This is a genomic window from Streptoalloteichus hindustanus (assembly GCF_900129375.1).
In the GTDB taxonomy this organism is placed as follows: domain Bacteria; phylum Actinomycetota; class Actinomycetes; order Mycobacteriales; family Pseudonocardiaceae; genus Streptoalloteichus; species Streptoalloteichus hindustanus.
Genome location: NZ_FQVN01000002.1, coordinates 1 through 57,671, shown reverse-complemented (window position 1 = coordinate 57,671; position 57,671 = coordinate 1). Strand labels below are relative to the sequence as shown.

The following is a 57,671-nucleotide window of genomic DNA, read 5'->3' as shown; positions in this document are numbered from 1 at the left end:
CCTCGTAGATCGTCAGGGCGTCTCGCAGGTGCTGCCGCGCGGCATCGCGGTCGCCGGCGGCGAGCGCCGCCTGGCCGAGGACGTCCAACGCCTCGGCCTGGTGGAACGGCCGGCCCAGCTCAGTCATGATCTCCAGCCCGCGCCGCGCCTGGTCTGCGGCTTCGGGGAACCAGCCCGCCCGCAGCAGTGCCTGCGCGGTGCTGATCGCCACCCGGCCCAGGTTGTAGGTGTCCGGTCGCACCGCGCCCTCGGCGGCGGGATCGGGCAGGGAGGACAGCCCCTTCTCCGCCAGGGCCAGGTGCTCCATCGCCTCGTCGCGCCTGTCCACCATGGACAGTGCCCGACCGAGGTGGTGGTGCGCCAGCGCCGTGCGGCGCGGTTCGTCGATCTCCATGGCCTGGCTCAGGTTCTCCGTCAGCACGGAGACGGCCTTGGGGTCCTTCTTGGCCAGCAGAACCAGTCCCAGGGACTCGACCGAGGTGGCCTGACCCTCCCGGTCTCCGGCCTCGCGGCACAGGCCGAGCGCCCGGGCGAACAGCTCCTCGGCCTGGTCGTACCGCTCGCTGAGGTGGTAGGCGAAGCCGAGCTGGTAGGTCAGTCGCCCCTCCGCCCGCCGGTCGCCGCACCACCGCGCGGACTCGATGCCAGCCTCGTGCGTCGTGATCCAGTCCTCGAAGAACTTGCCGTGGAAGAACACGGTCCACAGCGCCTCACAGAGTTGCCACGCGAGAACGTGCCGCCCGCTCTGGTGCGCCAACCGCACGGCCGCACGCAGGTTCGCGCGCTCGGTCTCCAACCACGCCCACGCCGCCGTCTCGTCGAACTCGGCCCACGGAAGCTGACGGTAGAGCGAGTTCAGGCGAGGCCGGGACGGCATCATCACGCGGTCAGCCTGGATGGTCTTCTCCAGGTAGTACACGAGGAGTCGATCCAACGCGACGGAATCGTCGTCGGACTCCTGGTGCTTGTCCGCGACCCACCTCGCGTGCAGCCGGACGAGCGAGTGCATGCCGAAGCGCCCCGGCACCGGCTCGTCCACCAGCCGCGCGCCCCGCAGTTCCTCCAGCGCCTCAACGAGGTCGTCGTCCTCGGAGTCGACGCCGAGCAGGGCCGCCAGTGCCTCCTGACCGATCTCCCCGTCGCCCGGGTGCCGTCCGAAGGCGCGGAACACCCGCGCCGCGTGCTCCGCGAGCTGGCGGTAGGACGTCTCGAACACCGCCTGCACGGACAGATCACCTGGCACCGCCAGCCGTTCCAACCGTCGCGACTCGTCGGCGAGCCGCCGGACCATCCGCGACAGCGACCAGTGATCGCGTTCAGCGAGCAGCACACCGACGACGCAGAGTGCGATCGGCAGGCCACCGCACAGCGCGACGACTTCCTGTGCCTCCGCCGGCTCCGCCGACACCCGGCCCTCACCGATCAGCCGTCCCAGCAGCTCGTGAGCCGCCGAATCCTCCAGCGGCTCCAGGTCGATCAGGACAGCGCCGTTGGTCCTGAGCCCCTCCATGGCTGACCGCGCGGTCACCACGACGACCGAGTCGTCCCCGCCGGGCAGCAAGGGTCGCACCTGCCCCGGAAGCGACGCGTTGTCGATCAACAGGGCGAGCCGTCGGCCCCTGGTCAGGGATCGGTAGAGCGCCGCCCGTTGCTCCAGCGTCGCCGGCAGGGCTTTCGGGTCGTGGCCGAGCAGGCGCAGCAGGTGGGCGAGCACGTCGTTGGGCGAGTCGCCGTGCGGGTCGTCCGCGAGGTCGACCTGGAGGTCGCCGTCGAACTCCGCCCGCCGCCGGTGCAACCAGGTCAACGCCACGGCGGTCTTGCCAACCCCGGCCACGCCCCGCACGACGGCCACCGCCGGACCCGGCCGGTCCGCGTGGGCCGCGACCGCGTCGTTGAGGCGGCGCAGCACCGGTTTCTGGTTGGTGAACGCGGGCGGTGGCGGAGCCAGTTGCCGCAACGGGGGCCGCTCGTTCCCCGACAGGTGCACGTGGATGCCGCCGTGGTTGACGCCGGTCTGGAAGGCGACGCCGGCGACGTCGCCGAGCTGGTTGATGATCTCCGGAGCCTCGTCGTCACGGTCACCGTGATCAGGTTCGTCGCGCACCTGCCCACCCCTCACAGCGGCACGAGCGGCAAGATCGGGTGCCGAGTCTACTCAGGCTCCGCAGCTCACGGTCACGGAACGAGCGCCGAAGGTGAGAGCGGATGGGCTAGCGTGTCGGGCGCGTGGCACGGTGTTCGACCCGGTCACCGCTCCGCGCGCACCCGTCCGCGCGGCCTGCCGCGCCAGCGCGGACCGGCGGACCGGACCGGGGAACGAAAGATCATCATGCCGCGTCCGACCTCACGGCCGGGGAACCGGTGGCCGGTGTGGCGGCGCGCGGGAGGACCGGGCGCGTCCCGGTGGGCGAACTGGCCGCCATCGTCGCGTGGGGTCAGGAACGGGGAACGGAGGGCGGCGGCATGAGCGCGCCGAGCCAGTCGGCACAGGTGTTCGTCACCGCGATGACCCATCGCGGTGCGGTACGCGCCAACAACGAGGACGCCTTCGTGGCCGGGCCGGCCACGGTCTCGGGCACGAGCATGGACGACCCGGTCGTGATCCGGCTGTCGCCGCACGCGCCGGTCGTGGTCGCGGTCGCCGACGGGCTCGGCGGTCACGCGGCCGGTGAGGTCGCCTCCGCGCTGGCGGTGCGCAGACTGGCGGAGGAGGGCCCGACGCTGACCAGCCGGGCGAAGGTGGCCACGACGCTGTCCCGCATCAACGACGAGCTGTACGAGATCCCCGGCCGGCAGCCCGAGTACTACGGCACCGGGACCACGGCGGCCGGCCTGGTGCTCAGCGGGAGCGGCGCGTTGTGGTTCAACGTCGGCGACTCCCGCGTCTACCGGGAGAGCGGAAACTACCTCGAACAACTCTCGATCGACGACACGGCGACAGCGCCCGGCGGGGACGCGACGGGCCGGCGGAGCTCGGTCCTCGCCCAGGCGCTGGGCGGCGCGGCCCTGCGCACCCCGGTCGAACCGCACGTGGCGGCGGACCCGGTGGACGGTCCGGCCCGCTGGCTGCTGTGCAGCGACGGACTCACCGACATGGTCGAGGTCGAGCGGATCGAGCGGATCCTCACCGAGGAGTCGACGAGCGACCCGCGCACCGTGAAGGCGTTGTGGGCGGCGGCCATGGACGCCGGCGGACACGACAACATCACCATCCTGCTCGTGCGCTGGTCCGGACCGCGCCGCGAGGACGACTGAGGACTGACGGGGAGATCCGGCGTCGCACCGGGGAACGAGCCCGTCGCCGGCGGGGCCGCCGGGCTCGTTCCCACCCCCGCCCGTTGTGTCCACAGTGGACGAAAAGCCTGTCCCAGAACTGATCGTCTGAGCCAGCGCCAGCAGATGGCAGGACGTCTCGTCGGTCCACTGTGCGCGGAGCTGCCGGTCACAGGCTGACGGAAGAGCTGCTCTTGTGCGCCGCCTTCGCGCGGCCCAGTCGCTTGTGGAGCGTGCTCCCCTGCCCCGGATACGTCATTCACGCCGGCGAGGGGCACCCGAGCGCGTGGCGGCGGCGAGATACCCGGCCTACTCGAACAGGTAGGACCGGGCCGCGCGCCACCGCTGGCCCCTCTTCCACCGCAGACCACCGCCGTACGGCCGCCGGAGATGCGAGTCCGGCGTGGTCGACCCCCTGCCAGTCCGCAGCCCACGGAGGCCCCGGTGACCGCTGACATGACCCAGGCCGGCGTCACGCCGCTCCACCCCGCCCAGACCGCCCTGTCCGCCGAGGACCGGCGCCGCTGGCGCGCCCTGCCCGCGCTCCAGCAGCCGGACTGGGGCGAGCGGTGGCTGGTCGACGAGGTCACCTCGGACCTGGCGGCCCTGCCCCCGCTCGTGGAGCCCGGCGAGGTGCGGACCCTGCGCCGCCTGCTGGCCGAGGTCGCCGCCGGCCGGCTCCAGGTCGTGCAGGCCGGCGACTGCGCGGAGGACCCCGCCGAGTGCGTGCCCGAGGTGCTCACCCGCAAGGTCGGCCTGCTCGACCTGATCGCCGGGGTGGTGCGGCTCAACGCCGACCGGCCCGTGGTGCGGGTGGGGCGCATCGCCGGGCAGTTCGCCAAGCCCCGGTCCCGACCGACCGAGTGGCACGACGGCCGGGAGCTGCCCGCCTTCCGGGGGCACCTGGTGAACGGCCCGGAACCCGATCCGGCCACCCGCCGCCCGGACCCGCTGCGGCTGCTCACCTGCTACCACGCCGCCCGGACCGCGATGGCGTTCCTCCGGACGAGCCAGACGGGCTGGGCTCCCTCCGCCGAGGCTCCGCTGTGGACCAGTCACGAGGCGTTGCTGCTGGACTACGAACTGCCGCAGGTGCGACGGGTGGCCGGCCGCACCCTGCTCACCTCGACGCACTGGCCGTGGATCGGGGACCGGACCCGCCAGGTCGACGGGGCGCACGTACGTTTGCTGGCCGTGGTCGACAACCCCGTGGCCTGCAAGGTGGGGCCGAGCATGACGGCGGCCGAGCTGGTCGCCCTGTGCGCCCGCCTCGACCCGGGGCGCGTGCCGGGCCGCCTCACCTTGATCGCCCGCATGGGCGCGGACGCCGTCGGCACGGCGTTGCCGCCGCTGGTGGAGGCGGTGCGGGCGGCCGGTCACCCCGTCGTCTGGCTGTGCGATCCCATGCACGGCAACACCGTGACCACCCGGGACGGCTGGAAGACCCGGTTCCTCGACGCCGTCGTGCGCGAGGTGCGTGAGTTCCAGGACGCGGTCACCAGGGCTGGCGGGGTCGACGGTGGTCTGCATCTGGAGACCACACCCCACCCGGTGCGGGAGTGCGTGTGGGACGAGCGCGAGAGCGCCGCGCTGGGCGCGGACTACACCACGTGCTGCGACCCGCGACTGAATCCGGAACAGGCCGTCGCGGTCGCCTCGGCCTGGCGCGCGACCTGATGGGTGGACCGGGAGGACACGGGGTGGACAGGCGATTCGTGGACCGGGTGGCGGTCGTGACCGGAGTGGCGACCACCACCGGGCGGAGGGTGACGCGCGCGCTGGCCGAAGCCGGCGCGCGCGTCGCCGCGCTCGACTCCGACGCGGGCCACCTGGCCACCGTGATTCCCGTGCTGCGCCAACACGACCTGCATGTGACGGGTTTCCCCGTCGACGTCACCTCATCGTCCTCTGTGGACGAGGTGGTGGCGGATGTGGAGCGCTGGATCGGCCCGGTGGAGTTCCTGGTGAACGCCGTCGAGCCGCTTCGCTCCGGCTCCGTTCTCACACCTGACGACAAAGACCTGAGGCCAGACCCGCCCGGAGTCGGGACAGTCTCCCGTTCGATCGCACGACGGATGGCGGCACGCGGCCACGGCGCGATCGTCACCTTGACCTCGACCAGCGCCATCGGATCTCACCCCCACCGCGTCGACCTCGATCTGAGCCAGAACGGCATCCGGTGCCACGTGCTCCCGGTCGACCAGGATGAGCACGGAACCAGTAGTCCACTATGGACAAGCCAGACGCCAGGAGGGGCGGAACTACCCCGCGACGTCACCGACGCCGTGCTACTCCTCCTGGGAGAGCGGAGCGCGCACGACGACGAAGACGCCCCATCTGACCCATAACCACGACCCCACCCCGAGACCGGTCCGGCGCGGCACCCCTTCACACCACACCGACACGCGACGCTCAACCAGCACCGTCGGATCTCGCCACCACGACCTCAACCCCCAATCTGACCCAGCACGACACCCAATCTCACGTGCTTTCCGCCGGCCAGGAGGCGCACAAAGGAAAAGCCCACTGTGGACAAGCCAGACGTCGGAAAGAGCAGACCAGCCCGCGATCGCAGCGACACCGTGCCGCTCCTCCTCGGAGAGTGAGCGCACACGTAGGCGAAGGCACCCCCACCTCCACCCATGACCACGACCCCACCCCCGGGACCGGAGCGGCGCGCGACCTCCTTCGCGCCGCACCAGCGCGATCGGATGTCGCCACCACGACCTCAACCGCCGATCTGGCCCAGCACGGCATCCGACACCACGTTCTCCCAATCGATCAGGACGAGGCGAGAAGGACAATCCACTGTGGACACGACAGGGAGGAAAGCGACCTAGAACCGCGACATCAGCGAGCCGTGCTGCTCCCACTGATCGAGCAGAGCACGCGCGCCGGCGAAGACACCTCGCCTAACCCATGACCACGACTCCACCCCACGCGGCGCTCGGTCAGCGCCATCGGGTCTCGCCCCGCGACCTCAGCCTCGATCTGGCCCAGAACAGCATCCAATCTCACGTGCCCTCGGTCCGTCAGGACGAGCACGAAGGGGACAGTTCACTGTGGATAGATCAGCTAGGAAGAGCGGAACAGCCGCGTACCGTCAGCGACGCCGTTCTGCTCCTCCTGGGAGAGAAGAGCACACGCGCCGACGAAGACACCCCACCTGACCCATGACCCATGACCGCGTCTCCACCCCGAAGCCCGTGCGGAACGGTGTCCCCTCCCGCGTCGCACCGGCGTGCGGCGCTCAGTGCTCTGGAGCTCTGGAGCTCAGCGCCTCAGTGCTCGTGCGCGAACCGGGCCAGCTCCACGCGGGACCGCACCTCGAGTTTTCTGAAGATCTGCCGCAGGTGGTAGTTCACGGTGTGGGGTGAGAGGAACACCCGGGCGGCGACCTGCCGGTTCGTCAGCCCCTGGCCGACCAGGGAGGCGATCCGCCGTTCGGTGTCGTTCAGGCCGTCCCACCCCGTCGTGGCCGTCCCCCGCGCTCCGGAGGGCGGCGGACCCGCGCCGAGCCGGCTGGCGCCGCGCAGCAGGGCGCGGGCCTGCCGGGCGCCGGCCGCCACCGTGGCGAACCCCGGGTTGTCCTCGGCGAGGCGGTCGGCGGTGGCCGCGGCCGACTCGCCCAGCACCGGGTCGCCCACCGACATCGCCAGGCGCACCAGCCACGCCGCCGCGCCGGGCTCCTCCACGAACAACGCCCGGCGGGTGGGCAGGTCGGTGAACCGGGTGGTCAGCAGCTCCCGCGCGCGTCGCGGCCCCTCCCGCTGCGCGGTCACCAGCAACTCCACCCAGTCGTACTGCGGCGACGGCAGGACGGCGCCGCCGGCGGCCAGCGCCGTCCGGTACCGCTCCACGTGCGCGGCCGCCTCGTCGACCTCGCCGATCCGCAACGTGGTCGAGGCCAGCACGGCGTGCGCCAGCGGCACCAGCAGCCCCGCCCCGTGCTCGGTCGCGACCCGGGCGCCGGCCTCGGCGACCCGGTACGCCTCGTCCAGCCGGTTGGTCTGCGCGAGCAGCCGGGCGCGCACGATGGCCGGGCCCGCGGTGTGCCCGGTGACGCCCATCGGGTCGGTGGTGTTCTCCGCGACCCGCACCAGCGCCTCGGCCTGCTCGAACTCGTGCAGGTCGGAGAGCTCGGCGGACAGGGCCAGCATGGGGAAGCCCCGCCAGCCGGGTGTCGTCACCCGGGAGGCCGCGCGCACCGCCCGCGTGCCCCAGCGCAGCCCCTCGGCCAGCTCGCCCCGTTGCCAGGACAGGACCGAGACCACCGCCGCCGCCGTCACCGTGTCGACGGCGCCGGCGGCCCACCCCGACCCCGGCCCCCTGGCCGGCTCCCGCCCCGGCTCGACCACGTCCGACCCGGCCACCATCGACTCGGCCAGCTCCCTGGCCCTGGGCTCGTCGCACAGGAACAACCCGAAGATCCGGTTCGCCGCGGCGAGCCGGTACAGCGGGGCCGGCACGCCGCGCCAGGCCAGCACCCTGCCGGCGACGGCGACGGCCTCCCCGGCCCGACCCGCGGCCAGCAGCAGCCCGGCGATGGTGCACCGCAACTCGGCGGCCAGCGCCTCGGGCACCGGTTGCCGCAGCACGTCCTCGCCGAGCCGGATCGCCGCGTCGAGCTGGCCCCCCTCGGCCAGCGCGCGCACGGCCTCGGCCACGCGCACGACGCGTTGGTGGTCGTCCGGGTCCGCCACGGCGTCGCGCGCGTCCCGCTCCGGCCGCGTGACCTGGACCCACCCGTGCTCGTCGACCATGTCCTCTCCCCAGCGCGCTCCGGGCCGCCAAACACGTCCCTGACAACAGGAACGCCGGGCCCGGCTCCGAGATGCCACCCGATCCGGTGGAGCTGGCGGACCGGGGAGGCGGCGCGGACACCGCCTCCCCGATCACCCCCAGTCACGCGGTCACGCTCCCGGCAGGGACGGAACCGTGACCCACGACGGGACGAGCGCGCGGCGCTCCCCCGTCGAGACGAGCCGTCGCGCTGCGTCACCACGGTGGGCGGGCGGGACGGCGTGCGGAAACCCGAGGCCGGAGGGCCGGCGGCCGGTCAACGCCCGGGAGGCCGACACCGGGGGCGGCCACGGGAGGATGGCGGCGACCACGATCGGACCACCCGACCAGGGAAGAACAGCGCCCGCCGGCGAACGACGGCCCGGCGGGCGCGCTGTCGTGGTCGCGGTGAGCGCGACGGCCAGCAACAGGCGAACCCCACTCCGGTCGACGAGGGGAACCAGGACGAGCACCAGCGCCCGTCCGGGCGCGCACTGCCCGCGGCACCTCCTCGGCGCGGGGTCGAGCAGTCGCGGAGCCACCGCCCAGGCCACCCCGGCGGCCACGGCGGGGAGCAGGAAGGCCCACTGCCAGGAGGCGACGGGCACGACGGCGCCGGGCAGGGGGTTCGCGGACGAGTTGCCCGGCTGGGACATCCGCCCCCACGCTGTGGTCACCCGGGCCTGACGCACCGGGTCGGTGCGCACCGCCTGGACCAGCGCGGACACGGCGAGCACGGCCCCGACGCCCTGTGCCGACCTGGCAGCCGCGAACAGGTCGGCGTCCGAGGTCAGGCCGGCCACGACCGAACCGGCCCCGAAGACCACCACGCCGGCGCGGAGCTCCCCGCACAGGGCTCGGGCGCAGCGGGTGGAGCCCCGCGCGGATGTCCTCTTCACGCCCGCCACCCCTTCCGAACATTGGGTGCACCGACCATGGCGACGGTGAGGAGTGACAGAAAGCCGTCGCAGATACCGGCCGTCACCCGGACGCCGTACCCGCGGTCAGGTGGACACGGGCCAGGCGCGGTACGGGGGCCGGGAGAGCGTCAGGCCGCCGCGGCGGCGGACGGCTGCGCGTCGTGCTCGGCCTCGTCGGCCGAGGGGCCGCGCAGGCTGGCTCGGCGCAGCCCCGGGAACAGCGCGGACACCAGGACCACGCCCGCCACGCAGACCAGCCCGCCCAGGACGACCGCCGTGGGCGGGGCGACGAACCGGGCGAGCAGACCGGCCTCGACGTTGCCCAGCGACGGCCCCACGGTGGTCTGGGCCAGCCACACGCTGCTGACCCGGCCCTGGAGCCGGCCGGGGGTGTGGTGCTGGAGCAGCGCCCTGCGCAGGATCTCGGACACGATGTTGGCGAACCCGGCCACGGCGAGCAGCGCGAGCGCGACCGGCAGCGTCGGGCTCAGCCCGAACCCGGTGATGGCCAGGCCCCAGCCCAGGACGGCGACCACGAGCGCCCGGCCCGAGCCGGCGATCCGCCCGGTCCACCCGCTGGTGACCGCGCCCAGCACCGCGCCGACCGCCGGCGCCGCGTAGAGCAGGCCCACCGCGGCGGGGCCGGCGTGGAAGTGCTCGGTCGCCAGCGCGGGGAACAGCGCGTACGGCATGGCGAACACGACGGCGCACACGTCGACGAGCAACAGGCCGCCGATCACCGGGTTGCGCCGGACGAACCGCCAGCCCTCGGCGACCGAGCCGCTCCCCCGCCGGCCGGACGAGCTGGTGGGCGGCAACGGCCGGAGGAAGAGGATCAGGACGGTGGTCAGGAGCGTGCCCACGGCCGTGACGCCGTAGTTCGCCGCCACGCCCGGCCCGGCGATCACCAGGCCGCCGACCGCCGGCCCCACCACCGCGCCGAGCTGCGTGGTGGCGGCGACCAGCGCCGCCGACGCGGCGAGCTGGTCCCTGCCGACCAGGGCGGGAGTGGCCGCCATCAACGCGGTGCCGCTGACCCCGTTCGCCAGGCCGTTCACCACCGCGCACACGGCGACGAACCAGAGCTGCGGGCTGGGCAGCAGCGCGTTGGCGGTCAGCGCGGCGAAGCCGACCGCGGCGACGCCCCGGCCGAGCAGGATCAGCGACCGGCGGTCGAACCGGTCGGAGAGCACGCCGCCGACCAGGGTGCCGACCAGCATCGCCGCGCCGAGCACGAGGTTGACCAGGGCGACCTGGAGGGACGACCCGGTCAGGTCGTAGACCTGGACGGGCAGCGCGACGGTGGTGAAGCCGATGCCCAGCAGGGACACCACGCGCGCGGCGAAGACGAACCGGAAGTCCCGGCTGGTCCTCAGTGGACTGACGTCGATGACCATCTGGCCGAGGCGCATCGCTTTTCCCGTCCGATCTCGCTGGCCCCGGCGCGGACGCCGCGGTGACTGGGGAGGGCCGGCGGTCGGGCGCCGACGACGGAGGCGCCCGACCGTCCCGCCTCAGTGCGGCTGGTTCTCGTACCGGTCCTCGTCGGCCCGGTCGTGGTCGTGCCTGTGGCTGTACTCGGTCTCGGAGATGCCGCGCTTCCAGTAGCCGATGGCCAGCTTGCGCCGCCGGTCCAGGCCGCGCTCGTGCTGCCAGTGCCGACGCAGGTCGAGCACGGCGGCCGACTCCGCGCCCGCCCAGGCGAACACCGACTCGTCGGTGGGCATCTCGACCGAGCGCGCCGCGTCGGCCAGCAGGGTCCCGGTGCCGGCTGGCGCGCCGTCGCGGTGCAGCCAGACCAGTTCCACACCGGCCGGGCGGACCAGCTCCTGCTCCTCGCGCGCGTCCGGGATCTCGACGAACGCGTAGCCCCGCGCCGTGGCCGGCAGCTTCTCCAGGATCACGCTGATCGCCGGCAACGCGGTCTGGTCGCCGGTGAGGAGGTACCAGTCGGCTTCGCGCACGGTCAGCCCGCCCGGCGCGCCGACGCCGAGGATGTCGCCCGGCTTCGCGTTGGCCGCCCAGGACGAGGCCACGCCCGCGTCGCCGTGCAGCACGAAGTCGATGTCCATTTCGGACGCTTCGCGGTCGTAGCGGCGGGTGGTGTAGGTGCGCACCGTGGCCCGGACGTCCTCCGGCGGCCACACCAGCCGGCCGTCCTCGCGGTGCGGCATGACCGGCTCGGCCTGGCCGGGCCGAGGGATGAACACCTTCATGTTGGGGCCGAGGTGCTCGTGGTCGGCGCCGGGAAGCGTGTCCTCGCCCACCGGGGTCACGGTGATCCGGCGCATCAACGGCGTCACCTCGGTCGTGCGCACCACGCGCATCGGCTTGCCGAGGCGACGGGCACCGCGCTCACGGACGGTGTTGGGGGCGGTCATCGGACCATTCCCTTCTCAGAGCTGCTTGAGAATGTCTTCGATCTTGTTGAGCATCGCCTCGGCCTGCCCGTAGTGCAGGGTGTTGAAGTACGGCAGCGGGAAGACCCTGTTGTTCTTCACCGCCCGCAGTCCCTGCCACACGGGCTGCTCCAACACCGGCTTCACCTGCGCGGCGATGCTGCCGTCGCTGTTGCCGCGCACCAGGATCACGTCGGAGTCGGCGAGCGCGTCCATCTGCTCCACGGAGAAGTTCTTGGTCGTGCCCTGCTGTCCGGCCGAGGACGCGCCGAACTGCACACCGGCGTCCACCAGCACGACGCCGCCCCAGGAGCCGGGCAGCACCAGCGCCCACTCGCCGGAGCGTCCACCCTGGACCATGCTCCACTTCGTCCTGGCCAGGGCGTCGGCGTACTTCTTCTTGATGCCGGCGGCGCGTTCCTCGTAGCGCTGCCTGACCTTCTCGCCCTCGGCGCGCCGGCCGACCGCGTCGGCGGCCTGGAGCGCGCGGTCCTTCCAGTCGCCGGCGGTCTTGGCGGCGAACAACGCGGTCGGCGCGAACGCCTTGTAGCTCTCGGCGTTGGGGTCGGGCGCGTGCGCGAGGTGCGTGCCGAGGACGAGGTCCGGCCGCAGCTCGGCCACCTTCTCCGGCTTGGCCTCGTTGGACTTGCCGACCTTGGGCAGCCCCTGGAGGCGGGGCACGTAGTCGGCGAGCAGGGCGTTGGTGTCGAAGTCGGCGACGCCGACCGGCGTCACGCCCACGTCGAGCAGCGCGCCGGGCGTGTAGTGGTCGACGCAGACCACGCGCTGCGGGTTGGCCGGGATCTCCACCGGGCCGAGCGCCGTGGTGATCGTCCGCTTCCCGCCGCCGACGGCGGTGGGGCTGGCCGAGGCGCCACCGGAACCGCCGGAGCCGCAGGCGGTCAGGCCCACCAGGGCGAGGGCCCCGGCCGCCCCGGCGAGGAAACGGCGGCGGGAGACGCCGGCGGCGTCCCCTGCCCGGTCAGGTCTGGTGGTCATCGGTCGTTCTCCGCAAACTCGGCGCCGTGCTGGTGGCGGGTCCCCAACATCAACCTTAGGTGAGCCTATCCTTAACCTTGCCCGGTCAACACCGCCGCGGTGGTGACGACCGTCGCTTCGGTCGGACCGTAGGTGTTGATCAGGGCGACCTCGGGGTCCACCAGGCGCCGCCAGCGGGCCACGCGGTCGTGAAGTGCCGCCTCACCACCGATGATCACGGCGCGCACCGTCCCGGGGAGAACGCCCTCGCCGGCGTCCATTCCGTGCACGACCTCGTGCCAGAACGCGGTGGGCAGGTCGAGGAGTGTGACCCTTTTCACGGCACACGAGTCCAGGAAGCGCGGCACCGACTCCAGCATCTCCTCGGTGCGCAGCACCAACGTCGCGCCCGTCGTCAGCGCTCCGAACAGTTCCTCGATGCTCGCGTCGAAGTGCGGCGCGGCGAACTGGAGCACGCGATCGGCCTTCGTGATCGCGTAGCGCCGGGTGGCGGCGGCCGCGAAACTGGCCAGCGCGCCGCGACTCACCAGGACTCCCTTGGGCGTCCCGGTGGAGCCCGAGGTGTAGATGACGTAGGCGAGCGCCTGGGCGGGCACCGTCGGGAGTGGAGCGTCGTCCAAATTGTCCAAATTGGACGGTTCCACAGTGGACTTGTCGGCGGACTGGTCGTCAGTCCACTCGGCGGAGTCCACCACGAGGACGTTCCGGCCCCGCACCAGGTCCACGTGCTCCGAATCCGTGACCACCAGCGGGTTTCCGGCGTCGTCGAGCACCCCGTTCAGCCGGGCCGCCGGCCACCCGGGGTCCAGGGGGAGATAGCCGGAGCCCGCCAGGAGAACGGCGAGGATCGAGACGACGATCTCCGGGCCGCGCGGCAGCAGCACCGCGACCGGGGAGTCCACCCGCGCGCCGTGCGCGACCAACCGCCGGGCCGACCGCTCCGCCTCCGCGAGCAGCTCGGCGTAGCTGAGGCGGCGGTCGCCGTGCTCGACGGCGACGGCGTTCGGACTCTGCCGCGCCTGCTCCCGCACCAACGCGAGCACGTCCGGCTGCTCGTCCGCGGCCGGTCGGCCCATCGGCGACGGCGCGGCCAGCCGGGCGTGGCGCAGTTCGGCGAGCGTCACGGTCCGGACCATGCGCGCGTGGCCCAGCGGCTCCTCCGGCGCGTCGAGCGCGGCCCGCAGGAAGGTCACGAAGCTGGTCAGGTGGGTGGTCAGGACGTCGGGCCGGTAGAGCTGGGCGTTGGCGTCCAGCTCGACCTGGAGGCCGCCGTCGGCCATCAGCCGGATGCCCAGCGACAGGTCGTCCACCGGACCGGCCGAGATGTTGCGCATCGTCGCTTCGTGCGCGCCGAACCGCAGGCGGTAGTCGAAGGGCATGATGTTGACGACCGGGCCGAACAGCCGGCGGTCCGTGCCGACCATCCGCAGGTCGCGGCGGAGCTGCTCGTGCCGGTAGCGGTGGTGCGGGCGGGTGCGCCGCACCTGGGCCGCGACCTGGTCGGTCAGGTCGAGCAGCGACCGCCCGGTGTCGACCGGGACCCGCAGCGGCACGATGTTCATCACCATGCACGGCACGCGCAGCGCCGCCGACCCCAGCCGCCCCATCACCGGCAGGCCCAGCACCACCTCCCCGGCCCGGGTGACCCGCGCGACGTAGGCGGCGGTGATCGCCAGGGCCAGGTCCGACCACGCGGCGCGCGCGCCGGCGGCGACCCGCTGCAACCGCGTGGCCTCCTCCGGGGGCAGGCGCAGCGTCCGGCGCAGCACGTCGCCGGAGATCGACGGCACGCCCTCGGCCAGGCTCACCGGCTCCGGCTGGTCGGCCAGGTGCTCGGCCCAGAAGTCACGGCTGCGGGCGTGGCGGTCCGAGGCCAGGTGAGCGGCCTCCTCTTCGACCACAGTGGACAGTCGGCCGAAGCCGGCCTCCGGCGGTTCCTCGCCGCCGGCCAGGGCGGTGTAGACCTCGGCCACCCGCCGCAGGATCATCGCGGCGCCGAAGCCGTCCACCGCGACGTGGTGGATCCGTTGGTACCAGCGGAACTCCTCGGGTCCGGTCCGCAGCACCGCCTCGGTGAACAACGGGTCGCGCGCGAGGTCGGTGGGCCGGGCCATGTCGGCCGCGATCCACGCGTCCGCCGCGGCCACCGGGTCCGGCTCCTCCCTGAGGTCCACGACGTGGAAGGGCCAGTCCGCCGGGGTCAGGTCCTGCCACAGCACGCCGTCGTCGTCCCGGACGAACCGGGCGTGCAGGGCCTCGGCGTCGGCGAGGGTGCGCCGCACCGCGACCTCCAGCAGGTCGACGTCCACCGCGCCGTGGATGACCACGCACTCCGCCGTGTTGTACATCGGGCTGGTCGGGTCCATCTCCTGGCCGAACCAGATCCCGTGCTGGGCGGCGGTCGCCGGCAACCGGGCGGGGACGGCCGGGGCGTTCGTGGTCGGGTCAGCGCTGTTCATCGCACAGTTTCCGATCTCGGGAGCAGGGTGGCGCTCAGCGGGCGAGGAGGTCGGTGACCGGCGTGCCGAGGTCCCGCGCCATCCGGTCGAGGAGATCCCGGTAGGCGCTGGCGATCCGCTCGACCTCGTCCCTGGTGAACAGGTCCGGCCGGTAGTCGAGGGTGACGTGCAGGCCCTCGCCCGGGATCACCACCATCGTCAGCGGATAGTGGGCGGCGCCCCGGAACTCGGTGCCGACCACCTCGACGCCGGGCAGCGGACGACGCAGTCGCTCCGCGTCCATCGGGTAGTTCTCGAACACCAGCAACGTGTCGAACAGCTCGGGCGTCCCGGTGAGGCGTTGCAGGCGGGTCAACGAGGTGTGCTGGTAGGGCAGCAGACCGGCCTGTTGGTCCTGGAGCCGGGCCAACGCCACGTGGACCGGCTCGTCCGGCCGCCACCGCACCCGCACCGGAACGCTGTTGCTGAGCAGACCGATCACCGTCTCGACGCCCGAGATCTCCGGCGGTCGGCCGGAAACCATCGCGCCGAACACGACGTCGTCCCTGCCGAGCCGGTCGCCCACCAGGAGTCCCCACGCGCCCTGCACGAGGGTGTTGAGCGTGAGCGCGTGCTGACGCGCGCGCTCGCCCAGGGCCGAGACCAGGTCGGTGGGCAGGTGCAGGGCCACCTGCTCGGGGCGCACGGCCACGCGGGGCGCGGGGGCGACCAGCGTGGGTTCGTCCAGTCCGGCCAACGCCTCCCGCCACGCCGCGTCCGCCGAGGGCGTGTCCTGTCTGTCCTGCCAGGACAGGTAGTCGCGGAACGGCACGACCCTGGGCAGCGCGTCGGGGTCGCCGCCGGCCGCGTAGAGGGCGAACAGGTCCCGCATGATCAGCGGAGCGGACCAGCCGTCGGACAGGATGTGGTGGCTGGTGAAGACAAGCCGACTGCGGTCACCGCCCAGGCGCAGGAAGGTGAGCCGCACCAGCGGCGGGCGGGCGAGGTCGAACCGCAGGGCGAAGTCGAGTTCGGCGATCTCGGCGGCCGTCCGCTCCACCTCCGTCGCACTGTCCACTTCGGACAGATCGAACTCCCGCCAGGGCAGCGTGACCGAGCCCGGCACGACTTGGACCACCTCGCCGTCGCCCGTTGCCGCGAAGGCGGCGCGCAGGTTCGCGTGCCGGTCGAGCAAGGCCTGCCCGGCGGCGCGCAACCGCTCCCCGTCCAGCGGGCCCCGGAACGTGAAGACCGCCTGCGAGGTGTAGACGTCGGTGCTGTCCTCGGCGAGCAGCCGGGTGTGCCGGGCCATGACCTCCTGGAGCGGGCTGAGCGGCAGCACGTCCGCCAGATCGGGCCAGTCGGCCTCCAGTCGCTCGACGTCCCGCTGCGACAACGACACCAACGGAAGGTCCGACGGAGTCCGCCCGCCCGAGCCGGGGCGCTCCGCGTGCGCGACGAGGCCGTCCAGAGCGGTGAACCACGCCTCGGCGAGTCGCCGCACCTCGGCCTCGTCGAACAACTCAGCGGGCCACGACCACGTCACGGCCAGTTCGGGCCCCTCGGGCCGGTCGTGGGTCAGCGCGTTGACGCTCAGGCTGTGCGGCATGGGTGAGGCGGGGTCCGCGCCGCTCCGGAGCGCGCGGTCGCCCACAGGCTCCCAGTCCGTGTCGTGGCCGGGGCCGCCAGCGGGCATCGCGAACCGGCCCAGGTAGTTGAAGCCGATCTGCGGCGTGAGCTCCGAGCGCAGGCAGTTCCCGGTCTCCTCGTTGAGGTAGCGGAGCATGCCGTAGCCGATGCCGTGGTCGGGCGCCGAACGGACCTGTTCCTTGACCCGTTTCACCGCCGCGCCGACGGACTCCGCGCCGGTGCGCATCTCCTCGTCGGTCAGCACACCGGGACCGATGCGCACGGGGTGAATGCTGGTGAACCAGCCCAACGTGCGCGACAGGTCGACCCCGTTGACGATCTCTTCGCGGCCGTGCCCCTCCAGATCGACCAGGACGCCGTCGCCACGCCGACCGCGCCACGACTCGACCGCCATCGCCAGCGCGGTCAGGAGAACGTCCTGCACGCCGGCGTGGAACGCGGCCGGAACGGTCGTGAGCAGCGGCGTGGTCCGCTCCGGCGGCAACGCCAACGTGAGGTGCCGCGCGGTTCCGACGGTGTCGCGGGCCGGATCGAACGGCCGATCGCCGAGCAGCCGGTCCGGGCCGTCGAGAATGCCGCGCCACAGCGCCAGTTCCTCGGTCCTGCGCGGCGTGTGCGCCTGCTCGGCGAGCAGGGCGGCCCACCGGCGGAACGAGGTGCCCACCGGCTCCAGCTCCGGCGTCCGGCCGGCGGCGACCGCCTCGTACGCGGCCCGCAGGTCGGGCAGCAGGATGCGCCAGGACACCCCGTCCACGGCGAAGTGGTGCAGTACCACGAGAAGCCGTCCGGGCCGCTCGCCCGCGTCGAACCACACGAACCGCGCCAGCTCCCCGGTCTCGGGGTCCAGTGTTCTCCTGACCGCGTCGACCTGCTCGTCCACCGCGGCCGACATCGCATCGTCGTCTACTGTGGACGCGTCAACTCGGTGGACCCGGTCCTCCGCGCGCACCGCGCCTTCCGGAGCCACACTCAGACCCCGAGTCCCATCGTCCCCCGCGATCAGCCGCATGCGCAGCACGTCGTGGTGGTCCAGCACCGCCTGCACCGCAGAGACCAGGGCGTTCCACCGCAGTCCCGCCGGAACGCGCACGAGCATCGACTGGAAGAACCCGCGCGCGGGCGCGCCCGTCTCGAAGAACCGGCGGAACACCGGCGTCGGCTCCACCTCGCCGACACCCGCGCCGCGCTCCTCCGCGAGCGCGCCGTCCCCGACCTGGCCGACAACCCCAGCCAGCGCGGCCACGGTCCGGCGCTCGAACAGATCACGGGCCGACACGACGAACCCGGCCCGGCGCGCCCGCGCGATCAACTGGATGGCGATGATGCTGTCCCCGCCCAGGTCGAAGAAGCTGTCGTCCACGCCGACCGAGGGCAGCCCGAGGACCTCCGCGAACACCGCGCACAGCGCCTTCTCCACCGGCGTCCGCGCGGCACGACCGGAGGAGAGCGCGCCGAAGTCGGGCGCGGGCAGTCCCTTCTGGTCCACTTTTCCGTTGGGCAGAACCGGAAGCTCGTCGAGCACGACCACCGCGGCGGGCACCATGTAGTCGGGCAGCCCCTCGGCGGCCCGCGCCCGCACCTCGGCGCCGTCCACCCGGCGGTCCGGCTCGGGCACGACGTAGCCGACGAGCTTGCGGACGCCGGGCTGGTCCTCCCGAACGACCACCACCACGTGCCGGACGTCGGGGTGGGTGGCCAACGCCGCCTCGACCTCGCCCAGCTCGATCCGGAAACCCCGCACCTTCACCTGGTGGTCGGCTCGCCCGACGTACTCCAGCTCGCCGGTCGGCAACCAGCGGACCAGGTCGCCGGTCCGGTACATCCGCGAGCCCGCCGGCCCGAAGGGGTCGGCGACGAACCGCTCGGCTGTGAGGTCGGGACGCCCCAGGTAGCCCCGCGCCACACCGGGGCCGGCGACGTACAGCTCACCCACCGAGCCGACCGGGCTCGGCCGCAGGAACCGGTCCAGCACATAGGTTCTGGTGTCGGGGTCGGGCCGGCCGATGGGCACGACCGAGTCCACATCGGAGTCGGCCGTCCCGTCGTGCTCCCACAACGTCGTGTTGACCGTCGCCTCGGTCGGGCCGTAGGCGTTGAAGAACCGGCGGCCCCGCGCCCACCGGCGCACCACCTCGGGCGGGACCTTCTCCGCGCCCGCCACCAACGTCACGTCCTCCGGCAGCTCGCAGCCCGGCGGGAACATCGCGAGCAGCGAGGGCGGCAACCCGAGGAAGTTCACCTGGTGCCGACGCAGGAACGCCACGAGCGGCTCACCGGGCGCGCGCAGCTCCGCCGGGCAGATCACGAGCGTTCCCCCGGACAGCAGGGGGATGAGCGTCTGCCAGAAGGCCGCGTCGAAGCTGGGCGAGGCGAAGTGCAGGGCGCGGGTGTTCGCGTCCACCCCGAACCGGGCTGTCTGGGTGGCGAGCAGCTTGCTGATTCCCGTGTGGGCGACCACGACGCCCTTGGGTCGTCCGGTGGAGCCCGAGGTGTAGATGACGTACGAGGCATTGTGGACAGTCAGCGGTGAACGGCGCTGCGCGTCGGTCAGGTCCGCTTCCGCGTGCTCCACCAGCTCGGCGAGGGTGTCGAGATCGTCGAGCACGACGCGCGGCACGTCCGGCGCGATCCGCCCGGCCGCGCCCTCCTGCAGGGCACCGGTGGTGAGCAGGCACACCGGGTCCGTCTCGGACAGCATGTGCTCCAGCCGGTCGGCCGGGTAGTCCGGGTCCAGCGGCAGGTAGACGCCGCCGGCCTTCTGCACGGCCAACAGGGTCAGGACCATCTCCACCGAGCGCGGGACCATCACGCCCACGAACCGCTCCGGGCCGACGCCCCGGGCGACGAGGTGGCGCGCGAGCTGGTTCGCGGCCGCGTTCAGCTCCGCGTAGGTCAGCTCGACCACCGGGCTCCGGTCGTCCTGACCGTCCTCAGTGGACTTCCCGTCGACTCGAACGTCCTCGAACACCACGGCGACGGCGTCCGGTGTGCGGGCGACCCGCTGCTCCCACAGCTCGGGCAGCGTCGCCACGGCGAGGCCGCTGTCGGTGTCGTTCCACTCAACCAACACCCGCTGGCGCTCCGACTCCGACAACGGGTCCAGCCGCGCGACCGGGGTCTGCGGCGCGTGGGCGATCGTGTGGAGGATGCGTTCCAGCGCTTCGGTGATCCGCTCCACCTCCTCGCGCCGGAACAGGTCCGGGCGGTAGCCCAGGGCGAGCCGCAGTCCCTCTCCGGGCATCACCACGAGCGTCAGCGGGTAGTGCGTGGCGTCGGTGACGTCGACGGAGCCGACCGTCACGCCGGGGGCCAGCTCACGCCCGCGCCCCGCGCTGAGCGGGTAGTTCTCGAACACCAGCAGCGTGTCGAACAGCTCCGTCTGCCCGAGCATCCGGTGCAGGCTCGTCAACGCCGTGTGCTGGTAGGACATCAGCCGCGTCTGCTGCTCCTGGAGCCGGGCGAGGACCGAGACGACCGGCTCGTCCGGGCGGATGCGCACCGGGATCGGCAGGGTGTTGCTGAGCTGGCCGATCATCGTCTCGACACCCGGGATCTCCGGCGGGCGACCGGAAACCATCGCGCCGAACACCACCGTGTCGCGCGCGGTGAGCTGGCCGAGCAACAGCGCCCACGCGCCCTGCACGACAGTGTTGATCGTGACGCCGTGCTTCCTGGCCTGGTCGGTCAGGACGGCGACGAGGTCGGCGGGCAGGTCCAGCGCGACCTGCTCGGGGCGGGGCGCGGGGCGCCCGTCCTCGGCGATCACCGAGTCCGGCGGGGCGACCAGCGTGGGTTCGTCCACTTCGGACAGCGCGGCGCGCCAGGTCCCCTCCGCCACCCTGTCGTCCTGCGCGGCCCGCCAGACCAGGTAGTCCCGGAACGGCACGGCCCTCGGCAGGCTCGCGCCCCGGTCGGCGTAGAGGGCGAACAGCTCGTTGGTCAGGACCGGCATGGACCAGCCGTCCAGGAGGATGTGGTGGTTGGTCAGGACCATCCGGTGCCGGTCGGGGCCGAGCCGCACCAGGGTCAGCCGCAGCAGGGGCGGGCTCGTGAGGTCGAACCGCCGTACGAAGTCCTCGCGCGCGACGCTCCGGGTCCGTTCGTCCTGTGTGGACTCGTCCAGCCCCGACAGGTCCTCCTCCCGCCACGGCAGGGTCGCCTCGCGCGCCACGACCTGCACGGGCCGCCCACCGAGGGCCTGGGGGTAACAGGCGCGGAGGTTGGGGTGGCGGTCCACGAGCGCCTGCCCCGCCGCACGCAGGCGGTCGCCGTCGAGCGGGCCGTCCAGGGTGAAGACGACCTGCACGGTGTAGACGTCGGGGTTGTCGTCGTCGCGCAGGAGCGAGTGGAAGAGCAGGCCCTCCTGGAGCGGGGTGAGCGGGAGGACGTCCGCCAGGCCGCCGTGCTTCTGGTAGTCGGCCTCCAACTGCTCGATCTCGCGCTGCTCCAGGGAAACCAGCGGTAGGTCGGAGGGAGTGCGCCCGCCGGAGCCGGGTGTGTTGGCGTGGGCGACCAGGCCGTCCAGCGCGGCGAACCACGCCTCGGCGAGTTCGCGCACGTCCGCCTCGGAGAACAACGCGCCGGCCCAGGTCCAGGACGCGACGAGCTCCGGACCGCCGGGGCGGTCCTGGCCGAGCACGTTGAGGTTGAGGCCGTAGGGCAACGGCGCCGTCGGGGCCTGCCCCGCCGTCAGGGCTTCGCTGTCCGGCACCGGACCCCAGTCCTCGGTCTCCGGCGTGGCGAACCGACCGAGGTAGTTGAAGCCGATCTGCGGCGTGGGCAGCTCGGCCAGCGCCGGCCCGGTCTCGTCGGCCAGGTGGCGCAGCAGGCCGTAACCGATGCCGTTGTCCGGCAGCGCGCGCAGTTGCTCCTTGACCCGCTTGAGTGCGGCCCCCACCTCGGGCGCGCCCGAGCGAATGTCCTCTTCGGACAGTGCGCCGGGCGCGATCCGCACGGGGTGGACGCTGGTGAACCAGCCGACCGTCCGCGAGAGGTCGACGCTGTCGACGACCTCCGCACGGCCGTGGCCTTCCAGGCCGAGCAGGACGCCGGCCCCGGTGTCCACGCCCCGACGTCGGCGCCAGCCGTCGACCGCGAGCCCGAGCGCGGTGAGCAGGACGTCGTTGACCCCGGCGTGGAACGCAGCCGGAACGGTCGTCAGCAGCGGCGCGGTCCGCTCCGCCGGCAACGTCAACGTCAGGTGGCCGGCGGTGGCGGCGGTGTCCAGCGCCGGGTCCAGGGGCCGCGAGGTGAGCAGCGGGTCCGGGCCGTCGAGCGCGCCGATCCACGTCTCCGCCTCCGACGTCCGCAGCGCGGCCTGCTCGGTGAGCAGGCGCGCCCAGCTGCGGAACGAGGTGCCCACCGGCTCCAGCTTCGGCGTTGCGCCCGCCACGACCGACTCGTAGGCCGCGCGGAGGTCGGGAAGCAGCACGCGCCAGGACACGCCGTCCACCACGAAGTGGTGCAGCGCCAGCACCACGCGGCCCGGCCGGTCCCCCGCGTCGAACCACACCACCTGGGCCATGACCCCGGCCTCGGGGTCGAGCCTCCGCTGCGCCGCCGCGGTCTCCTCGGCGACCACAGTGGACAGTTCCCGCCCGGACATCCCCCGCACGGAGATCCGGGAGACCAGGCCGGCCGCCTGGACCGAACCGGGCTGGGGCACGTGGAACCGCCACGGCGCGTCGGCGGCGCAGGTCACCGACGCGCGCAGCACGTCGTGGTGGTCGAGGACCGCCTGCACCGCGGCGACGAGGTCGTCGAGGAGCATTCCCGCCGGGGCCCGCACGGTCATCGCCTGGAAGAGGCCGGCGCTCGGCACTCCGCGCTCCCGCACCCAGTGGAAGACCGGGGTCGGCTCCACGTCGCCGACGCCGCTGCCCGGCTCCTCGCCCACGACGTCACTGGTCAGGGTGCCGGCCACGGCGGCCAACGCGGCGACGGTGCGGCGCTCGAACACGTCCCGCGCGGTCACCGCCAGCCCGGCCCGCCGCGCGCGGGTGATGAGCTGGATCGCGATGATGCTGTCGCCGCCGAGGTCGAAGAAGCTGTCGTCCACACCGACCGCGGGCACGCCCAGCACCTCGGCGAAGACGGCGCAGAGCACCTCCTCGATCGGGGTGCGGGGCGCGCTGCTGGCCGGCGTCGCGTCGAACACCGGGGCGGGCAACCCCCGCCGGTCCAGTTTCCCGTTGCGCAGCACCGGCAACCGGTCCATGACCACGACCGCCGACGGCACCATGTAGTCCGGCAGGCGCTCGGCCAGCCACCGCCGGACCTCGGCGGGCTCCGGCGTCGCGCCGGTCGCGGCCGGCTCGACGTAGCCGACCAGCCGCCGGTCGCCGGGCCGGTCCTCGCGCGCGACGACCGCCACCTGCGCGACGGCGGGGTGCCCGGCCAGCGCCGACTCCACCTCGCCCAGCTCGATCCGGAAACCCCGGATCTTCACCTGGTCGTCGGCTCGGCCGACGAACACCAGGTTCCCGTCCGCGCCCCACCGCACCAGGTCGCCCGTGCGGTACATGCGCTGCCCCGGCTCGCCGAACGGGTCGGCGACGAACCGCTCCGCCGTCAGCCCCGGCCGGCCCAGGTAGCCGCGGGCCAGCCCGGCCCCGGCCACGTACAGCTCGCCCGCCACTCCGACCGGGACGGGCCGCAGCGACCCGTCCAGGACGTGGACCGTGGCGTTGTCCAGCGGGGTCCCGATCGGCACCCCGTGCTCGCCGGCCCCGTGATCACCGGCCCCGCGGTCATCGGCGTGCGGGCCGGCGGGAGCGGGCCCGGTCTCCTGAGCGGTCATGGACGTCTCCCCCAGTGGCGACGGGTCGGGCGGGCGGCGGGCTCAGACGAGGGTCGGGACGTCCGCCGTCGTGCGCGGATAGACGAACAGGGCCGCCCGCTTGTGCGGCAGGTCGACCTCGCCCAGGAAGTGCAGGCCGAGCTTGACGTCCATCCGGCGGGCGGCCTCGTTGCGCGCGTCCGGCTCGGACACGATCCGCGCGCACTCGGCCTCGGCGGCGAAGACGCCGTCGATGACCGCCTTGAAGAGCTGACCCCCGATGCCCTTGCCGACGCGGTCCTTGTCGCCGATCGCCACGTGGTAGCCGACGTCGTGCGGCCGGGCGTCGTAGTGGGCGGCCACCACGTCCCGCGCCGCGCGGTACAGCTCGACGTAGGCGAAGGGCTCGCCGTCCAGGTCGACGACGAACGGGCGGGAGTAGGTGCCGGCGAGCTGGCCGGCGAGCGCGCGGGCCCACCGCTCCCTCGGCCACGCCTGGTCCCAGTACGGCGCCACGTGCGGCGCGTTCATCCAGCCGTGGATCAGGTCGAGGTCCGCGCCCTCCGCCTGGGCCAGTCGCATCCGCCACGGCCCCGCCAGCTCGGGGATCGGCGGCGGGCCGACCTCCAGCACGGCCGGGTCGAGCCCCTCCCGGATCTCCCGGCTGTACTCGGCCTCGACCGCCGACGGGACGTTCGTCACCGTGTTCACTCTGACCAGCCCTTCCGTGTTCCCCAGGAACGCCACCCGGCGCGCGGGCGGTCACCGTGCGTGACACAGTGAGCACCCGCAACACCAAAGTGAGGTGAGCCTAACCTTATTGGGAGCACTCTGACACTCGTCAACAAATACGCAGCTCAGATCACAGCTCCGGACGGACCGCGCCCACCCGGCCGAAGCCTGACGCTCGGCTGGTGGGGAAGGAAGGGGAGAAATGGCTCGCCCGCCGGGAAACCGACAGATGCACGACATGGTTTGCCGTGCCGGCGTCGCTCGCCGCCCCCTGGTCCCAGCACGAGACGTGCCCACGCGGCGGAACCGCGTGGGCACGTCGGGTGGAACGGGCAACAGCAGAGGGCAGGAGAGCGACCAGAAGCGCGGGAGGGCCTGTCGGCCCTGACCTCTAGTTCGCGCGCCTGGAACGGAAGTACGCGTTGGCAGCCGGGAGGAACATCAGGCTGACGGCGGTGAGCACGGCGAGCACGTGCACGACGCGGCTCATCCCGAACACGAGATCCATCGCTCCGAGCTTCTCGACGAACGAGCCGAGGGAACGCCCCTGGGCGAGAGCGCTGATCGGTGGGACCACCATCGAGGCTGTGCCCAGAACGCCCAGCCCGAGCGCGAGGAAGGTCCTGCCCCACGGGCGCCCCCTGCGCATGTGGAGCGCGGCCACCACCGCGGCGACGAAGACCGGAATCCGGATCACGAGGCCCGTCACGACCTGAGCGCCCGAACCCGGCCCGTTGGCCACCAGGCCACCGACCGCCAACACGGTCTCGAACACACCCGCCCCGACCGCGACCAGCCACAGCGTGAAGGCACGCCGCACCGGTGTGGGCGGCGCCGACGGGTCGACGGCTTCCACGGGAGACGCGGCGGACGGGGACGCGGTACGCCGCAGGGGAATCGACATCGCGGGCTCTCGATTCGTGAAGAGCGATCAGGGTTGTCGCCGGACGCTTCCGATACTCCCGGCGGAACCCGCCCGCGACCTGCCTGCCACCCGGCCGTTCTCCTCGGGGGGCAGCCCTACCCCGACACCTGGGGCTGACAGGAAACGCGCGGTTTCTTCCCCGATCCCCAGTGGGAACCCACTTTCGATCCGGATTCACCGTCCTTCGACCACTGTCCTCTGAGGACACCCCGAGTGGACACCCCGAGTGGACACCCCGAGTGGACACCCCGAGTGGACACCCCGAGTGGACAGACCGGAGGCGACCAGAGCCGGGCCGGCGGAGTGGAGCGGACAGGGTCGAACCCGGTCACGGTCGGTGGAGGGGACGGGCGTTCGCCCGTCCCCTCTGTTCACCAGTTGTCGCCCGTGGCTCAGATCGAGTGGCCGCCGTCGATGGCCAGCGCGGTGCCCGTCACGAACCGCGCCTCCTCGCCGGCGAGGTAGGCGACCATTGCGGCGACGTCGGAGGTCTCCCCGAAGTGCCCCACGGTGGTGAGCACGCGCTGCGACTCGGCCGCCGGCCCGTCGACCGGGTTCAGGTCGGTGTTGATCGCGCCCGGCTGCACCAGGTTCACCGTCACACCGCGGCCCGCGAGGTCCCTCGCCAGCCCCTTGGTGAGGCCGACCAGCGCGGACTTGCTCATCGTGTACAGGCTCGCGCCGGGGAAGGGCACGTGCCGGCTCAGGGCGCTGCCGATGCTGATGATGCGCCCGCCCTGGCCCATGTGGGCCGCCGCGGCCTGCGAGGCGACGAACACCGATCGGATGTTCACCGCGTAGGACTGGTCGGCCTGTTCCACCGTCAACTGCTCCAGCGGGGCCATGATGCCCACCCCGGCGTTGTTCACCAGGATGTCGAGCCGGCCGAACTCGGCGACCGTGCGCTCGACCGCGCCGACGACGGCCGCGGCGTCCGCCGCGTCGGCCTGGATCGCCACCGCCCGGCGCCCCAGGGCCTCGATGCGCCGCACGACGGTGTCGGCCTGCTCGGCGGAGTGGACGTAGGTCACCGCGACGTCGGCGCCGGCCCGGGCGAGCCGCTCGGCGACCCCCGCGCCGATCCCCCGGCTCCCCCCGGTCACCAACGCGATCTTGCCGGCGAGGTTGGACATGACGAGTTCTCCTCTGTTCCCAGTTGGTGTGGAGATCAGTTCTTGTCGAGCGGTGCTCTTGTGGGACTTTTGTTCTCGAATGCGGCGGGGCAGGAGCTGGTCCCGACCGCCGACAGGTCAGGCCGGGTCGACGCGGGACGCCTCGTCACGCACGACGTCGGCCACCGCCGCCGGGTCCCAGTAATAGGGGCGGAACTCGGTGACGAGCCCGTTCCGCACGGTGTTCATCTGCAGGAGCGTGGTTTCCAGCTCGCGCCCGTTCCTGGCCCGGAACACCACGCGCAGGAAAACCGCGACCCGGTCGCCCTCCGCGACGTGCGTGCGGTCCAGGAACTCCACGGACTCCCAGCACCCGGCCATCGCGGCCAGGAAGCGCTCCATCCCCTCGTGGCCGCGCCAGACACCGCCGTAGGGCAGGCCGGGAGCCGAGTACAACACCACGTCGGGCGCCAGGAACCGTGCGACGTCCGCGAAGTCGGCGACACCGGGGCCACCAGCGGCGAAATACGCTCGCTCCGCCTCGTAGAAACCGTCGAGCACGGCCATCGCGTTCGTTTTCTGAGATTGCGGGGAATTATCCCCAAAAAAGGCACCGTCGACGGCGCTGTTCATTGTCTCTCCTGCTTCCGCGTTCGCTGGTGAGACCAGTCAACCAATCGACCACGGCGGATGCTGGCGCGTTTCGGACACGGCGTTGGCCCGTGCTGGGCGCCCTCCCCCGCAGCCCGCGCGACGCGGCGAGAGCCGCGCAGCCGGGTAGAAAAGACGTTGGTACGACTGGAAAGAGAGCAGCCGATGAACTGTCCTCAGTGGACGAAAGCTGTCTGGTAGGCCAACAACCGGGCGTACGAGCCGGACGGCGCGTGTCGATCCACCACGATCAGATCTCCGAGCCTGAGCAACAACGAGTCGGCGTGCCCGTCCGCGTACCGGACGACAGAGCCGAGTTCGGGGCGGGCAGACAGCACGCGGACGGGCACGGTCTGCGTCGTCACGGGATAGGCCGATCTCGGGGAGAGTGGACACGACGCGGCCGACGCCGACGCGCGGTGCACGGCGTTTTCCCACCTGGGCAACGAAACTCCCCACGACGCGCACCGCAGACAGCTCGGCATCCGCTTCCTCTGCGTGCGAGGGCAGCACCGCACAGGTCACGCCGCCCAGGGCCGCCACTGCCGAGCGGGGCGCACAGCGCTGACGTGCAGGGCCAGCGCGTCACAAAGCCGGTGGTGGTTCCCGCACCTCGGATCACCTCGTCCTGCGTGGAGGGCTCAGTAGCGAGAACGCAGAGCCGCTCGGTGGCAACGCCCAGGCAGCCGCCGCGTACGCCTGACGCCACCACGCGGACAGGGGTTCGCGCACGGCGGCCCAGACCGAGCCGAGCACCTCGCCCCCCGCCGAACCGCGACCGCGCAACGCGGGAGCACGCCGTCCAGCCCGAGATCGACGTCGGCCGGCTCGCTGACCGCGTTGGCCAACTCGACAAGGTCTCCCGACAGGTCTCCGTCGAGCTCGCCGCTCGCGGGATTTCCGACGAGCAGGGAGCGCGTCAGTGTGGCAACCCGCGACCACGACGCGGCCGGTGCGCGGGCGAGCACCGGCACGCCGCTGTCTCGCGCCGCCTTCCGGATGGTGTCGTCGACGGCTACCGGCACCCGGACCACCAGACCCGCGCCGCCGGCCGCTGCGGTGGCGACGAGCAGCACCGCGACGTCCTCGGGGCCCCTACCCCCACGTCCAGCACGAACCCGCCGCGCGGCACCACCAGCTCGTCCAGCGGTCGTGGATCACGACCGAGGTGACCTCCGCGTCGAGGTCGCCCGCCGGGCAGGCCAGCTCCAGCACCGTGGGCCCGAGATCGGCCAGCACCCTGGCCAGACTCAGCCGGGGCGAGGGCGACGGCCGGACCACTTGGCTGCGGTACGACCCCCGGGCGCGCCGGTCACGTGGTGATCCACTCGGTCCAGGTCGTCACCTCCCCCAGCACGTCGGCCTCCGGCTCGACCCCGAGGCCCGCGCCGGTCGGCACCGTGAGGTGCCCGTCGACCAGGGTGAACGGGGCGGTGACGTCGCGGGCGTAGTAGCGGTCGGACGCCGAGGTGTCGCCAGGGAGGCCGCAGTTCGGCAGGGCGGCGAACGCCACGTTGGCCGCCCTGCCGAGCCCGGTCTCCAACATGCCGCCGCACCACACCGGCACCCCGTGCGCCGCGCAGACGTCGTGGACCCGCCGCGCCTCCAGGTAGCCGCCCACCCGCCCCGGCTTGACGTTGACGACCTGGCACGCGCCCAGCGCCAGCGCGGTGGCCGCCGCCCTGGCCGAGGTGATCGACTCGTCCAGGCAGATCGGCGTGCGGAGCCGGCCGGCCAGCGTCGCGTGGCCCCGCAGGTCGTCCTCGGCCAACGGCTGCTCGACCATCAGCAGGTGGAACGGGTCCAGCCGGGCCAGGTGCGGGGCGTCGGCCAGGGTGTAGGCGGCGTTCGCGTCCACCTGGAGCGGCAGGCCGTCCCCGAAGCGCTCGCGCACCGCGCGCACCGGCTCGACGTCCCAGCCCGGAGCGATCTTCAGCTTGATCCGGACGTAGCCCTCGTCCAGGTACCGGGCGACCAGGTCGAGCAGCTCGTCGACCGAGTCCGTGATCCCCACCGACACTCCGGCGGGCACCCGCGGCCGCACCGCGCCCAGGTAGGTCCCGAACGCCATGCCGACCGCCCGGAGCTGGGCGTCCAGCACCGCCGTCTCCACCGCGGCCTTGGCCATCGGGTGCCCGCGGAACCGGGCGAAGGCCGGCCCGCAGGCGGACGCGTCCGGCGCGGGCAGTCCCAGCAGCGTCGGCACGAGATATCGCCGGACGACGTCGGTCGCGGCGTTGACGTACTCCGACGAGTAGACCGGATCGGCCATCGCGACGCACTCGCCCCAGCCGTCGGCGTCCGGGGTCACCACCCTGACCAGCAGGACGTCCCGTTCGGTCTCCACCCCGAACGAGGTCCGGAACGGCGCCACCAGCGGCAACGCCACGCGACGCAGCTCAACACCTGTGATCTTCACGAGTCCGCCTCCAGCACGTACCATCCGCCGCGCGTCGCGCCCGTGACGCGCCGCCCGTCCGCCATGCCCTCCTGGAGGGCCTCCCGCACCGCTGCCCGCCACCGCGCCGCCAACGCTGGGTCGGACCGGCGCAGCGCCTCGACGTCCTCCGGGACGGCGACCAGCCAGACCGACCCGTCCGGCAAAGAACCGCCGGGGACCACGGGCGCGCCCGTCGGCGACCGGCCCAACCGCACCCGGGCGGTCGCCCGCAACCGGTCGGCGTCGGGCCCGCACCGCCGCCCCGCCGCCGCTTCGACAGCCCGCGCGCCGTCCAGACGCCACTCCACGAGCAGGCGGTCCGAGCCGGCGCCGGCGTTGATGGCGTCACTCATCTCGCCATAGAAGTCGACCAGATAGGCGGCGGGCACAGCGCCCAACTTGGTGATGTTGAAGAAGGCGTTGCGCCGCACCAGCGGGTCGAAGGTCCAGCTGACCACCGTCACCCCCCTGGCCAACGCCCACGCCCGCTGGTGCAGTTTCAGCGCCGAGCCGACCGCGCGGTCGTGGTGCTCGGGGGCGACCCCGACGACGTGCGAGTGGAGGTGCCCGTCGGCCGCGAAGAACGCGACCGCCGCGCCCACCAGCTCCGCGCCCCGGTACGCCCCGGCGACGTAGCCGCCGACGAACTCCAGCGCGCGCAGCAGGGCCACGTCGATCGGCTGGCTCACCGCGCCGGCCTTCCAAATCCGGCCGAGCAGCGCGGCGGCGGCGCTCTGCGCGGGGACGTCGGTGAGCTCGACGAGCCGTAAACCAGCGCGGGCCGCGACAGCGTCGGCGGCTTTCCGCGCCTCCGCAGCGAGCGCGTGGGAGCCTCCGGTCACCGGAGAACCACCTCCTCCAGCCCGACCCAACACTGTCCACTGTGGACTCGTAAGTGCCCGGCACAACGAGAACGGACACCCGGCCATCTCATCGAGCCCCTGGGGCCGACGCTAGACCGGCCGCCACCCTCGACGCTTCGTCCAGCACCACCAATTTCCTGATCGGCGTTCTCCGTCCAGCACACAACGTCCTCCCCACTCTTCGGTCATGTCGTCCGTCCGCCGTCCACGCGTGTCCGCGTCTCCCCGACCTCGGTGGGCGTTCGCGGTGAGCAGACGTCGAACGGCAGCTCACGATCCCGGTGTCGCAGCACCCGCGCCGGGTAGTCGACTGTGTTCGCGGGCAGGTCGTGCACCGGAAACCAGCCCAGTTCCGCACACCGGTCGGGCCTGCGGAACGCCGGCTCACCCCGCCACCGCGTGGCGTGGAAGAAGAAGACGAGGCGGCCGTCCCGCGCGCCGGACTGGTGGTGCGTCACGTGCCGGAACTCCAGGTCGGCAGGATCGACCTCGACCCCGATCTCCTCCCGAACGGCCTGGACCACCCGGTCGATCTCCGACTCCCCGAGCACCAACTGGGTCGAGGGCAGTTGCCACATGCCGTCCTCCGCCCCGGCCCGCGCTGGACGGGTCAGCAGCACGCTGCCGTCCGACCGACGCAGGACCAGATGAATGTCCACAATGGACTCCCGATGGAGACCGCCACCACCGTCCTCCCGGTCGGCCCCGTCAGCCATGGTGGGTCGTTCGTCCTGGTAGGCCCGCGCCTGGAGGGAGTACATCTCCGCGTAGTGGCCGCCCAGCGCCATCAGGTGCTCGTGGTCCCCGCGCTCGACGATCCGGCCCTGGTGCAACACCACGATCTGGTCGGCCTGCCGGACGCTGGCCAGCCGGTGGGTGATGAGCACGACGGTCCGCCCCTGGCCCAGCCGGCGTAACGAGTCGTAGACCGCGGCCTCGGCCCTGGCGTCCAGCGCCGCGGTCGGCTCGTCACAGATGATCAGCGGAGCGTCCCGGTACAGGGCGCGGCCGACGCTGATCCGCTGCCACTGCCCGCCGGACAGGTCCCTGCCCTCCCGGAACTTCTTCGACAGCAACGTGTCCCAACCCAGGGGGAGCTCGGCGACCACCGCGTCCACCCCCGAGTCCCGCGCCACGCCGGCCAGCACGCGCCCGTCCGGGTCGACCCGGGTCGGCCGGCCCAGCCGGACGTTCTCGCGCACGGTGAGCGGCCAGTGGGTCGGGGTCTGCATCACCACGCCGACCCGGTCGGCCACCGAGTCGCCGTCCACGGCGGCGAGGTCCACGCCGTCCCAGGCCACCCGGCCCGCCGCGGGGAGGTAGAGCCCGGCGAGCACCTTGGCCAGGGTGCTCTTGCCCGACCCGTTCTCCCCCACCAACGCGACCACCTCGCCCCGCCGGACGGTCATGCTGACCCCGGTCAACGCCGGCCGCTCCGCGCCCGGGTAACCGAACTCCACGTCCCGCACCTCGATCAGCTCGGGGTCGCGGGGAGCGCGTCGCCCGGTCACCGGCCGGGTCCGCTCCGCGGCGCTGTCCAGGAAGGCCCGGTAGTCGGCGATGTACAGGCCCTGCTCGTAGAGCCGGTTCACGGCCAGCACGACCTGGGTCAGGGAGCTCCGCCCGGTGCGGATCGCGAGGACGGCGGTGCCGGCGACGGCCAGCGGGGTCAGCCCCGCGAACAGCAACCAGCCGAGCGTCGCGTAGGCGGCCCCGGTCCCCAGCCCGGACAGCGCGCGCCCGGTCACCCGCACCCGCGCCTGCCGCAGGCCGAGCCGGATCTGCTGGGACTCCAGCGCCGTCGCCAACCGCCGGTACTCGGCGAGCAGGAACGACTGCGCGGTGAACGCCCTGACCTCGGCCGCCGGGTCCCGGTCGACCATCAGGTCGCTGATCATCCACAGTCGACGGTTGAGTTCGATCGTGCGCCGGACGAGGTCGTAGGCCAGCCGCGCGACCCGCAGGGCCGCCCACGCCTCCGGCACCACGGACAGCAGCAGCACCGGGAGCAGGAGCGGGTGCAGCACCGCCAGCGCGCCGGCCGCAGCCACCAGCGAGATCACCGCCCCGACCATCGTCACCATGCGGTCGGTCGCCCCGTGCACGTTCAGGACGCCGCGGTCCCTGGCCCGCTCCATGGCGTCGTGGAAGTCGGACTCGTCGAACGCCGCCAGCTCGACGTGCGAGCTGGCCTCGACCAACGCGTCCTCGGCCACCCGGCGCACGCTGGGGGAGAGCCGGGCGGTGGCGGCCGAGACGCCGGCGTCGGCGAGCCCCCGCGCCCCGTACACGGCCACCACCAACGCGATCACCGGCAGCGCCGCCGCCAGCCGCTCCGGGGTGGGGCCGGCCGCGAGCAACGTGGTGAGCGCGTTGGCGGTCGCCAGCAGCCCGCAGGCGGCCAGCCCGCCGGAGACCAGTTCCAGCGCGAAGGCCGTGCCGAGCGCGACCGGGCTGGCCCGCCACGCCAGCCGGAGCACCACCCGCACCGCGGCGGGCAGCCCCTTCGCCATCTCCCAGAGACCCGCCTGGGAGACCGCGTCGTCGTGGGCCCGCCAGTGCGGGGTGGCCAACCGCTCGGTCGGCGACAACCCGGGCTCCGGCAGCGGTGTTCGTCGCCACCACCGCCAACGCGCGCGACGGGCCCCGACGTCCGCTTCGGTATCGGCCCTGTCGGTCCTGTCGGTCCTGTCCGTCCTACCCCGCCCGCTCACGTGAACCTCCCGGGATCGGTGATCTGGTCGCGAGGGGAGCGTGGGCGGGAACACCGACAGCCCGAGCGGCATCGGCCGAGAAGGAACTCGCAGATCACCCGTGTGGGGTGCGCGGGTCACCCCGCCGACGGACCTCGCATCACCCGATCTCCCACCCCGTCGGAAACCGGCGCCCCTCGTACAGTGCCGGGGAGTTCAGCCGGGTCGGTGCGCGTCGCCGCACGTCGGCGTCGAGTAGCACCGAAGGGGAGACACCGTGCGACGCGTTGGCCTCGCGACCGCCCTGATCGTGATCACCCTCGGCCCGGTTCTCGGGGCCTGCCATGACCAGACCGGGGTCGCGCCCCCGTCCCGGAGCAGTCCGCCGGCCGTCGAGACCGGCGGGCAGCGCGCCTCGTCAACCGCGCCGACCGAAACACCGTCCGGGGCGCCGTCCGCGGCGTCGTCGTCGAGCGCCCAGTCGGCCGGGCCGGTCGCCTGCGGGGACGTGCCCGTCCCCGCCACCGGCGGGAAGGCCGCGGTCCACGCCGACGCCGGGCCCGGCGGCCCGGTCCCGTGCGCCGACGCGCTGCGGGTCCTGGCCGCCTACTTCCGGGACGCGCCGACGATGGCCGAGGGCTCCGGCGGCTTCCTGACGGTCGAGGGCTGGGAGTGCGCCACCGCCTCGATGGGCTCGGCCACCCCCGGCCGCACCACCTGCCGGGACGGCGACCGGAGCGTCCACGCCCAGCCCTGACCGGAAACGGGCCACGCCGGCGGGACGGAGCCCGCCGGCGTGGCCCTCGGGAGGGATGACGTCGGGTCAGGAGACGGCGAGGGCGGCGTACCGCTGCTCAAGCCGCTGCTTGATGTGCGCCATCTGCACCTTCGAACTGCTGTTGATCTTCTCGGCCACGGCGTCGTCCGGCCACGGCGCGTCCGAGCGCATCGTGAAGTCCTGCTGCCACCGCATCTTCACGCCACCGGGGACGTCCTCGTAGGTCCAGTGCAGCCGCATGTACTCGAACCAGCCGAGCTCGATGCGCCGCGCCGTCACCGTGCGGTTCGCCTTGTCCATCGTGCGCTCGGAGATCCAGGTCCACACCTCGCCGTTGGGCAGCGGGTGCATGGTCAGGCGGAACCGGATCGTGTCGCCGTCGCGCTCCAGCACCTCGGCCCCGGAGTACTCGGTGAACAGGTTCGGCCAGTCCTCGACGTCGTTGGTCCAGTCCCAGACCAGGTCGAAGGGCGCCTCGATGACGATGCTGTTGTCGGTGTGAGCGGCCATTCTCAACGCACCCCCGCCTGGATCTGCCGGTTGACGAACTCGACGGCCGCGTTGGGCGTCGGCATGTGCGTGACGGTGTCGTCGGGCATCGGCACCCCCGTCCGTTCCTGGATCCTGGCCTGGAACGCGAGGACCGCCAGTGAGTCGTAGCCCAGCTCGACGAACGGCGTGTCGCCGATGTCCCCTGCCAGGTCGACGCCCTCATCGACACCCGCGCAGGACCGCATGATCTCGACCAGGTCCGTCAGGGTGAACTCGGTGGGCTGCATGCCTTTCCTCTCGTCGTTCAGTTCTGTGCGGCCGCCCGCAGCACGAGGGCGGCGTTGAATCCGGGGTAGCCCCTGGCGAGCACCAGCGCCGTCCGGAGCGCGGCGGGACGCGGTCGCCCGAGGACGAGGTCGATCTCGAACGCCGGGCGGCGCACGTTGACCATCGGCGGGATGACGCCGTCCCGCATGGCCAGCAGGGCGGTGACCACGTCCAGCGCGGCGCTGCCCGCGACCAGCCGCCCGGTGGCCGCCTTGGTGGTCGTGACGGGCACGCCGCGCGGGCCGAACACCTCGGTCAGCACGCGCGCCTCGGCGGCGTCGGCCGAGGGGTGCCCGTGCGCGTCGGCGAAGACGACGTCCACATCGGACGGTGCGACTCCCGCGTCGGCCAACGCCGTCTCGACGGCGCGGCGCAGGCCGGGAGGCCGTCCCCGCCCCGGCGCGGGGTCGAAGGTCGCCGCGTGCCCCGCGACGACGCCGTAGGGCCGCGCCGCCCGGGCCACCGCGCGCTCCGCCGGCTCGACGACGAACATCGCGCCGCCCTCGCCCGGCAGGTACCCGCCGGCCGCCTCGTCGAACGGCAGGTACTCGCCGACCGGGCTGAGCATCCCGCCGGCGATCTGCGAGGTGAAGGCGGCGGGGTTCAGCGCGGCCTCGGTCGCCCCGGTGAGCACGACCGCCGACCCCTGGGCCAGCGACCGCCGCGCCTGGGCCACCACGTCGAGCCCGCCGGCCTGCTCCGCGACGAGCACCCCGGACCAGCCCTTCATGCCGTGCCGGATGGAAAGCTGACCGGTGGTGGCCGCGTAGAACCACGCGATGGACTGGTAGACCCCGACCCTGCTCGGGCCCTCGGCCCACAGCGCCTGGAGCTCCCGCTGACCGAACTCGTTGCCGCCGGAGCCGCTCGCGGTGTGCACGGACAGCTCGTACTCGGGCAGTTCCGCCGGGTCGACGCCCGCGTGGGCCAACGCGAGCTCGCCGGCCAGGAGGCCGAAGTGCGTCCACCGGTCGGTCTGCACCACCAGCCGGCTGGGCACCCGCGCGCTGTCGAAGTCCGGGATCTCGCCGGCGACGCGCAGGGGGTAGCCCGTGGTGTCGAAGCGCGTGATGGGGCGGATGCCGCAGGCGCCGGCGAGCAGGTTGCGCCAGTACTCCTCCAGCCCGACGCCGATCGCGGTGACGGCGGACATCCCGGTGACCACGGCGGCGTTCCTGGCGTCCCCCGTCCTCCGCGCGGTCGCCGGGACCGCCGTCGCGACGCTGGTCATCGGCCACTCCCTGCCGGTCCGCGCAGGACCATCGCGGTCTGGAAGCCGCCGAACCCGCTGCCCACCGACAGCACCGCGTCGACCCGGCGCTCCCTGGCCACCAGCGGCACGTAGTCCAGGTCGCACTCCGGGTCGGGGTTGTGCAGGTTCGCCGTCGGGGGGACCACGTCGTGGTGGATCGCCAGCACCGACGCGGCCACCTCCAGCGAGCCGATCGCGCCGAGCGAGTGGCCCACCATGGACTTGATCGAGCTGACCGGCGTCCGGTAGGCGTGCTCGCCCAGGCTGCGCTTGAAGGCCGCCGTCTCGTGCCGGTCGTTCTGCTTGGTGCCCGACCCGTGCGCGTTGACGTAGTCGACCTCCTCGGCCGGCATCCCGGCCTCGGCCATGGCCAGCCGGATCGCCTCCGCCATCTCCACGCCGTCGGGCCGCAGCCCCGTCATGTGGTAGGCGTTGCACCGGTTCGCGTAGCCGTCGACGGTGGCGTAGATGCGCGCACCGCGACGCCGGGCGTGCGTCATGGACTCCAGCACGAGCACGGCGGCGCCCTCGCCCAGCACGAACCCGTTGCGGAGCGCGTCGAACGGGCGGGAGGCGTGCTCCGGGTCGTCGTTGTTCGGCGAGGTCGCCTTGATCGCGTCGAAACAGGCGACGGTGATCGGGGAGATCGGCGCCTCCGAGGCGCCGGCCACCATCACGTCCACCTCCCCGTCGGCCACGAGGCGGGCGCCGTGGCCGACGGCGTCGAGGCCGGCCGTGCAGCCGGTGGACACCAGCGCGACCGGTCCCTCGGCGCCCGCGAGCCACGCGACCTCGGCGGCGACCGAACTGGGGACGAGGTGGTGGTACAGGTGCGGGATGGCGTAACGCGGGTCGACCTCCCAGCGCGCGCCGCCGTCGCTGAGCACGACGTACTCCCGCTCCAGGCTGATCGTGGCGCCGACGGCGCTGCCGATGCTCACGCCGACGCGCTCCGGCGGCGACTCCCCCAGCACACCGCTGTCGGCGAGCGCCTCGTTGGCGGCGACGACCGCGAACTGCGCGCACCGGTCCATGCGCCGGACCTGTTGCGGTGACAGGTGGTGCTGCGCCGGGTCGAAGTCGCACTCGGCGGCGATGCGCGAGCGGTAGCCGGACGCGTCGAACCGGGTGATGGCCCTGGTCGCGGTGCGGCCCGCGGTGAGCAGCTCCCAGAACTCCTTGACGCCGACACCGCCAGGGGCGACGACGCCGAGCCCGGTCACGGCCACCTGAAGGCGGGTCACCCGAGCGCCTCCACCGGACCCGACGGTCCCCGGCTCGCGGTCGTCTTCTCTCTCGGGCGGAACATCGGCGGCCTTCCCTGGGTGTGTGTTGCCGGTCAACGGTTGGAAAGGCAACGCGCGCCCCGGCCCCTGCTTCAACTCGTGCCACCCACGGGTGTGTCATTCACCCACTCGCACGCGTGGCAAATGCTGCCGCTTTGCCCACCCTGTCACTCTTCGTGAACAGCACCGCACCAGTGGTTATCGAGGCTTCGCCACGCGCTCGACGCGCGCACTGGTCACCCTGGTTCAGGGCGACCCGACACGCGACCGTCCCGGACGCCCCCACCCCACGGTCGAGCCCCGGACTCCGGGCGCAGCAGGGAGGTGTGACCGCGATGCCGGGCCCGCGGCGCGCCCTCCTGAGCACGGTGGCCACACTCGTGCTCGTGGCCAGCTCGTCACTGGCCATGCCGGCCGCGTCGTCATCCAGGCACACCGCCGCGCTGTCGGCGACCACTCCACCCTCCGAGAGCTCGCCACGGCCAGCGCCGCCCGCGCGGCCGATGCGCTACCGGCGGTCGCCCGCGTCCCGGTTCCCCCCGACTCCGCTTCCGCCCTTCGTCGCGCCGACCCGGTCTCCCGTCTCGCTCGCCGCGCTGGACCCGTTGCTCCCCGCGGACCCGACGGCCCTGCCCGGTCGGTTCGTCGTCCCGCTGGTCCCGCTCGGGCCGCTCCCGCCCGACCCCGTCCGTCCCGAACTCGCGGTCGCCGCGCGGGAGGCCGCTCCCTCGGCCCGGCTGGGCATCCAGGTCCTGGACCGCGACAGCGGCCGCACCGTCGTCGAGTGGGAACCCGAGCAGCAGTTCGCCAGCCAGTCACTGGTGAAGCTGCTGCTGGCGGTGGACTGGCTGCACACCCACGGACCGCCCGACGCCGCGCGCCGCTACCGGCTCGGGCGCATGCTCGCGGTCAGCGACGACAGCGTCGCCGACGAGCTCTGGTCGACCAACGGTGGACCGGAGATCGTGGACCGGATGAGCGAGCTGGTGGGGCTGCGCGGCACCACCCCGCCCGCCGATCCGACCATGTGGGGCGACACCCGCACCACGGCCGCCGACATGGTCGCCCTCTACCGCTACCTGCTGGAGCGCGCGCCGCCGGCGCACCGCGCGCTCGTTCTGGACGCACTCGGTGCGTTCGCGCCTTCCGCCGCCGACGGCTTCGACCAGGCGTTCGGCATTCCCACCGTCGCGCGCGGACAGCACTGGGTGGTGAAGCAGGGCTGGGCGTGCTGCCTTCCCGGCTACTCGCTGCACACCACCGGGGTGGTCGGCGCGAACAACCGCTTCGTCGTGGCCGTGCTCAGCGAGCACCCCACCGCCGGGCGGTGGTCAGCGGCTGTCGCCGCCGTCAACGCGGCCACCGCGGCCCTCGTTCCCGCCCTCGCGGCGTCCTGAGCCGTGCCGGACGACCCGCGGCCCCTTCGGCGCCTCGCGCAGGCCCATGAGCTCGGCGACATCCCTGCGGACCTGGTCGAACTGCGCGGAGAAGGCGTCGCCCGGGCACTCCGTGGCCAACCAGTCCCGGTGCCGGGAGACCGTGTGCACGGCCTTGGTCAACCCGCTGTCCGGGTTGCGGTACTCGATCACGCCGAGGGGGTCGAGCCCGCAGGCGCGGCAGAGCAGCGCGAGGGTGAGCGCCAGGCTGCGGCGCGCGTGAATCGTCGGTCCCTCCGTGGTGAAGGTGCCGAGCAGGCAGATCCCGATGTTGCCGGGATTGCACCCGCTGACGTGTCCCGCCGTCACCGCACGGGCCGTGCCGTTGAGCGGGAGCCGTTCGAGGACCGGGAGCAGGTCTCCCCCGGAGTGCCGGCCCTCGTAGATCGTGCCGAGCGGGTCGATGAGGAGGTGGTACCCGATGTCGCCCCACCCGCGTTCCGCGGTGTGGTAGCGGTAGACGGCGCGGACGGTCACGCGCGGGTCGTTGTCGACCGGTGTGGCCGTGTGGTGCACGGTCAACGCCTGCACCGGTGAGAACTCCCTCGGCCAGACCTCCTTGCCGTCGGCGTCGAACCGTAACGACTCGTCAGCGCCCCAGCCGGCGCGGGTCAGGAAGGACACGGCACACCCCCGATCCACAGTGGACGGTCGAGCCGGTGCGGCGGTCCGGCACGACCTGCCGCGCCCGCCCTTCAGGGGCGGGTCCTCTACCCGTTCTTCCTACCCTGCCCGGGGAATCGGCGGAATCCGCCAGTGGGGCGGTCCACTCCGGTTTCGGTCGCGATCCCCCGGGTTCTGGCGTCCCGCCGGGGTGATCCGCTCCCGCTCGACGTTGCGACGTCAAGGAAGTGGCCGGGGACAACGGCCGCGGCGGGCTTTCCGGGAACACTTCCGCTCGGGGCGGCGTCCACGCCGGCCGGTCAGGTGGAGGACCTTCTCCTGGCGACCCCGCGGTTGACGACCACGGTGAGAAAGCCCGCCACCAGCAGGATCAACAGCAGCTCGACGGCGCCCACGCTCCCAGCGAAACCCACGAGCTGCAACAGCACCAGCGTCAGGCCACAGAAAACCAGGATGGACAACAACGTGCCCATACCCCGTTTCGCCGCCACGCGATCCCCCGTCGTCCAGGGAGACCATCGCGTCCCCCGACCACATCCCATCGCAGTCGGGGGACGGTGTCATCCGTCATTCGTCCTTCGCGGAGCCGAAAATCCCTCGCGCCCGGCACGTGCCGCGACGAACGAGCCAGAGCACGGGCCAGGCGCCGACGAGACCCATGCCGACGGGAATGCCGGCCTGCCAGGCGGGCGCGCCCAGCGCGGACGCCTGGGCCTGCGGGTTGTGGTCGCCGATGCCCTGCCACCGCGTCGGCGGCAGGACGATCACCCTGGCCTTGCCGATCACGTTGTCCACCGGCACCGTGCCCTGGGCGTCGTCGTCGACGTGCGCCCGCGAGTCGGCCGAGAAGTTCCGGTTGTCGCCCATCATCCACAGGTGCCCCGCCGGCACGGTGATCCGCCCGAAGGGCGGGCTCATCTCCGGCCCGCTCCCGTTGTGCCAGTAGAGGTAGGGCTCGTCGAGCAGCTTGCCGTCGACGCGGACGCGGTGGGCCTCCTCGTCCCACTCGACCGTCTGGCCGCCCACCGCGATGACCCGCTTCACGAAGTCCCGCTCGTCCGGCTGGCCGATCCCGACCGCGGACGCGAGATCCTGGAACCACCGCATCACCGGATTCGACGACCGGCTCCCGGCGACGTCCGAGTTCCGGCCCCACGAGTCCGGGCCCTTGAACACCACCACGTCGCCCGGCTCCGGATCCGAGAACCGGTACGTCACCTTGTCCACCAACACCCGGTCGTTGGTGCACCCCGTGCAGCCGTGCAGGGTCTGCTCCATCGACTGCGACGGAATCACGTACACCCGCGCCAGGAACGTCTGGATCAGGAACGTGAGCACCAGCGCGGTGAGCACCAGCAGCGGGAACTCCCGCCAGAAGGAACCCTTCTTCTTGCGCCGGCCGCCCGGCTCCGGGGCGGACGCGTCGGGAGCCGACGACCCGCCCGCGGCCGGGGCGTGGCGCGGCTCGTCCTGGGATGCTGTCGAAGACGCCAAGTCGGACACCCCGCCAGACTAGGCGAGATGATCACTTCGACCCGCTGACCAACACACGCGCCGGTCGGCCGGACCGTTGCCGGGCGGCGCCTCCACCCTCCCGGGTGACCCCAGGTCAGCCCCCACCCGTCCCGGGGGGCGAGCCCCGCTCCAGCCTATCGGCCGAGACCCCCGCGCCGACAGCGCACCACGAGCTCCTGTGGACAACCGCGGAGCCTGTGGACAACTCCTCACCCACAAGTGGGACACAGCCCGAGATGGTCATCTTGGTGTGCTCCACTGGAGGTTTCGTCTTCTCCGCCCTGGAACCGGACGCCCACCACGCAAGCCCGGAACAGGGAGCTCACCACACAGTTCACCAGAACGAGCGACGGCCCGAGGACCGCCACGTCCTCGGGCCGTCGACCCGGTCGTCCGCCGCGAAGAGCGCCCTACCGCAGTTCCTGCGACGACTTCCCGAGCAGGCGCCGGGCCACGATGAGCTGCTGGATCTGTTGCGTGCCCTCGAAGATGTCGAGGATCTTGGCGTCGCGGGCCCACTTCTCCAGCAACGTGTGCTCGCCGTACCCCAGACCTCCGCACAGCTCCACGCAACGGAGGGTGATCTCGGTGGCCACCCGGCCGGCCTTCGCCTTGGCCATCGACGCCTGCAGCGAGTTCGGCTTGTGGTTGTCCGCCATCCACGCCGCCTGGAGCGTGAGCAGGTACGCGGCCTCCCAGTCGGCCTCGGCCGCGATCAGGGCCGCGGCGGCCGCCGGCTGGATGTGGGCAGGACGGTCGTAGTCCACCGTCACGCCGGCCTCGGCGAGCAGCCGGCGGGTCTCCTCCAGGGCGGCGCGGGCCAGCCCGACCGCCATGGCCGCCACCAGCGGCCGCGTGTTGTCGAAGGTCTGCATGACGCCGGCGAAACCGCGCTCGACGTCGATCTCCGGGCTGCCGAGCAGGTTCTCCTTCGGCACCCGGACGTTGTCGAGCCGGAAGTGCGCGGTGTCCGACGCCCGGATGCCCAGCTTGTGCTCCAGCCGCACCAGTTCGAAGCCCGGCGTGCCCTTCTCCACCACGAACGACTTGATCGCCGCCCGTCCCCGGCGGCGGTCCAGCGTCGCCCACACGACGACCGCGTCGGCCCGCTCGCCCGAGGTGACGAAGATCTTCTCCCCGTTGAGCACGTAGTGGTCGCCGTCGAGCACCGCCGTCGTGCGGATCGCCGCCGAGTCCGAGCCGCAGTCCGGCTCAGTGATCGCCATGGCGGCCCACCGGCCGCGGAAGCGTTCGAGCTGCTCGTCGTTGGCGACCGAGGCGATGGCCGCGTTGCCCAACCCCTGCCGGGGCAACGCGAGCAGCAGACCCACATCGCCCCAGCAGAGCTCGATCGTGCCGAGGACCGTGGCGAGGTTGTTGCCGTTGCGGACCTCCCCGTTCCCGGCGCTCCGCTCCCGGCGCACCCCGGTCGCGCCGGCGCCGCTCTCGCCGGAGGCGTTCATGCCGTCGAGCACCGCCGCGAGCATGTCCAGCTCGGTCGGATAGCTGTGCTCCTCCCGGTCGTAGCGCCGGGAGTGCGGTCGGAAGATCTCGGTCGCCACCTGGCGGGCCTGGTTGACCAGCGCCGAGAACTTCCTCGGGACCTCAAGGTTGATCATGCTGTTGTCCGTTCCCTCGCGCGGCGGCGGCCCTAGACCAGGACCACGCCCTCCATCACGCCCACCGCGCGCAGGTCGCGGTACCACCGCTCGACCGGGTGCTCCTTGACGAACCCGTGCCCGCCGAGCAACTGCACGCCGTCGCTGCCGATCGCCATACCCCGGTCCGCGCACAGCCGCCTGGCCAGCGCCACCTCGCGGGCGAACGGCAGGCCCTGCTCCGCCCGGCTGGCGGCGCGGTAGGACGCCAGCCGCATGCCCTCCAGCTCGATCGCGATGTCGGCGACCCGGAACGCCACGCCCTGCCGGTGGCTGAGCGGCTCGCCGAACGCCTCCCGGCCGTTGACGTAGGGGATGACGTAGTCCAGCACCGCCTGCGCGGTGCCCACGGCCAGCGCGCACCAGCCCAGCCGGGACAGCCGCACGCAGTCGGCGTAGACGTCCGACGTCCCGCCGCCGAGCATCGCCCCCGGCGGGAGGGAGACGCCGTCCAGCACGAGACGGCCCATGCCGGCCGCGCGCAGACCCATCGCCGGGTCCGCCTCGATCGTCACGCCCGCGGTGTCGGACTCCACGAGGAACAGCACGGGCGCGCCGTCCAACTCGGCGGCGACGACGAACAGTTCGGCCTGGGCGGCCCGGGGCACGAGCGACTTCACGCCGTCGAGCACGTAGCCGCCGCCGGCCCGCCGGGCCTTCGTCCGCAACGCGAACGGGTCGAACAGCGGGCGCGGCTCGACCAGGGCCAGCGCCGCAGCGGGCACGTCGTCGCCCACGAAGGCCGGCAGGTAGGTGGCCTGCTGCCGTTCGTCGCCCCACAACACCAGCGCGGTGCTCACCGCCGTCGGCGCGAGGCAGGCCACGGCCAGGCCCATGTCGCCGTGCGCCATCGCCTCGGCGACCAGGACGTTGGTCATCGCGGAGCGCTCGTCGCCCGCGCCACCCAGCGCCTCGGGCACGCCGACCAGTCCGACGCCGAGTTCGGCGGCCCGGCCGAGCAGTTCGGCCGGTGGGGCGCAGCGGGTGTCGGCGTCGGCCGCGGCGGGGCGCAACTGCTCGGCTGCGAACTCGACGACGGTGTCGCGGATCAGCCGCTGCTCGTCCGTCGGGGTCAGGTCGAACAGGCCGCGTTCGCCCGCGCTCGGCAACCGCGCGGGTTCGCCGCGCTGGCGCACCGCGCGGAACGAGCGAGTCGCCGCGCCGAGGGTGCGGAACCCCGCCCGCGTCGCCTCGAACGCCACGCGCTCCGCGGGTTTGCGCAGTCCGAGTCGATCGAGGACCGACGCGCCGCCCACCCGGTTGACCAGCGCCAACCCGATGCCCATGACATCGCGTCGGAGCCAGCGGGCGCGTCGCCCGCCGTGACCGTTCCTGTCGGCCATCTCCGCTCCCTCCCGGGCTGCCCAGCCCGACCTCCACTTACCTACTCTAGAGTAGACTTACTCACAAGTAAACTAGTGCGACCACCTCGGCCAAGGTGGGAACAGAGGCCGCCACAACGTTCCGCGCAGGGATTGCCGACGGATCGTTCGCCACGTCACGACGAGACCGAGGGCCGCAACCTCCCCTGAACTGTCCACTGAGGACAAACGGGGAACAGAGAGCCTCGTTTTCCGCAGCACCAACGAAAACGGGGCTCCGCCGAGTTGTCGTCGACGACGATCCGCCGCCAATGCCGGGAAGCACCGGGATCGCCGATCGACAGCACCGGCGGTGACGGACGTGGCACGGGTACGAAGCGTGAACGCGGGTATCCCTGGGGCGAGCAGGCCGCCGAGCGGAAGGGGTGTGCGCAGCATGCGGTGGCGACTTCGGGGAGCTGTCGTCGTGGTCACCGGCGCCTCCAGCGGGATCGGACGGGCGACGGCCCTGGCGTTCGCCCGCCACGGCGCGGCGGTGGTCCTCGCCGCGCGTCGGGCCGCGGCGCTGGAGTCCGCCGCCGAGCAGTGCCGCGCCCACGGCGTGCCGGCCATGGCGGCGCCGGTCGACGTGACCGACGAGGAGGCGGTGCGCGAGCTGGCGCGGAGCGCGGTGGACCGCTTCGGGCGGCTCGACGTGTGGGTGAACAACGCGGGAGTGACGTTGTGGGGCCGCACCGAGGAAGTCCCGATGACGGTCTTCCGCCGGGTGATGGAGACCGACTTCTTCGGCTACGTGCACGGAGCCCGCGCGGCGCTCCCCCACTTCCGGGAACAGGGCAGGGGCGTGCTGATCAACAACGCCTCGTTGTTGTCGGTGGTCTCGGAGCCGTACGCGGCGGCCTACGTCGCCGCCAAGCACGCCGTGCTCGGCTTCGCCAAGTCGCTGCGCCAGGAGCTCGCGCTGGACGGCCTGGCGGGCCGCGTCCGGGTGTGCTCGGCGATGCCCGCCACGATCGACACGCCGTTGTTCCAGCACAGCGGGAACTACGCGGGTCGCAGGGCCAAGGCGATGCGCCCGGTCTACCCACCGGAGCGGGTCGCGCGAACCCTGGTGAACCTCGCCCGGTGGCCCCGACGCGAGGTCTTCGTCGGCCCCACCGGCCGGATGCTCGCGCGCCAGTGGCGCATCGCGCCCGCGCTCACCGAGCGGGTCACGGCCTGGGTGGTCGACCGCGACCAGTTCGAGCGGCAGCGCCTGGTGCCCGCCGACGACGGCAACCTGTTCGCGCCGGTGGGGTTCGGCGACTCCGTCGACGGCGGCTGGGGCGGCCGCCGGGCCCAGGCGCGACGCCGCGCGCTGACCGCCGCCGTGGCCGGCGCCGGGTTGGTCGGGGCGACCGCCACCGCCCTGCGTCGCCCCAGGCGATGACGGTGGAACTGACCAGCCGGTGGACGGCCGCCGCCGGCACGCGGGTGCACAGCCGCACCGGCGGAGCCGGTCCGCCGGTGGTCCTCGTGCACGGGCTGGGCGTGGCCAGCCCGTACTGGGAGCGCACGGGCGCGTTGCTGGCGCGGTGGTTCCGGGTGCACGCGCCCGACCTGCCCGGCTTCGGCCGCACCCCGGGACCGCGGGAGGCGCTCGACATCCACCAGCTCGCGGAGGCGCTGGCCGACTGGATGCGGGCCGCGCGGGCCGCTCCCGCCGTCCTGGTCGGCAACTCGATGGGCTGTCAGATCATCGTCGACCTCGTGGTGTGCCACCCCGACCTCGCGCGCCGCGTGGTGCTCGTCGGCCCGACCATCGACCGCACCGTGCCCGGCGCGTGGTCCCAGGTTCTCCGGTTGGCGCGCAACGGCCTGCGGGAGCCACCTCGGCAGTTCTGGGTCGTCGCCAGGGACTACGCCCGCGCCGGCCTGGGCCGGGTCCTGCGGACCTTCCTGCTGGCCATGGCCGAGCCCACCGAGACCCTGCTCCCCAGGGTGCGCGCGCCGACGCTGGTGGTGCGGGGCGAGTGGGACAGGCTGGTCACGGCGACCTGGGCGGCCCACGTGGCCGACACGGTGCCGTGCGGCCGCCTGGTCACCCTGCCCCGCACCGCGCACACCGCGAACCAGGGCGCACCGGGGCCGCTGTCCCGGGTCGTGCTCGCCTTCGCCGTCCAGGAGATCCGCGCCCAGGAGATCCGAGGCCAGGAGATCAGAGGAGCCCGGGAGATGCGAGGAGGAGCCCCGTGAGCCGGATGCTGGCGGCCCGGTGCCTCACCGACTTCGACTCGTCGGTCTGCGGCGTGCGGGCCGTTTCCCGGGCGCTGCGCGGCCGCGACGTCGGAACCCTGGGCCTGCTGCCCTCCTCGCGCGCGCTGGCCAACAGCTTGGCGAGCCTGCCGGAGCCGGTACGCCGCCGGCTCTTCGTGCTCACCGGACAGCAGCAGGGCGCGCCCGAGCGACTGGTGCGCCGCCTGCGCGCCCACGACCTCGACGAGTGGGTGACGTCCCAGTACGGTCCCGGCCCCTACCCCGCGGTGCTGGTCGGCGCGGCCAGTGGCGCCGCGGTGCACCTGTGCACCGCGATGGGCGCGCCGTTCCTGCCGCAGACGCTCCTCGTCGGGGTGCGACAGTCCACAGAGGACATTGACGACCCGAGGGCGGCGATGGCCGCGTTCGACCACGCCGGCCGTCGTCTGGTCGAGGCGAACCCGGACCTCCAACTGCACCACATGCACGACCCGAACCAGGACCGCCCGATGTTGGCCCGGTTCGGCTACTTCCGGCTCAAGCGGCTTCGCCTCGGCCCGGTGCTGGAACGGTTCTGCCGACAGCGGCTGGCTCCCGGCGGCACGATCCTGGTGCTCGACTGCCGACTGCGCTGGCCGTCGACCGCGCTCGGCGAGCGCCGGTTCTTCCAGTTCGGGGCGCTGGGCGGGATTCCGGCGGCGGAGTACCTGGCCGGCAGCGAACGGGTCGGCCGGTTCCTCGCGGAGCAGGGCGCGCCCGTGCGGCGGTGGGACCCTCCGGAACCGGACGGCGAGACGGCGGAGGCAGAGTGGGGATTCGACCCCGCACTCTGGGACGACGTCGAGCTTCTGGCGCGCCGCTACGGTTTCCGGGCCCGGCGGATCGTGGTCGACCACCCGGAGGCGCTGAGCCCGTTCGTGGCCGACCTGTACCGCGACTGGTACCGGAGGCGGGGACTGGCCGCCGACCGCCTGCTGGTCGAGAGCTACAACCAGACCGAACCACTGTGGACGTTCCGGCTGGGGGCGGTTCCGCTGTGGCTGCACTTCCCGGTCACCTCGGCTTATCAGCGGGCACAGGAGTACCTGGACTCCCGAGGCGTGCCGGCCGAGATGTTGGTGAGCCTGTTCGCCAACGGACTGCGTTCCCTGGGGCAGGTTCCCCTGGACCAGTGGCGGGAACTCGCCGCACGCGCCACCCGGCACGGAGAGTTGATCGGTGTCGCCGAGCACGCGTATCCCGCTGATCTCGGTTCCACCGCTCGGTATGCGCGATCCCTGGCCCGCTACGGCCCACGGCACCCGGTTCCGCCTCCACTGCCCGTGTCAGCGGTGGAGGACTTCCTGCCCCTGGACTGAGGATCACTTCAGCCCGGTCCCGGTGATGGGGCGTCCCGACGCCGTACTCGGGCGCCGCGATCCGACAGGGCACTCAGACAGCGTGTTCAAACAGCTTGTTCAAACAGCGTTCTCAATCGAAGAAACGCGCCATGTGCACGGCGTCGGCCTCGTCCTCCGGGCCGCGCACGGGGGTCAGGTCGGCGAACACGGTCGCCCCGTCGCACGCCGCGTGCAGTGGACGCCACCGCCGCTCGCGTCCGGGTTGGACGCAGATGCCCTTGATCGTCTGGATGTCCAGCAGGCGCACGTGTGTGGGGTCGGCGACGGCGTTGACGTGCCGCCACCACGGCGCGAGGACGTGCAGCACCCCGCCCGGCCGCAGGACACGGTGGCACTCGTCCACCAGCGGCAGGAAGTCCACGAGGTGTTCCAGCACGTGCACGGTGAACACCCGGTCCACCGACCCGTCGGCGAACGGCAGCCCGTCGGACAGGTCCGCCAGCACGTCCACCGCGCCGGTCAGCCGCTGGTCCACGCCCACGTTGCCGGGGTACTGCTTGGTCGCCCCGCACCCGAGGTCGAGGACCACCGGCTCCCGCCCGGCCACGACCACCCGGTCCCACACCGCGGTCACGCCGTCGAGCCGGCCGATCAGGTCGCGCAGGACCGCGAGGTGCTCGGCCCGGTCGAGTGCTCCCGTCAGGTGGGCCACCCCGCCCGCGAACCGGACCTCCACCTCCATGCCCCGCACCCGGTCGTCGTACTTGAGCAGTTCGGCGGTGGCGGCGGCCAGGTGCTCGTCCCACCGCCGCACCCGGTCCTCCGAGGGCGCGAACATCCGTGTCGTCACCGTGCCTCCCGTCTCCGGACCCCGCCGCTCACTTCCGCCCGGCTACCCGAGCCGCCAGCCGGGAAAACGCTCTTCGCCGGCTGGGCTCACGCCCCGTCGCGACAGCGGATGCTCAGGTAGTCCCCCTCGTCGGTGACGGTGGTGCCGAGCGCGGCGCAGGCCAGGGCGAAGCGGTCGCGAATCCACTCGTACTCCTGCGGGTCGGCCAGCCGGGTGTGGCAGTAGTCGAGCGCGATGGGCACGGCGTCGATCCGGTCCAGCCCGGCCCGGTCCAACGTGATCAGGAACAGCAGGCCGCGGTCGTTGCGCAGCCAGGGGTGCGTGGCGTAGTCGTCGACGAAGTCGCCGAGGTCGAACAGCACGGAACCGCCGACGCCGTGGAACACGTGCGCCGAGTGGCCGGCGACGACGGTCGCGCCCGCCTCGACCAGTTCGGCCGCCGCCTTCCGGACGTAGGACAGCGGAGACGGCACCATGTTCGGCCCCCAGTGCGGCGTCACGAGGACGACGTCGCACTCCGCCCGGAGCCGCCGGATCTGGTCGGTGAGCCAGTCGGGCACCCCTTCCGGCAGGTCGGCGTGCGCCACGCCGGGCGCGGACGCGCCGGCCGCGTACTCGGCGGGGTGGTCGGTGACGCCGAGGACCGCCAGGCGGAGCCCGTTCACCTCGAACGTGCGCGCTGCGCGGGCCCGCTCGACGTCCGTGCCCGCCCCGACCACCCTGATCCCGACCCGGGACAGGTGGTCGAGCGTGTCGAGGAGCGCCCTGGCGCCGTAGTCGAGCGCGTGGTTGTTGGCCAGCGTCACGCAGTTGACGCCCAGTTCGGCCAGGTCGGTCGCGGCCGACGGCGGGGCGCGGAACCAGAACCGCTTCTCCGGGTCGGGCCACGGGCTGCCCCGCTCGGAGACGCAGCACTCCAGGTTGAGGACGACCAGGTCGGCCTGGGCGAGGGCCTTGCGGACGCCGGCGGAGAACAGCTCCCGCCCGCCCGGTCGCCGCAGCCGCTCGGCGACGCCGCGCCCGAGCATCGTGTCGCCGGCCATGGCGATCCGCACGGCCATGGTCACCGTCCCTTGCGCAGGAAGGACCGCAGCGTCCGCAGCGGCCAGGTGTTGATCACCTCGTCGGCGGTGAGCCAGCCCCGCTGGGCCGTGCCGACGCCGTACCGGAGGTAGGGCAGGTGCACCACGGAGTGCGCGTCGCTGTCGACGGCGAACCGCACCCCGTGCCGGCGCGCCCGCAGGATGTTCTCGTCGGACAGGTCCAGCCGGTCGGGGGCGGCGTTGACCTCCATGGCGGTTCCGGTGCGGGCGCAGGCGCGGAACACCTCGTCGAGGTCGACGTCGACGGCGGGCCGCCGGCCCAGGAGCCGGCCGGTGGGGTGCCCGATGATGTTGACGTGCGGGTTCTCGCAGGCCCGCACGAGACGGCGGGTCATCTCGGCCGCGCTCTGGTTGAAGTGCGAGTGGACGGAGGCCACGCACAGGTCGAAGCCGGCGAGGAACTCCTCCGGCCAGTCGACGCCGCCGTCCGGGTCGATGTTGAGCTCGGTTCCGTGCAGCAGCCGCATGCGGTGGTGCCTGCCGTCCAACGCGCGCACCGCCTCCCGCTGCGCCAGCATCTTGTCGTCCGACATCCGCTGCATGTAGAGGTTCGGCGCGTGGTCGGTGACCGCGTAGTAGGAGTGGCCCAGCCGCGCGGCGGCCGCGACCATGTCGTCCAAAGAGGACACTCCGTCGGTGAGGTCGGTGTGGGTGTGCAGGTCGCCCCGCAGGTCGCCCTCGGCCACCAGGTCGGGCAACTCGCCCCGCAGCGCCGCCTCCACCTCGCCGCGGTCCTCCCGCAGCGGCGGCGGGATCCACGGCAGGCCGAGCCGCTCGTAGACCTCCTCCTCGGTCTGCGACACGACGAGGTCGCCGGTCCCGACGTCGAACAGGCCGTACTCGGAGAGCTTGAGCCCGGCCCGCACCGCCCGCTCGCGCAGCCGGATGTTGTGCGCCTTGGAGCCGGTGAAGTACTGCAGGGCCGCGCCCCACGCGCCCAGCGGCACGACCCGGAGGTCCACCTGGAGCCCCTTGGTGGTGCGCACCGAGGTCTTCTTGTCCCCGCTGGCGATCACTTCGTCCACATAGGACAGATTGGTGAAGGTCTCCACCAGCGGGCGGGGATCGTCCGCCGCCGACAGCACGTCGATGTCGCCGATCGTCTCGCGGTAGCGCCGCAACGAGCCCGCGTAGGTGCACCGGGCGCACCCGCTGACGGCGGCGAGCTCCGCGACGATCTCCTCGGCGAGGTCCATCGCGACGTTGAGGTGCACCCGGTCACCGGCCTGCTGCATCACCGCGATGCCGTGCAGGATGTTCTCCTCGGTCCGCTCCCCGAACCCCCGCAGGCCGCGCAGCCGCTCGGCGCTGATCGCCTCCACCAGCTCGTCCACCGAGGAGATGCCCAGGTCCCGGAACAACATCATGGCCTTCTTCGGCCCCAGCCCCGGGATCGCGGTCATCTGCCGCACCCCGGCGGGAATCCGGGCGCGCAGCTCCTCCACCACCCGCACACCGCCGGTGCGCAGGTACTCCTCCACCTTCTCGGCGATCGAGCGCCCCACGTGCGGGATCTCCTGCAACGCCTTCGGGTCGAGCCGGGACACGTCCTCGTGGTAGCCGCCGACGGCCCGCGCCGCCTTCTCGTAGGCGCGGGCCTTGAACGCGTCGCCACCGGTGATCGAGATGAGGTCGGCGTACTCCTGGAGGAGGGCCTCGACCTCCTCGTTCGGCCGGGCCATGCCCCGAGTCTAGGTCGGTGGGGACGGGCTCGCCGGTCACCGCGGCGCCCGCCGACACCGGGGCCGACCCGCCCGGGCCGCGCCACGGCGCTCACTCAGTTGGCGGAAGCATGGCCTCCGACGAGGGAGAGGACGGGCCATCCGGTGGCGTCTCGCCCGACCCTCGCCTAGGTCAGTACGTGGCGTGTCCACGCCATCACTCCGGGCTGCCGAGGAGCGCGACGTGGCGAAGAAGCGGGAACACGACGGACACGCCGAGGCGGTGGCGGAGCCGGACCCGCCGGCCGCCGGGCAGCGGCGGACGCGGCGGCGCCGGCAGCGGGCGGGCACCGCCGTCCCGACCGGTCGAGCACTGGCCCGATGAGCGCGCCGGCCACGGACGCGCGCCCCGACGCCGGGCGGCGACTCGGCGTCCGCGACCTCGGTTTCGGCCTCGGGCTGCGCACGCCGCACCTGCGGCACGTCCGCGAGCACCAGCCCCGGGTCGACTTCTTCGAGGTCGTCTCGGAGACCTTCCTCGACTCCCACGGCGGGCGCCGCCGGGCACTCGACGAGATCAGCGAGCACTACCCCGTCGTCCTGCACGGCGTCTCGCTGTCCATCGGCAGCGCCGACCCGCTCGACTTCGACTACCTCGCCCGGCTCAAGCGCCTCGCCGAGAGCGTGCGCGCCGAGTGGGTCTCCGACCACGTGTGCTGGACCGGCGTGCTCGGCCTCAACACCCACGAGCTGCTGCCGCTGCCGTTCACCGAGGAGTCGCTGGCGCACGTGGTGCGCCGCGTGCGCACGGCGCAGGACTTCCTGGAGCGCCGGCTGGTGCTGGAGAACCCGAGCAGCTACGTCGGGTTCACCGCCTCGACGCTGTCGGAGTGGGAGTTCCTCGCGCGGATGGCCGAGGACGCCGACTGCGGTCTGCTGCTGGACGTCGGCAACGTCCACGTCTCGGCGGCCAACCACGGCTTCGACCCGGAGGAGTACCTGCGGGCGCTGCCGCACCACCGCGTCGCGCAGATCCACCTGGGGGGCCACCGCGACCACGGGTCGCACCTCGCCGACACCCGCGACTGCCCGGTCGCCGACCCGGTGTGGCGGCTGTACCGGACGGCCGTGCGGCTCACCGGCGGGGTGTCGACGCTGGTGGAGTGGGACGACCAGGTCCCGCTGTTCCCCGTCCTGGAGGCGGAGCTGGCCACGGCCCGCCGGCACGCGGCCCGCGCGCACGACCAGGACGGCGCCGATGCGTGAGGACTCCGAGCTCGCCCGGCTCCAGCGCTGGTTCCAGGCGGCGGTGCTGGCCCCCGAGGAGCCGGGCCCGGAGACCGAACGCCTGCTCACCGGGTCCGACCGGCAGACCGCACGCCAGCGGCTCGCGGTCTACTGGCGGCGGTACCGGTCGCGGCTGCTGGAGAACATGCGCGCCCTGCACCCGGGGCTGGTGCACCTCCTCGGGCGGGAGCTGTTCCACCAGTTCGCGCTGAGCTACCTGGAGGAGCACCCCTCCCGCGCCCGCACCCTGCTCGGGCTGAACGAGCGGTTCGCCGAGCACCTGGCGCGCACCCGGCCGAAGCCGAAGGACACCGCGGGCACCGGCGGCACCGGCGATGCCGACGGCGGCCAGGCCTGGCCCGACCTGGTGATCGACATGGCGCGGTACGAACGCGTCCGCACCGAGGTGCTGGAGGGGCCCGGCGCCGAGGACGCGCCCCGGCTCCGGGAACTCCCGCTCGGCCCCACCGGCCCGCTGCCGGACCTCGGCCTGACCCCAGCGCCCTGCCTGCGCCTGCTGCGCACCACGTTCCCGGTGCACGCCTACGTCGCCGCCGTGCGCCGGGGCGCGGACCCGCTTCCGCCCGAACCCCGGCCGACCTTCGTCGTGGTCACCCGGCACGACTTCGAGGTCGTCACCCGGGAGGTGACGCCGCGCGCGCACGCGACGCTGGGGGCGCTCGTCTCCGGCGCCACCGTCCGCGCCGCCCTGTCCGGCCTCGGCCGGGAGCAGGCCGTCTCGTGGCTGCGGGACTGGGTGAACAGCGGCTTCTTCGTCGCGGTCACCCCGCCGCGGCCGGCCGAACCCGACCAGCGCGCCACCGCCCGGTCGCCGGTTCCGGTCGTGGAAGGCACGTCCTGACCGACCGGACCGGTCGACTCGGCGGGGAAGCGCGGACCGCGAACGCGTCTCGACACCCGGGGGTGTTCGGCTGTCGGCGCGGTGCGGTAACACGGTGCGGTGCGCAGAGAGTTGGGCGGCGGGTGGTCGATCGACCTCGACGGGACGGTCGTCGGCCGGGTGATCGGCGCGAACACCCGGTTCACCGGGTTCGGCCGGACGGTCTGGGCCGCCGTGTGGGACCTGCCCGCGGTCGAGCCGCCGGCCGAGACGCTCGCCTGGCTCAAGACGGGCGCGCGCCCCCACGGCCTGCGGGGGTTCGAGGAACCCGGCTCCGACGACGAGGAGCTGCGGTACGCCTCGTGGTGCCGGGAGACCGCGGCGGGCCAGGACCGGTACGGGCTCTACGCCTACACCGTCCGGCCCACCTCCTACGTCCACACCGCCTTCCTCGCGACCGTCGCCGACGACCTCGACTGGGCCGTGACGGCGTGGCGGTCCCTGCGGCACCGGCCCGGCCGCGACCACGGCGGGGCGCCGCTCGCCGGGAGCTGACCGCCGCCGACCGCCGGCTCACCCGGGCAGTGCCACTCTTCCGGGTTAGGTCGACGGCCAACCACCACCGACGGTGCCGCACGGCCCGGGGGTGCGACACTTTCGGGCCGTCCTGTCGCGTGCGCCCTGCCGGCCCCGGACGCGGGGCGCACGATCGACGGGGGCGGGCCGTCGTGTCCCGCCACGACCGCCGCGGAGCGTGCCGATGACGACGACCGCCGGTCCCACCGCGGAGCGGTACGGGGACCACCTCTTCCACCACGGTCACCCGAGTGAGTTCGCCCGGTTGAGCGCGATGGCCGCCGCCCTGGACCCCGGCAGCCGGGCGCACCTGACCGGGCGCGGCGTCGGCCCCGGCTGGCGGTGCCTGGACCTCGGCGCCGGCACCGGCAGCGTCAGCCGCTGGCTGGCCGAGCAGGTCGGCGACGGCGGCGAGATCGTGGCGGTGGACCAGGACGTGCGGTTCCTCTCCGGGATCGAGGAGGGGAACGTGACCGTGGTCGAGGCCGACGTCACGGCCGAGGACTTCGCGCCCGGCCGGTTCGACCTGGTGCACGCCCGGTTCCTGCTGATGCACCTGCGCGAACGGGAGGCGTTCCTCGCGCGCGTGGTCGACTGGCTGCGCCCCGGCGGCTGGCTGGTCGTCAGCGACGCCGCCGACCTGGGCACCCCCTCCTCGGACAACGCGGCCTACCGGGCCACCATGGCCGCCTACTGGCACGCCGTCGCCGCCACCCTGGGCAGCGACATCACCTTCGGCCGCCGGTACCCCCGTCCGCTGGCGGCGCTGGGACTGGGCAACCTGGGCGTCGGCGTGCACTTCCCGGTCGTCGCGGCCGGCTCGGGCATCGCCGAGTGCTGGCGGCTCACCCTGGAACAGACCCGGAACCACGTCCTGGCGACCGGCGCGGTCACCGCCGAGACCATCGACGAGACGCTGCGGTACCTGGCCGCGCCGACGACCTGGGACCTGTCCCTGGCGATGATGACCGCGTGGGGCCGGAAGGTGTGAGCGCGGCGGCGGGCGCGGGCGGAGCCGGGAGGACCGCCCGCGCCCGACCGGTGGGGGTTACCTCCAGGGGATCTGCGGCGACCGGTGGAACCCGATCCCCATCCGCTCCCAGCGCGGGCCCTGCGCGCCCAGCCGCTCGCGGAAGCCGTCCCAGTCGCGCGCGGCCTTCGGCGACCAGCCCAGCTCCGCGATCGCCGGCAGCCGGGGGAAGGCCATGTAGCTGACGTCGGCCAGGTCGGTCAGCGTCTCCGTCCACAGTGGAGACTCGACGCCGAGCACCGAGGACTCCGGCAGGTCGGCCAGGTGCCCGCCGGGCTCCCAGCCGTAGGCGTCCCTGACCTCGATGTAGCCGGCCCAGGTCAGGCCGAGCTTCGTGCTCCGGTCGTACTTCATGTCCAGGTAGGTCCGGTTGGCCGGCGACATGATCACCTTGTTGCCACGCTTCGCCGCCTCGACCACCGCCGGGCTCTTCGCCGACCGGCCCCAGTACTGGAGCACCGCGTCCGAGGGCGTTGTCGCGTTGGCGATCTCGTGCCAGCCCACGGGCGTCTTGCCGTGCCGCCGCACGATGGGCAGCGCCCGCTCCACGAAGGCGCGGTAGTCGGCGGGCGAGGTGGCGTGCGTCTCGTCGCCGCCGAGGTGCAGGTACGGGCCGGGCGTCAGCGCCGCGAGCTCGCGCACGACGTCCTCGACGAACCGGTAGGTGATCTCCTTCGGCACGCACAGCGAGCTGAAGCCGACCTCGGTGCCGGTGTAGAGCGGCCGCGCCTTGCCGTCGCAGTTCAGCTCGGCGTAGGAGGCCAGGGCGGCGTTGGTGTGGCCGGGAACGTCGATCTCCGGAACCACGGTCACGTGCCGCCGCCGCGCGTGCTCGACGATGTCGCGGTACTGGTCCTGCGTGTAGTAGCCGCCGGGCCCGCCGCCCACCTCGGTGCTGCCGCCGTGGGCCGCCAGCCGCGGCCAGCTCTGGATCTCGATGCGCCAGCCCTGGTCGTCGGACAGGTGCAGGTGCAGATAGTTGATCTTGTAGAGGGCGATCCGGTCGATGTGCCGCTTGACCTCGTCCACGGTGAGGAAGTGCCGCGCCACGTCGAGCATCGTCGCCCGGTACCCGAACCTCGGGTAGTCGAGCACCGTGCCGCCGGGCACCCGCCACGGGCCGCGCTGCCGCTCGTCGCTCTCCACGCTCGGCGGGAGCAACTGCCGCAGCGTCTGGACACCGGCGAACAGGCCCGCCGGCCGCTCGGCGCGGATCGTCACCGCGCGCGTCGTGACGTCGAGCTGGTAGCCCTCCGCCCCGACCCGGGGGTCGGCGCCGCCCAGCCGCAGCAGGATGGCGTTGCCGGTGTAGCCCCTGGCCGGCATGACCGGCAACCAGTACCCGGTGGACCGGCGCAGGAGGTCGGCGAGCTGCTCGGCCACCTCCTCCGCGCCCGGATCCACCTGGATGCGGGTGAGCGGGTTGATCGAGAACGTCTCGTCCGGGTTGGCCCGGGACTCCACCGGGGCCGGCACCACGTCGCCCAGCCGCGTCTCCGGCGCGGCGGCGGCGACCGGCTCGGCCCCCGTCGCGACGCCGGACAGCCCAGCCAACAACAGCGGAGCCACGAGCAAGGAGAGCAGGGCCCGCCATCGTGCGTGTCTCATCGGTCGTCCCTTCCGGCGGCGGCCATGCGACAGCCGGTCCCGGCCGTCGGTCCCCACAAGGCACGAAACCACCGCGCGGAACGGGTTGTAAGCCGACGAACGGCTCAAAGCCGCCGAGGCACTGCGGCCGGACAGACCTCAGATCCGCACTCCGCGCAACGCGGCGGCTTGGGAGGAACCCACGTCGCGCGCGTGGTCCAACGCCGCCCGCACAATGGCGCGCCCCCGGCTCGACCGGACTTCCCCGACGTGGGGCCAGAGCAGCCGCAGGGTCTCCTCGGCGTCCCGCCACGCGCCGGCGAGCACCTGCGCACGCATCAGCATCGCCAGGTGGATGTACGCCCCGCGCCGGGCACGGGCCGGAGTGAGCTCGACGCAGCGCATGAGGTTCTCGATCGCGTCCGACCAGTTCTCCGCGCAACCCGCGACCATGCCGGCGTGCCAGGCGAGTTCGCCCTCGGTGAGCCACCACGCCCACGCGGGGTCAGAGTCTCTGGTGCCGTCCTGGTGGAGGCCGACGGCCTTCCGCCAGACGCGGCGGGCCTCGCCGTCGGCCCCGGCCTGGGCCAGGGCGCGCGCCTCCCGGATGCGGAAGAGACATTCCAGGCGTGGGGAGAGCGAGCGGGAGCCGAGGACGTTCCGCGCCAGGCGCAACGCCTCGACCGGCCGCCCCTGGTCGGCGACGTGCATGGCTGTGTTCTGCACGACCAGCAGGTCCAGGCTGGCGTCCCCGGCGACGGCGAGATGGTGCCGCGCCGCCAGGTTGAGCCGGCGCACCTCGTCGTGCAGGCCAGCGTCGTACGCCAGCCATCCGGCCACCTCGGCCAACTCCCCGATCACGGCGTGGACATCGGGTTCGACACCGGCCCGGCACGGGTGGGTGGCCACCTGTCGTCGCGCGGTGGCCACCGCCCGGATCGCGAGCGGGGCCGAATCATCTCCGCCGGTCGCGACGTCCAGGTGGAGCAGTGTTTTGACGAGGTTCCGCGCCACCGCCAACCATTCGGCGTCCAGCGGTTCCCGTTCCTCCAGCGACCAGCCCTTCGCTCCGGTCGGCTCGGTGTGCTGACGGAACACAGCGCCCAGCCCATCGCCAGCACCACAAGCATCGACGGCCACTCGCGAGAAGCCCTCGGGCGCGGCCCGATGCCCACCCTCGCTGTGCGGGATCGAGGCCCCGCCGTAGTGCACTCGCTTCGCGAGTGCCGCCTGGCTGATCCCGAAAACGGTGTGGGCCGCCCGAAACGCGGCGCCCATCCGGAAACCCTCGGTCTTGCCGGTCACGTCGCCTGACGCTAGCCCACACCCCTACACCACACGATCAAGCAAGTGGGCGTCCTGCCCACATCCGCCCCTGGCCGACCTCGCAGCGTTTCCTGGCTCCTGGCCGGAGCTTCCCCGCCCCCGATGGGGACAGTTCCGCTCCCCGCCCTGTGATGCCGGTGGCTCCGCCACCGGCATCACTCCGCCACAGCACGAGAACCGCTCGGAGAGCGATCGGTAGGCAGCGTGGGCGGCCTGTTCGTCCCTCCCAGTCGCACCTGGCTGCCGTTTGCCGGCAAACGGCACGCGCAACCCTCCGGCCGCAGGCCCAACGGCATGACCGTGAATGGCTGGACGTTCCCGCACTTCCCGGTCACGCAGCAGCGCTGCGACGAGAGCCGCGGTGGTCAGCTGGAAGTGGTTCGCCTGAGTTTCTCGGTGATCAGTGCGCGGAGGTCCTTCTTCGACACCTTCCCCACCCCCGTCTCCGGGAACGACTCCACGAACTCCACCCGATCCGGAATCTTGAACC

General features: G+C 73.0%; 45 protein-coding genes and 1 pseudogene (1 of these 46 running past the window's edge). 14 read left to right on the top strand and 32 right to left on the bottom strand.

Annotated elements, in window-relative coordinates; all coding sequences use genetic code 11:
* Positions 1 to 2,104 carry the 5' portion of a tetratricopeptide repeat protein gene (locus BUE43_RS05785; RefSeq protein WP_159447694.1) on the bottom strand. 56 nt of this gene lie to the left of the window's left edge, so the window shows 2,104 of its 2,160 coding nt (coding positions 1-2,104); it begins with the start codon at positions 2,102 to 2,104; its stop codon lies off the left edge, out of view.
* A gap of 359 nt (positions 2,105 to 2,463) precedes the next feature.
* On the opposite strand from BUE43_RS05785, the gene BUE43_RS05780 reads away from it, so the two are divergent.
* The 3 genes from BUE43_RS05780 (at position 2,464) to BUE43_RS05770 (ending at position 5,621) form a co-directional block, all read left to right on the top strand.
* Positions 2,464 to 3,255, top strand: a complete 792-nt coding sequence (locus BUE43_RS05780; RefSeq protein ID WP_083959486.1) for a PP2C family protein-serine/threonine phosphatase — start codon at positions 2,464 to 2,466, stop codon at positions 3,253 to 3,255.
* A gap of 462 nt (positions 3,256 to 3,717) precedes the next feature.
* On the top strand, positions 3,718 to 4,950 hold the full coding sequence (locus tag BUE43_RS05775) for a 3-deoxy-7-phosphoheptulonate synthase (protein WP_234995571.1): 1,233 nt from the start codon (positions 3,718 to 3,720) through the stop codon (positions 4,948 to 4,950).
* A 23-nt stretch (positions 4,951 to 4,973) separates the two neighbouring features.
* Positions 4,974 to 5,621, top strand: coding sequence for an SDR family NAD(P)-dependent oxidoreductase (locus BUE43_RS05770; RefSeq protein WP_073480369.1), 648 nt, complete (start codon positions 4,974 to 4,976; stop codon positions 5,619 to 5,621).
* A 933-nt stretch (positions 5,622 to 6,554) separates the two neighbouring features.
* On the opposite strand, the gene BUE43_RS34965 is transcribed toward BUE43_RS05770, so the two are convergent.
* The 17 genes and pseudogenes from BUE43_RS34965 to BUE43_RS05690 form a co-directional block, all read right to left on the bottom strand.
* Entirely contained in the window at positions 6,555 to 8,036 is a 1,482-nt protein-coding gene (locus tag BUE43_RS34965) for a helix-turn-helix transcriptional regulator (protein WP_073480368.1), read from the bottom strand.
* 150 nt (positions 8,037 to 8,186) lie between these two features.
* On the bottom strand, positions 8,187 to 8,954 hold the full coding sequence (locus tag BUE43_RS05760; RefSeq protein WP_143173981.1) for an MFS transporter: 768 nt from the start codon (positions 8,952 to 8,954) through the stop codon (positions 8,187 to 8,189).
* A 149-nt stretch (positions 8,955 to 9,103) separates the two neighbouring features.
* Positions 9,104 to 10,387 carry an enterobactin transporter EntS gene (gene entS / locus BUE43_RS05755; RefSeq protein WP_073480366.1) on the bottom strand — a complete coding sequence of 428 codons (1,284 nt, stop codon included), beginning with the start codon at positions 10,385 to 10,387 and terminating at the stop codon, positions 9,104 to 9,106.
* Between the two features lie 102 nt (positions 10,388 to 10,489).
* On the bottom strand, positions 10,490 to 11,356 hold the full coding sequence (locus BUE43_RS05750; RefSeq protein WP_234995570.1) for a siderophore-interacting protein: 867 nt from the start codon (positions 11,354 to 11,356) through the stop codon (positions 10,490 to 10,492).
* A gap of 15 nt (positions 11,357 to 11,371) precedes the next feature.
* Entirely contained in the window at positions 11,372 to 12,373 is a 1,002-nt protein-coding gene (locus BUE43_RS05745) for an ABC transporter substrate-binding protein (protein WP_073480365.1), read from the bottom strand.
* Positions 12,374 to 12,444: 71 nt separating this feature from the next.
* The gene (locus BUE43_RS35900) at positions 12,445 to 13,449 is read right to left on the bottom strand and encodes an AMP-binding protein (RefSeq protein ID WP_407697100.1); all 1,005 of its coding nucleotides are present in this window, start codon (positions 13,447 to 13,449) and stop codon (positions 12,445 to 12,447) included.
* Between the two features lie 57 nt (positions 13,450 to 13,506).
* A pseudogene (locus BUE43_RS35895) lies at positions 13,507 to 14,832 on the bottom strand (condensation domain-containing protein); the annotation flags it as partial.
* 34 nt (positions 14,833 to 14,866) lie between these two features.
* A complete protein-coding gene (locus BUE43_RS05735) occupies positions 14,867 to 23,260 on the bottom strand; it encodes a non-ribosomal peptide synthetase (protein ID WP_073480363.1) in 8,394 nt (2,797 codons plus the stop codon).
* A gap of 42 nt (positions 23,261 to 23,302) precedes the next feature.
* Positions 23,303 to 23,941, bottom strand: coding sequence for a GNAT family N-acetyltransferase (locus BUE43_RS05730; RefSeq protein WP_200797390.1), 639 nt, complete (start codon positions 23,939 to 23,941; stop codon positions 23,303 to 23,305).
* A 421-nt stretch (positions 23,942 to 24,362) separates the two neighbouring features.
* A complete protein-coding gene (locus BUE43_RS05725) occupies positions 24,363 to 24,875 on the bottom strand; it encodes a hypothetical protein (RefSeq protein WP_143173980.1) in 513 nt (170 codons plus the stop codon).
* A 413-nt stretch (positions 24,876 to 25,288) separates the two neighbouring features.
* Positions 25,289 to 26,029, bottom strand: a complete 741-nt coding sequence (locus BUE43_RS05720) for an SDR family NAD(P)-dependent oxidoreductase (RefSeq protein ID WP_073480362.1) — start codon at positions 26,027 to 26,029, stop codon at positions 25,289 to 25,291.
* 117 nt (positions 26,030 to 26,146) lie between these two features.
* Entirely contained in the window at positions 26,147 to 26,575 is a 429-nt protein-coding gene (locus tag BUE43_RS05715; protein WP_073480361.1) for a nuclear transport factor 2 family protein, read from the bottom strand.
* Positions 26,576 to 26,835: 260 nt separating this feature from the next.
* Positions 26,836 to 27,024, bottom strand: coding sequence for a hypothetical protein (locus BUE43_RS05710; RefSeq protein ID WP_073480360.1), 189 nt, complete (start codon positions 27,022 to 27,024; stop codon positions 26,836 to 26,838).
* A 730-nt stretch (positions 27,025 to 27,754) separates the two neighbouring features.
* A complete protein-coding gene (locus BUE43_RS05705) occupies positions 27,755 to 27,940 on the bottom strand; it encodes a hypothetical protein (protein ID WP_073480359.1) in 186 nt (61 codons plus the stop codon).
* Between the two features lie 31 nt (positions 27,941 to 27,971).
* Positions 27,972 to 29,078, bottom strand: a complete 1,107-nt coding sequence (gene menC / locus BUE43_RS05700; protein ID WP_073480358.1) for an o-succinylbenzoate synthase — start codon at positions 29,076 to 29,078, stop codon at positions 27,972 to 27,974.
* Entirely contained in the window at positions 29,075 to 29,941 is an 867-nt protein-coding gene (locus tag BUE43_RS05695; protein ID WP_073480357.1) for a GNAT family N-acetyltransferase, read from the bottom strand. The genes menC and BUE43_RS05695 overlap by 4 nt, the downstream gene beginning before the upstream one ends.
* Before the next feature lie 206 nt (positions 29,942 to 30,147).
* The gene (locus tag BUE43_RS05690) at positions 30,148 to 32,553 is read right to left on the bottom strand and encodes an ATP-binding cassette domain-containing protein (RefSeq protein ID WP_073480356.1); all 2,406 of its coding nucleotides are present in this window, start codon (positions 32,551 to 32,553) and stop codon (positions 30,148 to 30,150) included.
* A 379-nt stretch (positions 32,554 to 32,932) separates the two neighbouring features.
* Here BUE43_RS05690 and BUE43_RS05685 point away from each other — a divergent pair, with 379 nt between their 5' ends.
* Positions 32,933 to 33,412: a hypothetical protein gene (locus tag BUE43_RS05685; protein ID WP_073480355.1), complete on the top strand. Its 480-nt coding sequence runs from the start codon at positions 32,933 to 32,935 to the stop codon at positions 33,410 to 33,412.
* A 66-nt stretch (positions 33,413 to 33,478) separates the two neighbouring features.
* Here the strand turns inward: BUE43_RS05685 and BUE43_RS05680 are convergent, their stop codons facing one another.
* The 4 genes from BUE43_RS05680 to BUE43_RS05665 are packed head-to-tail and all read right to left on the bottom strand — an operon-like array spanning position 33,479 to position 36,748.
* Positions 33,479 to 33,943, bottom strand: a complete 465-nt coding sequence (locus tag BUE43_RS05680; protein WP_073480354.1) for an SRPBCC family protein — start codon at positions 33,941 to 33,943, stop codon at positions 33,479 to 33,481.
* 2 nt (positions 33,944 to 33,945) lie between these two features.
* On the bottom strand, positions 33,946 to 34,212 hold the full coding sequence (locus tag BUE43_RS05675) for an acyl carrier protein (protein ID WP_073480353.1): 267 nt from the start codon (positions 34,210 to 34,212) through the stop codon (positions 33,946 to 33,948).
* 17 nt (positions 34,213 to 34,229) lie between these two features.
* Positions 34,230 to 35,483 carry a ketosynthase chain-length factor gene (locus BUE43_RS05670; protein ID WP_073480352.1) on the bottom strand — a complete coding sequence of 418 codons (1,254 nt, stop codon included), beginning with the start codon at positions 35,481 to 35,483 and terminating at the stop codon, positions 34,230 to 34,232.
* On the bottom strand, positions 35,480 to 36,748 hold the full coding sequence (locus BUE43_RS05665; protein ID WP_073480351.1) for a beta-ketoacyl-[acyl-carrier-protein] synthase family protein: 1,269 nt from the start codon (positions 36,746 to 36,748) through the stop codon (positions 35,480 to 35,482). The genes BUE43_RS05670 and BUE43_RS05665 overlap by 4 nt, the downstream gene beginning before the upstream one ends.
* Positions 36,749 to 37,125: 377 nt before the next feature.
* On the opposite strand from BUE43_RS05665, the gene BUE43_RS05660 reads away from it, so the two are divergent.
* On the top strand, positions 37,126 to 38,187 hold the full coding sequence (locus BUE43_RS05660) for a serine hydrolase (RefSeq protein ID WP_143173978.1): 1,062 nt from the start codon (positions 37,126 to 37,128) through the stop codon (positions 38,185 to 38,187).
* On the opposite strand, the gene BUE43_RS05655 is transcribed toward BUE43_RS05660, so the two are convergent.
* The 5 genes from BUE43_RS05655 to BUE43_RS05640 form a co-directional block, all read right to left on the bottom strand.
* Complete coding sequence (locus BUE43_RS05655) at positions 38,122 to 38,850, bottom strand: peptidoglycan recognition protein family protein (RefSeq protein ID WP_073480349.1); 729 nt, start codon at positions 38,848 to 38,850, stop codon at positions 38,122 to 38,124. The two genes, BUE43_RS05660 and BUE43_RS05655, sit on opposite strands and share 66 nt — an antisense overlap.
* A gap of 299 nt (positions 38,851 to 39,149) precedes the next feature.
* A complete protein-coding gene (locus tag BUE43_RS34065) occupies positions 39,150 to 39,323 on the bottom strand; it encodes a hypothetical protein (RefSeq protein WP_159447692.1) in 174 nt (57 codons plus the stop codon).
* A 94-nt stretch (positions 39,324 to 39,417) separates the two neighbouring features.
* A complete protein-coding gene (lepB, locus tag BUE43_RS05650; protein WP_073480348.1) occupies positions 39,418 to 40,353 on the bottom strand; it encodes a signal peptidase I in 936 nt (311 codons plus the stop codon).
* A 422-nt stretch (positions 40,354 to 40,775) separates the two neighbouring features.
* Positions 40,776 to 41,984: an acyl-CoA dehydrogenase family protein gene (locus BUE43_RS05645; protein ID WP_073480347.1), complete on the bottom strand. Its 1,209-nt coding sequence runs from the start codon at positions 41,982 to 41,984 to the stop codon at positions 40,776 to 40,778.
* A 32-nt stretch (positions 41,985 to 42,016) separates the two neighbouring features.
* On the bottom strand, positions 42,017 to 43,309 hold the full coding sequence (locus BUE43_RS05640) for an acyl-CoA dehydrogenase family protein (protein WP_073480346.1): 1,293 nt from the start codon (positions 43,307 to 43,309) through the stop codon (positions 42,017 to 42,019).
* Positions 43,310 to 43,781: 472 nt separating this feature from the next.
* Between BUE43_RS05640 and BUE43_RS05635 the strand changes: the two genes are divergently transcribed.
* The 3 genes from BUE43_RS05635 to BUE43_RS05625 are packed head-to-tail and all read left to right on the top strand — an operon-like array spanning position 43,782 to position 46,938.
* Positions 43,782 to 44,774: an SDR family oxidoreductase gene (locus tag BUE43_RS05635; protein WP_073480913.1), complete on the top strand. Its 993-nt coding sequence runs from the start codon at positions 43,782 to 43,784 to the stop codon at positions 44,772 to 44,774.
* Entirely contained in the window at positions 44,771 to 45,580 is an 810-nt protein-coding gene (locus BUE43_RS05630) for an alpha/beta fold hydrolase (protein ID WP_073480345.1), read from the top strand. The genes BUE43_RS05635 and BUE43_RS05630 overlap by 4 nt, the downstream gene beginning before the upstream one ends.
* Positions 45,577 to 46,938, top strand: a complete 1,362-nt coding sequence (locus BUE43_RS05625; protein WP_083959385.1) for a hypothetical protein — start codon at positions 45,577 to 45,579, stop codon at positions 46,936 to 46,938. Before BUE43_RS05630 ends, BUE43_RS05625 begins: the two co-directional genes overlap by 4 nt.
* Before the next feature lie 112 nt (positions 46,939 to 47,050).
* Here BUE43_RS05625 and BUE43_RS05620 read toward each other — a convergent pair whose 3' ends face one another.
* The 3 genes from BUE43_RS05620 to polX all read right to left on the bottom strand — a co-directional run bounded on the left by BUE43_RS05620 (position 47,051) and on the right by polX (position 50,555).
* Positions 47,051 to 47,770: a methyltransferase domain-containing protein gene (locus BUE43_RS05620; protein WP_234995569.1), complete on the bottom strand. Its 720-nt coding sequence runs from the start codon at positions 47,768 to 47,770 to the stop codon at positions 47,051 to 47,053.
* 86 nt (positions 47,771 to 47,856) lie between these two features.
* On the bottom strand, positions 47,857 to 48,831 hold the full coding sequence (locus BUE43_RS05615; protein ID WP_073480343.1) for a CapA family protein: 975 nt from the start codon (positions 48,829 to 48,831) through the stop codon (positions 47,857 to 47,859).
* Positions 48,832 to 48,833: 2 nt separating this feature from the next.
* The gene (gene polX, locus BUE43_RS05610) at positions 48,834 to 50,555 is read right to left on the bottom strand and encodes a DNA polymerase/3'-5' exonuclease PolX (RefSeq protein WP_073480342.1); all 1,722 of its coding nucleotides are present in this window, start codon (positions 50,553 to 50,555) and stop codon (positions 48,834 to 48,836) included.
* Positions 50,556 to 50,778: 223 nt separating this feature from the next.
* On the opposite strand from polX, the gene BUE43_RS34060 reads away from it, so the two are divergent.
* The 5 genes from BUE43_RS34060 to BUE43_RS05590 all read left to right on the top strand — a co-directional run bounded on the left by BUE43_RS34060 (position 50,779) and on the right by BUE43_RS05590 (position 54,229).
* Positions 50,779 to 50,919, top strand: coding sequence for a hypothetical protein (locus BUE43_RS34060; RefSeq protein WP_159447691.1), 141 nt, complete (start codon positions 50,779 to 50,781; stop codon positions 50,917 to 50,919).
* Positions 50,916 to 51,800 (top strand): MNIO family bufferin maturase, encoded by an 885-nt coding sequence (gene bufB, locus BUE43_RS05605; protein WP_073480341.1) that lies wholly within the window; start codon positions 50,916 to 50,918, stop codon positions 51,798 to 51,800. The genes BUE43_RS34060 and bufB overlap by 4 nt, the downstream gene beginning before the upstream one ends.
* On the top strand, positions 51,793 to 52,683 hold the full coding sequence (locus tag BUE43_RS05600; protein WP_073480340.1) for an HvfC/BufC N-terminal domain-containing protein: 891 nt from the start codon (positions 51,793 to 51,795) through the stop codon (positions 52,681 to 52,683). The genes bufB and BUE43_RS05600 overlap by 8 nt, the downstream gene beginning before the upstream one ends.
* 99 nt (positions 52,684 to 52,782) lie before the next feature.
* Entirely contained in the window at positions 52,783 to 53,217 is a 435-nt protein-coding gene (locus tag BUE43_RS05595) for a hypothetical protein (RefSeq protein WP_143173977.1), read from the top strand.
* Between the two features lie 205 nt (positions 53,218 to 53,422).
* Positions 53,423 to 54,229: a class I SAM-dependent methyltransferase gene (locus BUE43_RS05590; RefSeq protein WP_073480338.1), complete on the top strand. Its 807-nt coding sequence runs from the start codon at positions 53,423 to 53,425 to the stop codon at positions 54,227 to 54,229.
* Positions 54,230 to 54,286: 57 nt separating this feature from the next.
* Here the strand turns inward: BUE43_RS05590 and BUE43_RS05585 are convergent, their stop codons facing one another.
* Positions 54,287 to 55,876 carry a beta-N-acetylhexosaminidase gene (locus BUE43_RS05585; protein WP_073480337.1) on the bottom strand — a complete coding sequence of 530 codons (1,590 nt, stop codon included), beginning with the start codon at positions 55,874 to 55,876 and terminating at the stop codon, positions 54,287 to 54,289.
* Between the two features lie 138 nt (positions 55,877 to 56,014).
* Positions 56,015 to 57,160, bottom strand: a complete 1,146-nt coding sequence (locus BUE43_RS05580; protein WP_143173976.1) for an NsdA family TPR-like regulatory protein — start codon at positions 57,158 to 57,160, stop codon at positions 56,015 to 56,017.
* Positions 57,161 to 57,385: 225 nt separating this feature from the next.
* Here BUE43_RS05580 and BUE43_RS34960 point away from each other — a divergent pair.
* A partial coding sequence (locus BUE43_RS34960; protein WP_234995633.1) for a hypothetical protein occupies positions 57,386 to 57,671 on the top strand: 286 nt, incomplete at its 3' end.

Excerpts from the sequence above, each read along its gene's own strand:
- BUE43_RS05780 (WP_083959486.1), top strand. The coding sequence starts at position 2,464 with ATGAGCGCGCCGAGCCAGTCGGCACAGGTGTTCGTCACCGCGATGACC.
- BUE43_RS34965 (WP_073480368.1), bottom strand. The coding sequence starts at position 8,036 with ATGGTCGACGAGCACGGGTGGGTCCAGGTCACGCGGCCGGAGCGGGAC.
- entS (WP_073480366.1), bottom strand. The coding sequence starts at position 10,387 with ATGCGCCTCGGCCAGATGGTCATCGACGTCAGTCCACTGAGGACCAGC.
- BUE43_RS05750 (WP_234995570.1), bottom strand. The coding sequence starts at position 11,356 with ATGACCGCCCCCAACACCGTCCGTGAGCGCGGTGCCCGTCGCCTCGGC.
- BUE43_RS05745 (WP_073480365.1), bottom strand. The coding sequence starts at position 12,373 with ATGACCACCAGACCTGACCGGGCAGGGGACGCCGCCGGCGTCTCCCGC.
- BUE43_RS35900 (WP_407697100.1), bottom strand. The coding sequence starts at position 13,449 with ATGGGCCGACCGGCCGCGGACGAGCAGCCGGACGTGCTCGCGTTGGTG.
- BUE43_RS05735 (WP_073480363.1), bottom strand. The coding sequence starts at position 23,260 with ATGACCGCTCAGGAGACCGGGCCCGCTCCCGCCGGCCCGCACGCCGAT.
- BUE43_RS05725 (WP_143173980.1), bottom strand. The coding sequence starts at position 24,875 with ATGTCGATTCCCCTGCGGCGTACCGCGTCCCCGTCCGCCGCGTCTCCC.
- BUE43_RS05720 (WP_073480362.1), bottom strand. The coding sequence starts at position 26,029 with ATGTCCAACCTCGCCGGCAAGATCGCGTTGGTGACCGGGGGGAGCCGG.
- BUE43_RS05715 (WP_073480361.1), bottom strand. The coding sequence starts at position 26,575 with ATGGCCGTGCTCGACGGTTTCTACGAGGCGGAGCGAGCGTATTTCGCC.
- BUE43_RS05680 (WP_073480354.1), bottom strand. The coding sequence starts at position 33,943 with ATGGCCGCTCACACCGACAACAGCATCGTCATCGAGGCGCCCTTCGAC.
- BUE43_RS05675 (WP_073480353.1), bottom strand. The coding sequence starts at position 34,212 with ATGCAGCCCACCGAGTTCACCCTGACGGACCTGGTCGAGATCATGCGG.
- BUE43_RS05670 (WP_073480352.1), bottom strand. The coding sequence starts at position 35,483 with ATGACCAGCGTCGCGACGGCGGTCCCGGCGACCGCGCGGAGGACGGGG.
- BUE43_RS05660 (WP_143173978.1), top strand. The coding sequence starts at position 37,126 with ATGCCGGGCCCGCGGCGCGCCCTCCTGAGCACGGTGGCCACACTCGTG.
- BUE43_RS34065 (WP_159447692.1), bottom strand. The coding sequence starts at position 39,323 with ATGGGCACGTTGTTGTCCATCCTGGTTTTCTGTGGCCTGACGCTGGTG.
- BUE43_RS05645 (WP_073480347.1), bottom strand. The coding sequence starts at position 41,984 with ATGATCAACCTTGAGGTCCCGAGGAAGTTCTCGGCGCTGGTCAACCAG.
- BUE43_RS05640 (WP_073480346.1), bottom strand. The coding sequence starts at position 43,309 with ATGGGCATCGGGTTGGCGCTGGTCAACCGGGTGGGCGGCGCGTCGGTC.
- BUE43_RS05635 (WP_073480913.1), top strand. The coding sequence starts at position 43,782 with ATGCGGTGGCGACTTCGGGGAGCTGTCGTCGTGGTCACCGGCGCCTCC.
- BUE43_RS05630 (WP_073480345.1), top strand. The coding sequence starts at position 44,771 with ATGACGGTGGAACTGACCAGCCGGTGGACGGCCGCCGCCGGCACGCGG.
- BUE43_RS05615 (WP_073480343.1), bottom strand. The coding sequence starts at position 48,831 with ATGGCCGTGCGGATCGCCATGGCCGGCGACACGATGCTCGGGCGCGGC.
- polX (WP_073480342.1), bottom strand. The coding sequence starts at position 50,555 with ATGGCCCGGCCGAACGAGGAGGTCGAGGCCCTCCTCCAGGAGTACGCC.
- bufB (WP_073480341.1), top strand. The coding sequence starts at position 50,916 with ATGAGCGCGCCGGCCACGGACGCGCGCCCCGACGCCGGGCGGCGACTC.
- BUE43_RS05600 (WP_073480340.1), top strand. The coding sequence starts at position 51,793 with ATGCGTGAGGACTCCGAGCTCGCCCGGCTCCAGCGCTGGTTCCAGGCG.
- BUE43_RS05590 (WP_073480338.1), top strand. The coding sequence starts at position 53,423 with ATGACGACGACCGCCGGTCCCACCGCGGAGCGGTACGGGGACCACCTC.
- BUE43_RS05585 (WP_073480337.1), bottom strand. The coding sequence starts at position 55,876 with ATGAGACACGCACGATGGCGGGCCCTGCTCTCCTTGCTCGTGGCTCCG.